This is a genomic window from Mesorhizobium sp. B2-4-7 (genome assembly GCF_006442685.1).
In the GTDB taxonomy this organism is placed as follows: domain Bacteria; phylum Pseudomonadota; class Alphaproteobacteria; order Rhizobiales; family Rhizobiaceae; genus Mesorhizobium.
Genome location: NZ_VFVH01000003.1, coordinates 54,912 through 109,821, shown reverse-complemented (window position 1 = coordinate 109,821; position 54,910 = coordinate 54,912). Strand labels below are relative to the sequence as shown.

Below are 54,910 nucleotides of genomic sequence, written 5' to 3'. Positions count from 1 at the left end.
GGCCGCCTCATAGCGGCGCACTGTCGCCAGCATGCTGGCCGGATGTTTGGAAACCAAGTCCGTCAGCTCCGGTAGTCGCCATTGATGGCGACGTATTCCTTGGTGAGGTCGCAGGTCCACACCGTCGCCTTGCCGCGGCCGATGCCGATATCGGCGCGGATGCGGATGTCGTCGCGCTTCATATACGCCGAGGTCGCTTCCTCCGAATAGGCCGGATCGCGCTCGCCCTCATGCGCCAGCCTGTTGTCGCCGAACCAGATCGACAGGCGGTCGCGGTCAGCCGGCTCGCCGGCCTTGCCGACGGCCATGACGACGCGGCCCCAATTGGCGTCCTCGCCGGCGACCGCGGTCTTGACCAGCGGCGAATTGGCGATCGAGAGCGCGATGCGCTTGGCCGAGCGCGCCGATTTCGCGCCGGTAACGGTGACTTCGACCTGCTTGCGGGCGCCCTCACCGTCGCGCACCACTTGCAGCGCCAGCGACTTCAGCACTTTGCCGAGCGCACGGCGGAACGCCCCCAGACGGGCATCCTTGGGGTCGGTTACCTCCGGCGCGCCGCGTTTGGCGGCCTTTCCGGTGGCGAAGAGCAGCAGCGTGTCGCTGGTGGAGGTGTCGCTGTCGACGGTCACCGCGTTGAAGGTCTTGGCCGTGCCGCGCGACAGCAGATCCTGCAGCACGGGGGCGGCGATCGGCGCATCGGTGGCGACAAAGGACAGCATCGTGGCCATGTCGGGTGCGATCATGCCGGCGCCCTTGGAAATACCGTTGATGGTGACATCGGTGTCACCGAGCTTGACGGTCTGCGTCGCCACCTTCGGATAAGTGTCCGTGGTCATGATGGCTTTGGCCGCCTCGGTCCACAGGTCGGGCTTGCCGTTGCTGACCAGACCAGCCAGCAGATGGCTGAACTTGGTTGTGTCAAGCGGCTCGCCGATGACGCCGGTCGAGGCCAGGAACACCTCGCCTGGCGTGCAGCCGGCAGCCTTGGCTGCCGCTTCGCCCGTCAGCGCGGTGGAGTCCCGGCCCTTCTTGCCGGTGAAGGCGTTGGCGTTGCCGGAATTGACGACGAGCACCCGGGCCTTGCCCGCGGCAAGGTTCTGCCGGCAGAAATCGACTGGCGCCGAGGGGCATTTCGACTTTGTGAACACGCCGGCGACCGCCGTGCCGGGCTCGAAGACCATGGCCAGGAGATCGGTGCGGTTCTTGTATTTTATCCCCGCTTCGGCGGTGGCGATGCGCACCCCCTCGATCTCAGGCATCTTGGGGTATTTCTTCGGCGCGAGCGGCGAAATCGTCGTGGACATGGAACCTCGGACGGGAAAAATCGGCGGAGAAACGCCGGTTTGCCCGATACGGCGCGCCCGCGCAAGGCGTTTTGGTGGCGGCGTGAGAACCGGAATTGGCCTTGACCGGTTCGCAGCCGGCTCCGTTGCAGTTCGCTGGCACCGCCCTGCCCAGGTTGCGATCGTTGCGACTCGGTGCGGGCGCGCGGCCGGAGTTGGTCAGCACCGATGACGGCCTGCGCATCGTGCGGGAAACATGGCAGGCAAAAATGTCCCTTGAGTCAACCGCCAAGAACGGGCCGTTTCGTTTCATCGCCGGATCACTTATATTGCCGGCCCTACCGACGGCGAGGGCGACAGGATGGCCGAAGAGGCGGATACGGCGCGTAAATCTATTGGCGCGCGGCGCAATCCCGACAGCGCGGAAGCTATTCTCGATGCCGCCGAGGCGGTGTTGGTCGAGGCCGGCTATGCCGGCTTCTCGATCGAGGCCGTGGCGCGGCGGGCGCGTGCGGGCAAGCCGACCATCTATCGCTGGTGGCCGAGCAAGGCCTCGCTGCTGCTGGAGGTCTACCAGCGCCAGAAACGCGTCGATGTTCCCGATACGGGAAGACTGGAAGAGGACCTCGTCGGCTTCCTCAAGAACCTGTTCGCGCACTGGCGCGAGACGTCGTCGGGCAGCGTGTTCAGGTCGCTGATCGCCGAGGCGCAGTCGGACGAAACGGCGGCCACGGCCCTTGCCGGCTATACCGGCGGGCGCCGGGCCCACACCGGCCAGATCATCGAGCGCGCCAAGGCAAGGGGCGAGGTCGCGGCCGATGTCGATCCGGCTGTGGCCGCCGACCTGGTGGCTTCCTATGCGTGGCGGCAGCTCCTGACCAACCGGCTCGACGAAGACGAGGCGACGATACGCAAGGTGGTCCGCTATCTCCTGCGAGGCATAGAGGGGCCCGACGGCTGAACTGACGCAAAAAGGGCGCGGCGCCCTTTGGCCACCGCGCCCCTTTTTCGAAACCGTTCTGGTTTACTTGGCGCTTTCCAGCGTATCGACGGCCTTCTTCAAATTGGCGTCGGGAATTTCGACCTTGGCATCGGCGCGCAGCGACTTGACCAGCGCGAAATACTTGTCGCGGATGACCGCCTGCTTGGCCTGGTCCTTGACGTCGTCGAAGGCCGGCGGCTGCTTGGTGCGCTTGTCCTCGAGCTTGATCACATGCCAGCCGAACTGCGACTGCACCGGCTGCTCGGTGTATTTGCCGACCTCGAGCGCGAAAGCGGCCTTGTCGAATTCCGGCACCATCTGGCCAGGTCCGAACCAGCCGAGATCGCCGCCACTGGTCTTGCCGCTCGGATCCGAGGTGTGCTCGTTGGCGAGCTTCTGGAAATCGGCGCCGCCGTCGAGTTGCTTGATGATCGCCTCGGCCTCTTCCTTCGTCTTCACGAGGATGTGACGGGCATGCACCTCGTTGACCGGCGGCGTGTTGGCGATCTCCTGGTCGTAGCGGGCGCGGATCTCGGCGTCGGTGACCTTGTCAACGACGCCCTTCTCGACCATCTCGCCATGCAGCGCGCGCTGCTGCAGGAAGGCCATGCGGCGCTGGAAATCGGGATCCTTGTCGAGACCGGTCGAGACGGCCTGGGCGGCCATGACGCGGATCTCGATTGCGGCCGAAAGCGCCGCGGCGCGGCGTTGCTCGGCCGGGAGTTGCGCGAACTGCTGCGACAGCTCGCCTTCGGCAAGCACGAGATCTGCTTCGGTGAGGGGTTGGCCGTTGACGGTGGCAACCACTGTATTCGGATCGACCGGTGCGGTCGGTGCCGCTGGTGGTGCCGGCTGGGCTGGTGCGGTTTCCTGCGCCATCAGCGGCGACAGGCAAAGAGCCGACAGGCCGACGGCCAGGCCGAGGCTGGCGAGCGACGCACGGCGGAACAACAAGGACATTAAGATGACTCCGATGAGGATGTGAAGGACGGGAGGCTTCCAGATCAGCCAGATTGTGGCCGAATTTGGCGCGACCGGCAGGGCCAGCGCGGCGTTGACATCAGTTGAGCCCCCTCTTATCTGTCCAACGACTTTGCGTCCAGAACCGTTTTCCGGGCGCTTTTTGCGTTGCCCGTATACAGGCGGCGCATTCACGTGGATTTGATGGGGCCGGCCGGCGCTCGTCTCAGTTTGAGAATTCTATCGAAAGGACCATTGGATGGTCAGTCTCGGCGGTCTCGCCCGTAAGGTTTTCGGCTCCTCCAACGACCGCAGGGTCAAGTCGACCCGGCCCCGTGTCGAGGCGATCAACGCCATGGAAAACGAGATGCGGGCGCTCTCCGATGCAGAGCTCGCCGGCCGCACGGAAAAGTTCCGCCAAGACATCGCCAACGGCGCCAGCCTCGAGGACCTGCTGATCCCGGCCTTCGCCACCGCCCGCGAGGCGGCGCGCCGCGTGCTCGGCATGCGCCCCTTCGACGTCCAACTGATCGGCGGCATGGTGCTGCACAATGGCGGCATCGCCGAGATGCGCACCGGTGAGGGCAAGACGCTGGTCGCGACCTTGCCCGTTTATCTCAATGCACTGGCCGGCAATGGCGTCCACGTCGTCACCGTCAACGATTATCTCGCCACCCGCGACTCCGAATGGATGGGCCGTGTCTACAAGTTCCTCGGCCTCTCGGTCGGCGTCATCGTCCATGGCCTGTCCGACGAGGAGCGCCGCGTCGCCTACGCCGCCGACGTCACCTATGCCACCAACAACGAACTCGGCTTCGACTATCTGCGCGACAACATGAAGTACGAGCGCGCCCAGATGGTGCAGCGCGGTCACAACTACGCGATCGTCGACGAAGTCGATTCCATCCTGGTCGACGAGGCGCGCACCCCGCTGATCATTTCCGGTCCCCTCGAGGACCGTTCGGAAATGTACAACACCATCGACACTTTCATCATCCAGCTGCAGCCGCAGGATTATGAGATCGACGAGAAGCAGAAGACCTCCATCTTCACCGAGGAAGGCACCGAGAAGCTCGAGAACCTGCTGCGCGACGCCGGCCTCTTGAAGGGCGAGTCGCTCTATGACGTCGAGAACGTCGCCATCGTCCATCACGTCAACAATGCGCTGAAGGCGCACCGCCTGTTCCAGCGCGACAAGGACTATATCGTGCGCAATGGTGAGATCGTCATTATCGACGAGTTCACCGGCCGCATGATGCCCGGCCGCCGCTATTCGGAAGGCCTGCACCAGGCGCTTGAAGCCAAGGAGCATGTGGCGATCCAGCCGGAGAACCAGACGCTCGCCTCCGTTACCTTCCAGAACTATTTCCGCCTCTACAAGAAGCTTTCCGGCATGACCGGCACGGCGCTGACCGAGGCCGAGGAATTCGGCAACATCTACGGCCTCGAAGTCACCGAGATCCCGACCAACCTGCCGGTCATCCGCAAGGACGAGGACGACGAGGTCTACCGGACGGTCGAGGAGAAATACAAGGCGATCGTCAAGGAGATCCGCGAAGCCAGCGCCAAGGGCCAGCCGACGCTGGTCGGCACCACCTCGATCGAGAAGTCCGAGCAACTGGCCGAGCGGCTGCGCAAGGAAGGTTTTAAGGATTTCGAGGTGCTGAACGCCCGCCATCACGAGCGCGAGGCGGCGATCGTCGCCCAGGCGGGCAAGCCCGGCGCCATCACCATCGCCACCAACATGGCCGGCCGCGGCACCGACATCAAGCTCGGCGGCAATGCCGAGATGCGCATCGCCGAGGAACTGGGCGACATGCCCGAAGGGCCCGAGCGCGAGGCGCGGGAAAAGGAAATCTATGCCGACGTCGAGCGCCTGAAGGAAAAGGCGCTGGCTGCCGGCGGCCTCTACGTGCTCGCCACCGAACGCCACGAGTCACGCCGCATCGACAACCAGCTTCGTGGCCGCTCCGGCCGCCAGGGCGACCCCGGCCGCTCGAAATTCTTCCTGTCGCTGCAGGACGATCTGATGCGCATCTTCGGCTCCGAGCGCATGGACGGCATGTTGCAGAAGCTCGGCCTCAAGGAAGACGAGGCCATCATCCATCCCTGGATCAACAAGGCGCTGGAAAAGGCGCAGAAGAAGGTCGAGGCGCGCAACTTCGACATCCGCAAGAATCTTCTGAAATATGACGACGTTTCCAACGACCAGCGCAAGGTCGTGTTCGAACAGCGCATCGAGCTGATGGACGGCGAAGGCCTGTCGGAGACCATTGCCGAGATGCGCGAAGGCGTTATCGACGAGATCGTCGCCAAGGCCATTCCCGAGAACGCCTATGCCGAGCAGTGGGATGTCGCCGGGTTGAGGGCCGAGGTCGCCGAGTTCCTCAATCTCGACCTGCCGATTGAGGAATGGGTCAAGGAAGAAGGCATCGCCGAGGACGACATTCGCGAGCGCATCACGCAAGCCGCCGACGCCGCCGCCAAGGAGCGCGCCGAGCGCTTCGGGCCCGAGGTGATGACCTATGTCGAGCGCTCCGTGGTGCTGCAGACGCTCGACCATCTGTGGCGCGAGCACATCGTTAATCTCGACCATCTGCGTTCGGTTGTCGGCTTCCGCGGCTACGCCCAGCGCGATCCTTTGCAGGAATACAAGAGCGAGGCGTTCGAGCTGTTCCAGGCGATGCTGGGCAATCTGCGCCAGGCCGTCACCGCGCAGCTGATGCGCGTCGAACTGGTCCGCCAGGCTGCCGAGGCCCCGCCGCCGGAAGCCCCCGACATGTTCGGCACGCATATTGACGGTACCACCGGCGAGAACGATTTCGAAGGCGGCGAAACCGCCCTTCTGGTGCGCCAGGAAAGCAACGCCATCGTCGCCCCCGAAGACCGCGACCCCAACAACCCCGCCACCTGGGGCAAGGTCGGCCGCAACGAAGCGTGCCCCTGCGGCTCCGGCAAGAAATACAAGCACTGCCACGGCGCTTTCGCGTAAGGAAAACCTGCAGGGCTCACATTCCCGGATTTCTGATCCGGGCGAGATTCCTACGTGCTCAGATCAGCCCGGAATCGCGCGCGGCGGCGGTCGCCTCGCCACGCGAAATGGCGTCCAGCTTGCCCAGCACCGCCGAGACATGATGATCGACGGTCTTCGGTGAGATGGTCAGGTGCTCGGCTATTCTCTTGTTGGAAAAACCGCGTTCGATCAGTTGCAGGACCTGCATCTGGCGCAGCGTCAGGCCAGCTTGATTGGCGCGCGTGCTCTGCCGCGGTCCCCTTGCAATGTTATTGACGCCATTCTGCCGCATGACGGCGCGGACGTGCTGGGCGACCGGCCGGGCACCGAGCCCCTCGAATATATCCAGGGCCAGGCGCAGGGCCGGCTCGTCGCCGCGCAGCAGGGCGAGCGCCTGCTCGAACGGAGCACCCAGCCGGGCCCACAGCGTCGCGGCACCGTGCCAATCGCCGGCGAGCAGCAGGCGATAGGGCTCCGCCATGCCGGTCGTATCGCCAGGGTCGCTTTCAGGCGACAAGAGCAGCCGCCAGACGGCCAGTTCGGCGAACATCGCCCTCGTCGGCGACAGGCTTTCTGCCAGCTCGATCAGGCGAAGCGCCTCACTGGCGTCGCCTTGCCCAAGCCATGCCAGTTCGGCCATCGACGCCGTGTAAGGCACCAGCCGCTGCAGCTCCATTCCCCTGTCCAGGAACCGCTTCATTTCCTCCAGCACCGGCCCAGCCGGATCGCCTCGCCTTATGCGCAGTTTCGCCAGCGCGACCAGGGATGGGTAACGCACCAGGGCTGTCGTTGCAGCATCGTCGATGACGTCGAGAGCCATGGCCGCCGCATCGTCCCAAAGGCCGCGTCGCAAAAGCAGCTGCGCCTGCACGCCCCGCATATAGTCGCGCCAGGTCGCGAGGTCGTTCTCAACGCAATAGGCAATGCCGCGGTCGAGAAAGGATTGCGCGCGCACAAGATCGAGCTGGTTCATTTCGGCGCAGGCGCAATTGGTGAAGCCGCGTGCCGCGTGCTCCTGGAAATTCTGCACGAGCGCGATTTCAAGGCTGCGGGCGAGGTGAAACCGGCCTTTGGCCAGGTCAAGCCACTGCTCGGCCGAGCCAAGATTGTTGAGCGCGTGGCAGATTATCTCCGGCTTGTTCAACCGTTCGGCCAGAGCGACTGCCTTGCCGCCAAGCAGCAACGTCTCATCGAGCTTCTCGGCCAGCATCGCCAGCTGCGAGAGATTGGAATAGGCCATGGCAAGCTCCGGACTGGCAGGCGCCTGTTCCAGCAGTTCCACTGCCTGGGCCCCGAACAGGTCCGCCTGTTCGCGGTCACCCACCAGATAGGCGAAGCGCGACAGGCATCTGAGGCTGTCGCCCTCCCTGAGCGTGTCGCCCAGCGCCTGCTGTAGCCGGCGCGCCTGGCTCTGCGCCTCGATGGCCGCATCGATGCGGCCGATCAGATGGCATTCAAACGCATATCCTTCGTAAAGCCTCGCCCGGTCGCTCATCGGCAGGCTGTCGGCATGCCGCAAGGCGACCTCGTAGTAGCCGGCGGCATCGCGATGCGCGCCGACGCGGGAAGCCTCGCGCGCTGCGAGCGGGGCAAGCTCGCGCACCGCCTCAAGATTCTGGGCCTCCACAGCATGGTGCACGAGCCTTGCGGTAGTCACCTCGGCGTTTTCCTGCAGTGCGGAAAGCGCGCGTTGGTTGAATTCGCGCCGACGGCTCGAGGTCAGCGCCATCTCGATGGCGCGACGGGCGATCTCGTGCCGGAAGGCGTAGCCATCGCCGAGATCGTCGAGCAAGCCATTCGAGACACATTCCGCCAACTGGCCGGCGCTGGCGACGCCACAGAGGCCGCGCAGCGCCCAGGCATCGGCGCGGCGTGGAAACACAGACACCGCGTCGAGCATCGAGCGCGCTCCCTGCGACAGGCGCTCGGCACGCGCCAGCACGGCGTCGCGGACGCTGGCCGGCGGGATCATCTCGCTTTCGGCAGCCAGCAATTCGGTGACGAAGAAGGCGTTGCCCGCGGTGGCGCGATAGATTGCGCTGCCGTCGCGGTTGGCTGCTTCGGCAAGCGACAACACCGCCGCCTCGCTGAGCAGTGGCACTTCGATGCGCTGGACGTTGCCGGCTGGAATTTCGCCGAGCACCCGGCGCGCACGCATCTGCCCTTCGCTGCGGTCGGTGCGTGCCGTGAACAGCACCAGCATATGCGTGTTGGTGATGCGCCGGCCCAGGAAACGGACGAAATCCAGGGTCGCGTCGTCGGCCCAGTGCATATCCTCGATGACCAGCAAACCCGGCCGAGACCTCGCCTCGAAAACCTCGAGAGCGTCTGAAAACAGGGGCAGCCGCTGACCTTGGCGGTCGTCGATTGCCCGGGGCAGTGCCCACTGCGCGTCCCGGGCCAGATCATAGAGCGGTCCCAGCGGATCGGGAATCGACAGGTCCTCGCAAGCGCTGCGGAATATGGAAACGTGCTGCCCGGCACGGGTTACGAACGCCTCGACGAGTGCCGTCTTGCCGGCGCCGGCCTCGCCCAGCAATGCCGCCACGCGGCCGCGACCGCGCGCGGCCTCCGCGAGCAGTTCCTCCAACTGATCGAGTTGTGCCTGCCGTTCCAGAAGCATCGTCACTGGCCCATAAGTATCGTCGTCCCTCGACCCTTCTCCAAAATACCCCCGCTTCGGTATCCGCAGTGTGGCTCCCAGACCAAACGTCGAAAACATAGGGAATCGTCCCGCGCAATATGGGGAAAGGCTCCGATGTGCGCTTTCGACGATCGTGATTTTTCTCCAACCGCGCTCATTTCGAGCGTGAATCAGTCACAAAAGGAAGCCACTCCATGCCTCGCTATCTGATCGAACGGACATTCCCCGACGGGCTCAACGTGCCGACGAACGACGTCGGCGCGACGGCGCTCGGCGGCATCATCATGCGCAACGCCGAGAAGGGGGTCACCTGGCTGCACTCCTTCGTGTCGCCCGACAGGAACAAGAGTTTCTGCATCTACGACGCCCCCTCGCCGGAGGCGATCCGCAGCACGGCGCAGAAGAATTCGCTACCGGTGGACAAGATCACGGAGGTGAGGGTCCTGGACCCTTACTTTTATCGCTGACCCTATGGACCAAGGATGGAACAATGAGCGTGAGATCGTCCTGGGCAGCGATGGGTGTCGGCTTTCCGTGCTGTTTCCTCCCGAAACGGCAGCCGCCGTCGTGGCGTTCGACCATGCACCCTCCCGGCGTGGTCTCGCATCGCGGATTGTCTCCGCGCTGCTCGCGCCATTGCGAAGCCGGCGCAGGCGCCTGCCACCGCAAGACGATTATTTAAGGCGGGACGTCGGCCTGCCGGAGCACGAGATGCGGCGGGACTACTGGGAATATTGGTGGTGGCATCAATGAGACCGCCGCCCGGCTAGAGAGGAACGGATCGGACCCGTCCCGCAACTGACGATCCAACGCGCAGGCATGGCAGCAGGGCCTTACAGGCCGGTCCTGCCGCCTGCGCGTCACCAACAACCAATGGAGAATAAAATGAACGTCAATTTCTGGCGCCTTGCCGCGCTGTCCATCATGGCGATCACCGCCACTGCCGCATCTGCGGAGAGTGGCAATCGGCTGGCCGCCGAGGTGCGGGCGGCCAACGGCCGCTTCGTGAATGTCGCGGCGGCCACCGCCGAGGGCTATGCGCCGATTCCCTGCGCCAGCGGCATCACCGGCGGCGCGATGGGCATTCACTACGTCAACGGCGCCTATCTCAAGGATGATGCCGTCGACCTCGCCAAGCCGGAGGCCGTGATGTACGAGCCGATGGCCGATGGCAAGCTGAAGCTGGTGGCCGTCGAATATATCACCGCGAAGGGTCCCGCGTCGCTCGAAGGCCAGCTGTTCAACTTCGACAGCGCCCCCAACCGCTACGGCCTCGGCCCCTTCTACGAACTTCATGTCTGGGCCTGGAAGCAGAACCCGACCGGCGCCTTCGCCGACATGAACCCGAATGTCTCATGCGACGCCATGAAAAAGGCCGACTGACGGCACCGCCTGCCGGAACAGTGCCGGCAGGCCTTTTATGCGTCGCGAGGAGAAACCATGCCCGAGATAGCTATCTTCCTGGCAAGGCTGCGCGCCCCACCATGGCGGCTGATGGCCATCCTCGCTTGGCTGGCGCGCGGACGGCGCCTCCGACATGAGCGGCGTCACCTGGAGGCCATGCCCGATTTCATGCTGAAAGACATCGGCATCAGCCGTTCCGAGATCGACTATGTCGCAACTCACGGCGAAGCGCGCCGCTCTTAGGCTTGGCTGGGAGTTGGAACGACAGAGCGCGTGTCTCCTGCTTGCGGCATGGAACCCACACCGGTCGTCCTCGCTGGCCTCTCTGCCATTGTGTATGCCTCTTCCACCCACCCTTTCTTAAGGTGTCTCCGCTACACCAAAGCCTGGAAAGAAGCGGAAAACGGAGAACAATCGGGGTGCGCTTTTCCGCGGCCACGACAGCCGGGCGGTTCTTGCCGCAGCGTTTGGCGCTGCGCGTGGAGCCGTTGCTTGGCCGCGTCGACGCCGTGCTGTTCACCGCCGACGAGCGCGGCGAGGCCGGCCGCATGTCGGTCATTGCCTTTTCCATCCGCATCGTCAGCGCCGTCATCGCCTTCGTCAGCCAGGTGTTGATGGCACGCTGGATGGGCTCGTTCGAATACGGCATCTTCGTCCTTGTCTGGGTGACCATGGTCATCGTCGGCAATCTCGCCTGCCTCGGCTTCCACACCTCGGTCATCCGCTTCATTCCCGAATACCGCGAGCGCGGCCTCATCGACGAGTTGCGCGGTATCGTCGTGGCCAGCCGCCTGTTCGTCCTGATCGCTTCGACGGTCATCGCCGGGCTCGGCGCGCTCGGCGTGTGGCTCGCTTCGTCATGGACTGAAAACTACTATGTCCTGCCGTTCATCCTCGGCGTCATCTGCCTGCCGATGATAGCGCTGTCGGATCTGCTGCAAGGCCAGGCCAGGGCGAACAGCTGGGCGCTGTTCGCCCTGGCGCCGACCTATCTGATACGGCCCGTGCTGATCCTGCTGTTCATGGCGCTGATGCTTTTCGCCGGCTACGCGCCCGACGCGAAGACCGCGATCTTCGCCTCGATCGCCGCCACTTACGTCACCACGCTCGCCCAGCTTATCGGCGTCACCCGGCGCATGGAAAAGCAGATTCCGGCCGGGCCGATGAAGGTGCATTTCGCACAATGGTTCATTGTCTCGCTGCCGATCTTCCTGGTCGAAAGCTTCTTTTTCCTGCTCACCAATGCCGACGTGCTGATGGTCGGCGCCTATATGGACCCCAACGACGTCGCCGTCTATTTCGCCACGGTCAAGACACTGGCGCTGGTGCATTTCGTCTACTTCGCCGTCAAGGCAGGCGTCGCTCAGCGCTATGCCCAGTTCACCCATGGCGAGCCGGAAAAGCTCGCCGCCTTCGCCCGCGAGACGGTGTCGTGGACCTTCTGGCCATCGCTCGCCATGGCGCTGCTGGTGCTGGCGCTTGGCAAACCGATGCTGATGCTGTTCGGTCCCGAATTCACATCGGGTTATCCGCTTCTGTTCCTGCTCGTCTTCGGCGTCGTGGCGCGCGCCGCCGTGGGCCCGTGCGAAAGCCTGCTCACCATGAGCGGCAACCAGAATGTCTGCGCCGCCGTCTATGCCATGACGCTGGCCTTCAACATTGGCCTGAACGTGGTGCTGATCCCGCTCTTCGGCCTGTGGGGCGCCGCAATGGCCACCGCCTTCGCCATGATCTTCGAGGCCGGCGCGCTGTCCTTCACGGTCTGGCGCAAGCTCGGGATCGTCATGGCGATCTTCGTGCCAGCCAAAGGAGCCGCGTGATGGCCGCCATCCCCTTGCTCGAGGAAACCAGCGGCGGCCCCGCCGGCGCCATGGTGTCCGGCCTTGCCGGACTGGGGCGCGACACCGACCCGGCCCATATCGAGATCCTCGCCAACAACCGGCCCGAGCGGAAACTGGCCATCTATCCGGCGTCGGCCGGGTTCGACCTCGTCGAGGAGCTGGATTATCTGTGCGCCCGCACCATCGAGCCCAACGTCTTCTTCAACCCGCGTTTCCTCGCGCCCGCAATGCCCCGGCTGGAAGACCGCGAGGTGCGTCTGGCCGTCATCCGTGACGGCGATGAATACCGCAACCGGCTACGCCTTCTGGTGCCGTTCTCGGTGGAGCGGCCGGTGGTGCCGCTCGGGGTTCCGGTCATGCGCACATGGTCGAGCCCGTTCGGCCCGCTCGGCACCCCGCTGGTCGACCGCGACGATCCGGTCGGTGTCCTCGAGGATTTCTTCTCCATGCTGTCGCGCCCGCATCTGAAGCTGCCGAAAGTGTTCGTCCTGCCCGACATCAGGCTCGACGGCGCGGTGGCGAGCCTGGTTGCCACTGTGGCCGAAACGCGTGGCCTGATGTTGGTCACCACCGGTCACGCCCAGCGTCCGCTGCTCGAGAGCGAACGCGACGCCGAGGACTATCTGAAGGCTTCGCTGCGCGCGCACCATTACCGCGAGTTCCGCCGCCTCAAGCGGCGGCTGGGCGACCTCGGCAAGCTTGAACATGTCGTGGCGCGCGGCCCCGACGAGATCCGTCACGCCATCGAGAGCTTCCTGACGCTGGAGGCGGCCGGCTGGAAGGGCCGCGAGCGCACGGCCATGGCGATCGACCGCTACCGCGCCGCCTTCGCCCGCGAGGCCGTGCACAGGCTGGCCGAGCAGGACCTGTGCCGCATCCATTCGCTGACGCTCGACGGCCGCACCATTGCGTGCCTGATCGTCTTCGTCGAAGCCGGCGTTGCCTACACCTGGAAGACGGCCTACGACGAAACTCTGGCCGGCTATTCGCCAGGCACGCTGCTGATGATCGAGGTGACCAGGCAGCATCTCGACGACCCCAACATCATGATGACCGATTCCTGTGCCGTGCCCGACCATCCGGTGATGAGCAGGCTGTGGACCGAGCGCAAGCCGATGGGCACGCTGGTGATCGGCCTGACGCCGGACGCCGACCGTCTCGCCCGCCAGGCGGCCTCGCAACTGCATCTCTACCGGGAGACCCGCAACATGGCCCGCCTGCTGCGCAACCGGATGAAGAGCCTGCTCAAGAGACGATAGACGCGCTCGCATCTTCTGGAGCGCGTGGATGCTTGCTTCAAGCCTGAGCATTTGGTTGCTTCATGGGATAAACAGTCACTGTATTGATAGCGTTTATTCGCCAGCGCCTGCTTGAGCAACAGTCACAATCTTTCAACAAAGCGCGACAAAGGTGATACGATTTTGGGTATAATTCATGTCGCTTGCCGGCGGCGCATCCGTTTTTCTTGAGCGCTTTTCCTCGTGGCGGACATCAGAATTAGCTAATTCATTCGAACATATAAAGGACATTCACGGAACTTAAGTGGTAACATAAGACCTTTGGGACCAGACCCTGGGACTTTGGTCCGCCTTCACGAAATCCGGCAGCGAGCATGAGGCTAATCTTCATTGCTCTTCAGGAACTTGAAACGGCCGACCAGATCTAACTTGAGCCACTCGTCCTCATTCTTCCCCGTCGCTTTCGGCGGTGGCGCGCGGATTGCGAGGAACAGGCGCTGAACGCGAGAAATCCACCTGCCGGAACCAGCGGGGGAGCCGCCAATGGGAAAGCTGCCGGCGCCAGAATCCTGGACGCGTAGAAGCCCGCCACGGAGCCCTACGGGGACGGTCTTGGGCGAGCGAGCGCCATGTCGAAAGTGTCCGGCAGGTGAGGATGCGCGCCGGTCCGTCTCACCGAAGCCGTGGTCATCGCGTCGACCGGGAGAATAATCGACATGCGAGCATAGTGGTCCGGCCACAGCGGCTTTCCAAACAGGAAGAACACGATCGCGAGAAAACAAATCAGCAGCAGGACAGCGAAGGTGTTCGCGATGATCTCGCCAAGCTGCATGTCTTTCTCCCCGAAGTCGGACACCCGCCGCTCGCAGCAACGGCGGGCGTCCAAGGACCGTCGATGAAGGGACTTTACTCGACGGCTTCCACGCCAATGAGGAACGGCGGCTTATGTTCAGGGTTTAGGACCAATGCGTCGATGCTTCGGACTTCAGTCCCAATTGCGGGTCCGAGGAGAAGGAGACAGTCTGCCTTTCGCACCGGCTAAGCCCTCCACCAAGGTACCTGACAGCCGGGAGCACAGCCCGGCCTGCTCGCCAAGTGCCGAACCTACCGCCAAAAGCAGGCCGGGCTCCTTCTGTCGATAGTCAAGATCGTCGCCCAACGGGGAAAATGACCAGCTACAAGGTGGAGGAAATCCTGGGCGAGAGAATTATCGGCACGCACGAGGTGGCGGCTTCAAGTCCCGCAGGGGCTGCCAGACGGGCAACCGGTCATCCGATGCAACCCCGCATTCCAGGCGCGCTGTTCGTTCGGGTCACCAGAGAGGACGGCACGGTCGCCGAATTCAGCTTCGCGGGATTTCCTTGTTGAACCCGGATGCCGTCGGATAGGACGGCACGAGTGGCGTTTCTTGCGACTATGGCCGGTGTCTACGCCGACCCATTGGCGCGGTTCGGCATTGAAGGAACCCGCTCGCTCTGACCCTTTGTATTCACGTGAATTCCGAAGCTCGTCGATGAATCGTTTCGACGCGACTTGCACCAGAATTGCGTTAGCGTCCCAGCGGCTGTCTGGATGCCGAAACCAATTCGTCCTCATCCCTGATCCCGGCCATGTAATTCGCGATTATGCGGGATGAAATCGCTTCACGTTGCTGGGCCGATCGGGCGTCGAGCTTCAGCCTGTCGAACACGCGGCCAAGCAGGGCCACTTCGGAGGAATCGAAGACGCCAGCCTCCTGAGCTTTCTGACGAATCGGCATGAGTTCCTCCCTTTCAGATAAATAAGCAACAACTGATGCAAGGGGCAATCTCAAGCCCTGATATATCCACACCGAGGAACGGTCAGGCGGCCAACATAGGTCCTGAAGCGTGAAAGCGGCTACCGCATTGGACAGGCCGAAGATGCACTCCTGCACCCGGCGAGCCGCTCCCGGATGTCGCTCTTGCGATATCGGCTTTAAACGGCGCACGACAAACTCGAACACCATATCCGCATTTGCCGAAACGCCGATCGGGAATTAGCGGCAGACGCATCGAAGCGGCGACTGAAATGGTGCCCCTAGCCGGGATCGAACCAGCACTCCTTGCGGAACTCGATTTTGAGTCGAGCGCGTCTACCAATTCCGCCATAGGGGCTCAGGCCGGGCGGCCTGGATGGCGCGGACTATACGGTTGGAGGCCTGTTCGTCAACTGGCCTGTTGCCGATAGCCTGCGGAGCCGCGACCAAACCGCCCCTTTCGGTTTCCTGCGGGCACTGCCATTGTGCGGCGCGGAAAATCTTTCTAGACAGACGTCGTGTCGAAGCGCCTGGCGTCCGGAAGAAGGAACGCGGCGCGCTTCGGGTCTTGGTTTCACGCATGCACCTGTTTCATCCATGCCCCTGGTTTTCTGCCTGCTCTTATGCCGGCCACGCCGTGCATGTGGGCGCCGTGCGGTAGGCATTTACGACATTAGGAGAGCCGATGCTTCGCGGACTGTACGACTGGACCTTGTCGCTGGCGGCGCGCAAATCCGCCGAATGGTGGCTGGCCTTCATCGCCTTCGTCGAGAGTTCCGTGTTCCTGGTGCCGGCCGACGTGCTCTATCTGCCGATGGCACTGTCGCGGCCTGATCGCGCCTATCGCTATGCGCTGATCGCCACCGTCGCCTCCGTGCTGGGCGGCATCGCCGGCTGGTTCATCGGCCACTACGCCTACGACGCGCTGGCGCGGCCCATCCTCGAATTCTACGGCAAGTATGACGAGTTCGAGGCGCTGCGCGTCTCTTCGGGCATCGGCTTCATCATCTTGATGCTGATCACCTCGGGCGCCGCCCATCTGCCGCCGATCAAGGTGGTGACGATCCTTTCGGGGGTCATCGGCGTCAATCTTTTGCTGTTCATCGCGCTGGCAATCGTGGCGCGCGGCGGGCGCTTCCTGCTTCTGGCCTGGCTGCTGCGCCGCTATGGCGAGCCGATCCGCGAGTTCATCGAAAAGCGCCTCGGCCTGATCGCGGGTGCGGCGGCAGCCGCCCTGATTTTGCTCTATATCCTGGTCAAATACGCCTTCTGATTCATGTCGCCCAAACCGCGCGGCGGCGTGGCGACATGGACCACAAGACCGGGCGAGCGGCGAACACAACGGACGAAAGACCCCATGACTGCGACCATGACTGCCAACACCGGACGCCAGCGGACCATGACGGCCCTGTTCCTTGCCGTAGCCATGGCCGCCACTGTCAGCTCCGCGCTCGCCTTCCAGTACATTGGCGGCTACATCCCTTGCCATCTCTGCCTGGAACAGCGCACGCCCTACTATATCGGCGTGCCGCTGATGCTGCTGGCGCTGCTTGCATCGGCGCTGCACGCGCCGGCATGGGTGGTGCGCGGCTTGCTGGCCATCGGCGGCCTGCTGATGCTCTATGGGCTGTATCTCGGCATCTATCACGCCGGCGTGGAGTGGGCCTGGTGGCAGGGCCCGGCCGATTGCACCGCGGGCGGAGGCCCGGTCGACACCGGCGGCAAAGGCGTGCTCGACGCGCTCGACAAATTCGTGCCCCCCTCCTGCGACAAGGCCGCGCTTCGCATTCTCGGCCTGTCGCTCGCCGGCTGGAACGCCATCGCCAGCCTTGTCCTTGCGGCCGTCGCCTTCCGCAGCGCTCTTTCGCGCGACTGAGTCCGTTCAACCGAACGGCACGACAAGAGTTCGAGCAGAAATCCGGCGGGCCGAGTCGGATGGCGCGGCTTTCGACGTCCGAGCCAGGTCGACCCCCACTCCGTCTCGGCTTCGCCGAGCCACCTCTCCCCCGATCGACGGGGGAGAGGAATGGCGCGAACCTATTGCCTCAGGCTCCTTTCCTCTCCCTCCGGAGGGGGGAGAGGTGGCGCTGCGAAGCAGCGACGGAGTGGGGGAAGCCGGTCCTCAAAACGCGAAGCCGCTGATAAGTGAGCGCGGCCGAGCTGGTCCGATATCAGGGTATGTCAGACTATCATGGAGACAATCGCTTCAGACGGCCAGCGTCCCGAATTGTCGGACGCTCTCAGGGTTCGAGTTCGACATCCCAGTACAGATAATCCATCCAGCTTTCATGCAGATGGTTGGGCGGGAACAGACGGCCATTATTGTGCAGGTCGTGCACCGTCGGCTGGTAGGGCTTCTGCAACGGCCACATCTTGGCATGCGCCGGCATCATGCCGCCTTTCCTGAGATTGCAGGGGGAACAGGCGGCGACGACATTCTCCCACGTCGTAGCACCCCCGCGGTGGCGGGGGATGACGTGATCGAAGGTCAGATCGTCGGGCGTGCCGCAATATTGGCACTGGAAGCGGTCACGCAGGAAGACATTGAAGCGTGTGAAGGCGGGATGCCGCGACGGCTTCACATAGGCCTTCAGGCTGACGACGCTCGGCAGCTTCATCGAGAAGGTCGGCGAGGACACCGCGTGCTCGTATTCGGCGACGATGTTCACCCGTTCGAGGAACACCGCCTTGATGGCGTCCTGCCACGACCAGAGCGACAGGGGGTAATAGCTGAGCGGACGGTAATCCGCATTCAGCACCAGCGCTGGAAGCCCATCCGGAGATACGGCAACCGTCACGTCGTTGGCCTCCTTGGTTCTCTAACCTGAATGGCGCGGATACTGTAAGCCCGACATGACAGGGATGTGAAGCGGATTGTCACGCGTCCGAAGGCACAAAAAAACGAGATTTTGATGCTTTTTCGCGCTTTCAGGCCGGGGGTGCGGCATCCCTGCCCTTCAATTCGCGATAATAGGACCAGAAAAGCCGCGATGCGACACCTCTCCATGGGCTCCATGATTCGGCGAGTTGGATCAGTGTTTTCTCCTGCGGACGCGGGTCGATGCCGAGCGCATGGCCGACGGCGGTCTGGAGCGCGACATCGCGCGCCGGGAAGATGTCGGGATGGCCTGCGGCGAACAGCAGATACACCTGCGCCGTCCACGGACCGATACCGGGCACGGCCGTCATGGTCGTGATTGCCTCGCCGGCGTCAAGCGAACACAAATGACGAAGATCGAGGCCGTCCGCCACCGCCTGGGCGGCGGCGAGGAGGCCGCGTTGCTTGGGTCGCGACAGGCCCGCCTCGCGAAACATGTCCTCGCCGGCGGCAAGGATCGCCAGCGGCGTCAACGGGTCGACCAGTTTCGTCAGCCGGCCGAAGATCGCATCGGCGCTGGCGCGCGACACCTGCTGCGAGACGATAATCGAGGCAAGGCTCGAGAATCCTGGTTGGGACAGCCGTAGCGGCACCTCGCCCGCCATGCCGCGGATCTTTTCCAGCCTTGGGTCGATCGCGCAAAGCGCGTCGAGTCCCCGGGCGATGTCGTCCAATGTGGCGATACGTTGCATGCTTTCTTGTCCCTGAACAGGCCGCACGGTAGCAATTGGCAAAACCGCCGCACAACCCGATTGCCGCTCAAGAGATGACACTCCTGACATTCCGTTTCGCGCCCAGTCCCAATGGCGAACTGCATCTCGGCCATGCCTTTTCGGCGCTGCTCAACCAGAAACTGGCGCGAGCGGTCGGCGGCCGCCTGCTGCTGCGCATCGAGGATATCGACACCACGCGCTGCTCGCCGGAATTCGAGGCGGGCATCTTTGCCGACCTGAAATGGCTCGGTCTTGCCTGGGAACAGCCTGTACGACGGCAATCCGAGCACTTCGCCTGTTATGAGACGGTGCTTGGCCGGCTGATCCGGGAGGACCTCGTCTATCCCGCCTTCATGAGCAGAAGCGAAATCCGGGCTTTCATCGCCGACAGCGAAAAGCGCGACTGGCCGCGCGATCCCGACGGCGTGCCGGTCTATCCCGCCGTCGACAAGGCTCTGCCGGCGAAGGAACGCCGGCGCCGCATTGCCGAGGGCGCTCCTTTCGCCTGGCGGCTGGATGTCGATGCGGCGATGGCACGCGTCGGCAAGGATTTGTCATGGAACGAATTTTCAGACGAATCGCTTTCCGCGACGCGCGTCGTCGAGGCCCGCCCGCGCGATTGGGGCGACGTGATCGTGGCGCGCCGCGAAATCCCGACCAGCTATCATCTCGCCGTCGTCGTCGACGATGCGCTGCAGGGCGTCAGCCATGTCGTGCGCGGCCAGGATCTTTATTCCGCCACCGGGGTACAGCGGCTGCTTCAGGAACTGCTTGGCCTGCCGCAGCCAGCCTACTTCCATCACCGGCTGATCCTGGGACCCGACGGGCGCAAGCTGTCGAAAAGCCTGAAGGACACCGGCCTTGCCGTCTTGCGCGAAGCGGGCGTGTCGGCTCACGATGTCAGGCGGATGGTCGGTCTCTGACGCAGGCGAAGGCCGAAGAGACAGCTTGCAGAAAAGGCGGCCGGTTGAATTCCGGTGATGCATGGATCAATCGTTTCGTTTTGCGCGCCGGCTTGAACCGGACTAGAGCTTCGGCACGGCTCAATTCTCATCAAGCGCGGTCCCCGGAAAATGCACAGCGTCAAGCGGCTCATCCCCGCCACTTTCGTCGTCCTGTGGGCGACCGGCTTCATCGGCGCCCGCTATGCCATGCCGTGGGCCGAACCGTTTACGTTCCTGGCTGCGCGCTTCGTCCTGGCGGCGGCGTTGTTCGCCGGCCTGGTGGTCGTACTTGGCTCCAAGAGAGCCTCCCGCGAAGAGGCATTGCACGCCACCGGGGCCGGCATTCTGATGCATGGCGTCTATCTCGGCGCGGTCTTCTGGGCTATCCACAGGGGCATGCCCGCCGGGCTGTCGGCGCTGATTGTCGGCCTGCAGCCGCTGATCACGGCGGTGCTCGCCGGCAAGTTTCTCGGCGAGGCGATCCTGCCGCGCCATTGGGCCGGCCTCGCGGTCGGCCTGGCCGGCGTCGTCATCGTGCTCTGGCCAAAGCTCGGCGCGCTCGGCGGCGGCGTGACGTCAGCCACGTTGACAGCCTCGCTCGTCTCGGTGCTCGGCATGAGCGCCGGCACGATATGGCAGAAGCGTTTTGCTTCCGGCGGCGACCTCGTCGCCGCGACCATGTGGCAATATGTCGGCGGCGCTTCGGTGATGATCCTGGCTTCACTGGCCTTCGAGACCCACACGGTCGTCATCAACGGCGAATTGATCTTCGCCATGGTCTGGCTGGTGCTGGTGCTGTCGATCGGCGCCATCTTCCTTCTGATGGTGATGATCCGCGACGGCGAGATGTCGAAGGTCGCTTCGCTGTTCTATCTGGTGCCGGCGGTGACGGCCGTCATCGCCTGGGCCTTGTTCGACGAGCAGCTCAACGCGCTTCAGATTGCCGGCATGGCGATCACGACCTTCGGTGTCGGTCTGGCAACGGCGCGGCAGACCAAGGGAAGAATTGTAGAAATGAGGAATTGAGGAATTGAGGAAAATGGTGCCATCTGGCGCTGGGGGCTTCTTCTTCAATTCTCCAATTCTCCAATTCTCCAGTTCCTCAATTCAGCCGGTCATCCCACCCGCGCGCGTGCCTCGAGATAGCGGCTGATTGCTGCGTTGAGTTCGCCGCCGAGAATGAAGATCGCGGACACGATGTAGAGAAAGACCACCGCGATCATGATCGAGGCAAGCCCGGCATAGGTCGTCACATAGGACGAGAAATGGTCGAGATAGGTGGCGAAAATGGTCGAGCCTATCAGCCATGCGGCGAGCGTGAAGACGATGCCGGGGATCAGCGAGACGAAACGGCGCTTGCCGGCCGGCAGCCAGTAATGCACTGAAAACAGACCGCCGACGATGACGGTCGAGGCGATGACGTAGCGCCACAGCGTGATGGTGCCCGTATAGGGTTTTATCCACTCGAAATGCGCCTCGGCCAGCCGCGCCAGCAATGGCGCGAAGACCAGGAGCACGCTGATCGCCAGGAAGCCTGCCGTGGCGATCAGCACGAAGAAGATGCTCTGCACGCGGCGATAGATGATGCCGCGCGTCTCGGTGACGCGATAGGCCCGGTTGAGCGAGGTGCGCAGCGCCTCGATGCCGTTCGAGGCGAAATAGGCGGCCAGCAGCACGCCGTAGGTGAGCAGATCCGATCGTCGCACGGTGAGCACGTTCAGCACCTCTCGCGCGATCGGTTTGGCGATTTGTTCCGGCCAGGTGTCGAAGACCAGGTGCACGGCCGTGTCGGCGAAGGCTTGCGCGCCGAGGAAGCTCGCCAGCGTGGTGGCGAAGATCAGGAACGGAAACAACGCCATCAGCGAGGTGATTGCCAGATGGCTGGCCATCGCCCAGCCGTCATCGGTGTTGAAATGACCGATCGCGTCGTAGAGCACGCGGCGCAGGGCGACGATATTCCGCAACAAGAACCGCGCTCCCCTTCGATTGTCTCGACGCCGCGAATATGGGAAGGGAATGCGGCAAATGGCAACCCTTGGTCATAAGACGAATCCGTCGGCACGCGCGTTGCGCGTCATCATCGTCACCGGCGCGTCGTCCGGCATAGGCGCTTATTGCGCGCGGGCGCTCAAGGCGGAAGGCTGGCGGGTGTTCGCCACGGCGCGCAAGCCCGAAGACATCGCGGCCCTGGAAAAGGAGGGCATCGAGGCGTTCTATCTGGACTATCGCGAACCTGCCTCCATCGAAGCGCTTGCGGCTTCAGTGCTGGAGCGGACCGGCGGCAGAATCGATGCTCTGTTCAACAATGGCGCCTATGCACAAGCGGGCGCGGTCGAGGATCTGCCGGTGGCCGCCTTGCGCGAGCAGTTCGAGGCCAATTTCTTCGGCTGGCACGACCTGACCCGCCGGCTCGTGCCGGTGATGCGCCGCCAGGGCCGTGGCCGGATCGTTCATTGCTCGTCGATCCTTGGCTTGGTGCCGGTACGTTTTCGCGGCGCCTATTCGGCATCCAAACACGCTTTGGAGGCGCTGATGCTCTGTCAGCGCCAGGAACTGGCCGGCAGCGGCGTGCATGTCTCGCTGATCGAGCCGGGGCCGGTGAACTCGAAGATCGCCAGCAATGGCCTCGCCTGGTTTCTCAGGAATATCGACCATGAGAATTCCGTGCATCGCGCGGACTATGAGGCGCAGTTGGAACGGATGCGCACCGGCGGCAGCCAATCGGCGCTGAAGCCGGGGCCGGAAGTGGTCCACAAAGCGCTTCGCCATGCACTTCTGTCGCGGCGCCCGCGCCCGCACTATGTGGTAACAGTGCCGGCCAAGGTCGGCGCCACGCTCAAACGCATCCTTCCGGCATCGATGCTTCACCGCCTGCTCGCCAAACGCGCCTGAACAAGAAAGGGACTGGAAACGCAAAATGGCATCCGTCTTCAACATCCTTGCCATCCTGGTCATGGTCGCCGTGGTGATCGTGCTGGTCCGGGGCCTGATCAACATGATGCGCGGCGGTTCCGGCATGACCTCCAACAAGCTGATGCAGACGCGCGTCGTGCTGCAGGCCGTGGCGCTGGCGCTGATCCTGCTGGCGGTGTATTTCACCCGCAAATGAGGACACCGGCCGTTCGGGAGGCGACGTGGTCAAGCTCAACAAGATCTACACCCGCACCGGCGACAACGGCACCACCGGGCTCGGCACGGGTGAGCGGCGGCTGAAGTCCGATCTCAGGGTGGACGCCTACGGCACTGTCGACGAAGCCAATGCCTGCATTGGCATGGCTCGTGTTCACACCGCCCCAAGCCACCCCGCGATTGACGCCATGCTTGCCCGCATCCAGAACGATCTCTTCGACCTCGGCGCCGATCTGGCCGTGCCCGACGACGGCAAGCCGCTCGGCTACGAGCCGCTGCGCATCATTGCCGCGCAGACCGAGCGCGTCGAACACGACATCGATCTCCTCAACAACGACCTCCAGCCGCTCAAATCCTTCGTGCTGAACGGCGGCACGCCGGCCGCCGCTGCGCTCCATCTCGCCCGAACGGTGGCGCGGCGGGCCGAGCGGCTGATGGTGGCGCTCGCACAGCATCCTGGTGAGCACGTCAACCGCGACGGGCTGAAATACATCAACCGCGTCTCCGATTTCCTGTTCGTCGCCGCCAGGGCGGTCAATGACAATGGAAATGCCGACGTGTTATGGGTTCCTGGCAAGAACCGCTGAACTATGCCAAGGCGGGAGAGGCCAGGCACCTATGTTCGTCCCGCTCTACGACACCAACAGGCTGCGGCACATCAGGCTGCAATATGTGACGATCGCCCTGATCCTGGCCAACGCGCTGGTCTATTGCGCCACCGCGCTCGGGGGCGAGAATTTCACCAATGCCGCCGTGCTCGGCCTCGGCTTCATCCCCTCCGTGGTGCATGACACGGCAGAGCTCGACCCGCGCTTTATCGTCATTCCCGAAAGCCTGAGCTATCTCACCTACTCATTCCTGCATGCCGACATTTTCCACCTTGCCGGCAACATGCTGTTCCTGTGGGTGTTCGGCGACAATGTCGAGGACGCGCTCGGCCATATCCGCTATCTCATCTTCTACCTCCTGTGCGCCATCGCCGGAGCCGCCTTCCAGGGCCTCATCGCGTGGGACTCGCAGGTGCCGCTGATCGGCGCCTCCGGCGCCATCGCCGGCGTGGTCGTCGCCTACCTGATCCTCTATCCCAGGGTGAAGGTCTGGGTGCTGGCCTTTGCCCGCATTCCGCTGCGCATCCCGGCCTTCATCCCGCTCCTCCTGTGGGTGCTGTTCCAGATCGTCATGTTCGCCGCCGGTGGCGAGGACCAGATTTCCTGGGCCTGCCACATAGGCGGCATCATCGCCGGCGCCGTGCTGGTGCTCGTGCTGCGCAGCCGCGGCGTGCCGCTTTTTGCGGGCGCGGACGAAGAGGCCGCACCCGCCGACCAGCCCGCCATCGCCGTAGATCCGGCCGTAAACGAGCCGATTGCCGCGCAGCCCGTGCCACGCTGGGGTCGGGGAAGTGCCCCCGGCCCCGACTGAACCGATTGAGTGAATTGCCCGACGCCGTAGCATATTGACGTGCGGGTTCGCCGCAACTACGGAAGCGTTTCCGCCCGCCTTTGGCGGTTGAAGAGCAGAATTTCCATCCGGAATGTCGGCTTTCGACAACTCTGACAGGGTTCACGCTGGTATAGCGCGCCCCAACTATCTCAAGAGAGGTGACAGGAAAATGAAGATCCTTGTGCCCGTGAAGCGGGTTGTGGATGCGAATGTGAAGGTTCGCGTCAAGGCTGACGGTTCGGCGGTGGAATTGGCCAACGTCAAGATGGCGATGAACCCATTCGACGAGATCGCGGTGGAAGAGGCGATCCGGCTCAAGGAAGCCGGCAAGGCCGAAGAGATCATCGTCGTGTCGATCGGCCCACAGCAGGCGCAGGAGACGCTTCGCACCGCGCTCGCCATGGGCGCCGACCGCGCCATCCTGGTCAAGACCGACGAGCAGACAGAGCCACTGGGCGTCGCCAAGGTGCTGAAGGGCGTGGTCGAGGCCGAGCAGCCCGGCCTGGTCATCCTCGGCAAGCAGGCGATCGACGATGATTCCAACCAGACCGGCCAGATGCTCGCAGCCCTTCTCGGCTGGGCGCAGGGCACGTTTGCTTCCAAGGTGGTGCTCGACGGCGACAAGGCCAGGGTGACGCGCGAGGTCGACGGCGGCCTGCAGACGGTTGAGCTGAAGATGCCGGCGATCGTCACTGCCGACCTTCGCCTCAACCAGCCGCGCTATGCATCGCTGCCCAACATCATGAAGGCCAAGAAGAAGCCGCTCGACGAGAAGAGCCCGGCCGACTACGGCGCCGACGTCAAGCCGCGGCTGAAGGTCATCAAGACCGAAGAGCCGGGCGGCCGCAAGGCGGGCGTCAAGGTCAAGAGCGTCGCCGAGCTCATCGACAAGCTGAAGAACGAAGCCGGCGTGCTCTGAGATCGGAAGGAACAGATAAAATGACCATTCTCCTCATCGCCGAACACGACAACGCTACCCTTTCCGACCAGACCGCCAAGGCGCTGTCGGCCGCGCTGCAGATCGGCTCGGACGTGCATGTGCTGGTGGCCGGCAAGGGCGCCAAGGGCGCAGCCGACGCCGCCGCCAAGCTGAAGGGCGTGAGCAAGGTGCTGCTGGCCGAAGCCGACGAGCTTGCCGAGCGTCTCGCCGAGCCGACCGCGGCGCTCGTCGTGTCGCTGGCCGGCTCCTATGACACCATCGTCGCGCCGGCAACCTCGTCGGGCAAGAACGTCGCGCCGCGCGTGGCCGCTTTGCTCGACGTGGCGCAGGTCTCCGAGATCATCGAAGTGATCTCGCCGGATACCTTCAAGCGGCCGATCTATGCCGGCAACGCCATCCAGACGGTACAGTCGTCCGATGCCAAGAAGGTCATCACCGTGCGCACCGCCTCCTTCCAGGCGGCGCCCGAGGGCAGTTCGGCCGCTGTCGAAACCGTCAGCGCTGCGGCCAATCCGGGCCTCTCCTCCTTTGTCGAGAACAAGCTGTCGGAGACCGACCGTCCGGAACTGACCTCGGCCAAGATCATCATCTCGGGCGGCCGCGCGCTCGGCTCCTCGGAGAAGTTCCAGGAGGTCATCCTGCCGGTCGCCGACAAGCTCGGCGCTGCCGTCGGCGCATCCCGCGCCGCCGTCGATGCCGGTTATGCGCCGAATGATTGGCAGGTCGGCCAGACCGGCAAGGTCGTCGCCCCCGACCTCTACATCGCCGTCGGCATCTCCGGCGCCATCCAGCACCTCGCCGGCATGAAGGATTCGAAGGTCATCGTCGCCATCAACAAGGACGAGGAAGCGCCGATCTTCCAGGTTGCCGACTATGGCCTCGTCGGCGATCTGTTCGTTGTCCTGCCGGAGTTGCAGAAGGCGCTTTGACGCCCTGCCGCAAAGCGTATTAAATTGTGAGGGGTGGGGTAGACGAAGTCGCCCCACCCTTTTAGTTTGCACCGCACAAAAAGCAGGCCGCAAAGGCCTTTTTCGACGGGATCGGTGTAATGAGCAAGATCGAAACGATCGGCATCATCGGCGCGGGCCAGATGGGCGGCGGCATCGCCCATGTCTCCGCACTTTCGGGCTACAAGGTGCTGATCTACGATATATCGCCCGACCGTATCGAGAAGGGCATCGCCACTGTCAGCGGCAACATGGCCCGCCAGGTGGGGTCCGGCAAGCTCGACGAGAAGCTCCGCAACCAGGCGATGGCGCGCATCGCGGCGGCGCCATCCATGGCCGATCTCGCCGGTGCCGACCTGGTCATCGAGGCAGCGACCGAGGACGAGACGGTCAAGCGCAAGATCTACGCCCAGCTTTGTCCGCAGCTCAATCCCGAGGCCATACTGGCGACCAATACCTCGTCGATCTCGATCACGCGGCTAGCCGCACAGACCGACCGCCCCGAGCGCTTCATCGGCATCCACTTCATGAATCCGGTTCCCCTGATGAAGCTGGTCGAACTGGTGCGCGGCATCGCCACCGAGGACCAGACCTTCGAGGCGGCAAAGACCTATGTGAAGCAGCTCGACAAGACGATCACGGTCTCGGAGGATTTTCCGGCCTTCATCGTCAACCGCATCCTTTTGCCGATGATCAACGAGGCGATCTACACGCTCTATGAGGGCGTCGGCACGGTCGATGCCATCGACACCGCCATGCGGCTCGGCGCCAACCATCCGATGGGGCCGCTGCAGCTGGCCGATTTCATCGGCCTGGACACCTGCCTGTCGATCATGCAGGTGCTGCATGACGGCCTGTCGGATTCGAAGTACCGCCCCTGCCCGTTGCTGGTCAAATATGTCGAGGCCGGCTGGCTCGGCCGCAAGACCGGCCGCGGCTTCTACGATTATCGCGGCGAGCATCCGGTTCCGACACGCTGACCCGCCAGGGTTGATCGCGGCCCTATCGCGGGGCTACGACGCTGCGGCCAGGGGCTTGGGTGTCTCGATTTCGATCCTGTCGTCCGTGGCGTCATTCTCGGGCGCCATGGACACGCATCCGCGACCCGCAGCCTTGGCCACGTAGCAGGCGGCGTCTGCCCTGGCGATGATCTCGTCGACCGCGCCGCAATCTGCGTTGATAGGAGCCAGTCCGATGCTGGCGCCGATCGAATGGGGACGGCCTTCCCAGGTGAAGTCGAGGCCCTGTATCGCATCGATGATGGATCGCGCCGCGATCCTGGCCCCGGCGGCCGAGCCCGACTTCAGAATGACCGCGAATTCGTCGCCGCCCAGACGCGCGACCATGTCCTGCGGACCAAGCACGCCACGCACGGCCTCGGCAACGCGCTTGAGCAATGCGTCTCCCGCCGCGTGGCCGCCTGTGTCGTTGACCAGTTTGAAATGATCCAGATCGATGAACATGAACTGATGTCCGATCCCCTCCTTGCGGGCCTGATCGACCAGTTCTTCCATGGCGCGGATGAAACTCGCGCGGTTGGCAAGGCCGGTCAGCGCATCATGCGCGGCGGCGTGGGCAAGCTGGCGCTGCAGCGCGCGCGCATCGGTGAAGTCCTGGAAGACGATGACCAGTCCGCAGAATTCGTTGCGTTCGTTCATGATCGGCGACACGACCTGCCGGATGCTGCAGCGCGTCTCGTCGCGCCGGATGAGGACGGCGCGGCTGTTCTGGTCATCGGCTCCCTGGCCGCCGATCGCAGGCCGCGCCACGCCGATCCTGTGGCCGGTCTCCTCGTCGACCGCCCAATAGACATGGCCGAGCGTCTTGCCGAGGGCATCATTGCAGGAGACACCGGTCAGCTTTTCGGCGACAGGATTCATGAAGGTGACGCGGTTGGCGGCATCGGTGCAGATGACGGCATCGCCGATCGACTGGAGCGTCACTTTGAGGCGCTCCTTTTCGTCCGCCAGCATGGCCGCCGACACGGCGAGGCGCTCCTCCGCCTGCTTGCGCCGGGTGATGTCGGTCAGGCTGCCTATCGCCCTGATCAGCCGCCCCTCTTCGTCGCGCTCGATCGCCTTGCCGCGGTCGAGGAACCAGAGCCAGCGGCCATCCTTGTGGCGCATCCTGAATTCGGCCTCGAAGAACGGCGTGCGGCCTTCGAGATGGGCGCGGTCCGCCTCGGCCACTGCTTCGCGGTCGTCGGGATGTATCATCGCCAGCCAGTGATCGGGGTCACCGTCGAGTTCCCCGTCGGCGTAACCCAGCATCTTGACCCAAGTCGAGGAATAGTTAGTGCCGCCCCTGCGCTTGTCGAAGTCCCAGACGCCCTGGCCGGCGCCGGCCAATGCAAAGTTCCAGCGCGTTTCGGCCTCGGCGATCCGCGCCTCGGCCTGCTTGCGCGCATCGATGTCCTCTATCTGCGAGACGAGATACAGCGGCCGGCCGCTATTCCCGTCGCGAATGACGGAGCCGGCCAGCCTGGCCCAGACGGGCGTGCCGTCCTTCTTGAGATAGCGCTTCTCGAAATGAAAGGAATCGATCTTGCCGGCCTTCAGGTCTTCCATCGTCTCCCGCCCGATCTCCAGATCGTCGGCATGCGTGAGCTGGAAGAAGGTCAACGCCTCGATCTCGTCGCGGCGGTAGTCGAGCATGGCAGCGAAAGCCGGGTTGGCCTCAAGAATGCGCCCGTCGAGGCCGACGATGGCGACGCCGATGGAGGAATCCTCCATGGCACGGCGGAAGCGCTGCTCGCTCTCGGCGATCTGGCGGCGGTCCTTGCGGATGACGCGCGCGAACATGCAGGCCAGGAGAAGTGCGCCGGCTGCCACACCGACCGACGCCTGCACACATAATTCGAGCGTCTCGGCGCCGGGATCCAGCCGCGACAGCAGGATCGATGCCGTCATCGCCGCTGTCCCGCCCACGAGCAGAGCCAACCCCGCATGTCTGTGCGGCGCCGGCCCGATGATCCTTCGCATTGCCACGATTTGTACCACCCCGTGGGCAATCGCATTTCCCGTGAAAATCCTGACGGATCGATTTTAAGGAAAGGTTGCGTCGGGTATCGGCGATGCCGCCGGCCGGCAAACATTTGCCGGCATGATTAAGGATCGGTATGCGCGGGATGCAGCAGCGGGCGTCGCGCTACCAGCGCACGAAAAACCGGCCGCCGAGCGCGCCGAGCAGCGCCAGCGCGGCGATCGCGATCGTATACCAGGTGGCGACGAAAAGCGGCGAATCATCAAAGCAATGCGCGGCATAGAAGGTTGCCGCCAGCCCGCCGGCGAGCAGGCCCGCGGCCGTGCCGGCCAGCACCGGCCGTGTCGGCGCGCCATAGCGCAGCATCCACAGGAAGATGGCAAGCGGGCCGATGCCGATCAGCGGGATGAGCCCCATGCAGACCATCATGTTGGAACCGACGAGACGCCTGCCCCAGTCGGCCTCGGGCACGGCGTAAAGCTCCAGCACCACGGCCACTGCCACGAGCACGGGCGCAGCCGCCATCCAGGCCGCCGCCTTGCCTGTCGATGCTCCCGGTGTCGACAATGTCCTGACGAAGGCGAAGGCGCTGGCGGCGAGCACGATGGTGAACAGGAACTTCGAAAGAAAGCGCATCGTATGTGCGGCAGCCATGAAGTCGGGGCGCGGACCGATCGTCATCATGAAAACCGCGCCCGCGATCACGGCGGCCACACCGGCAGCCAGCCACCAGGCCGAGCGCAGCGGCATCGCCTTGCTGCGGGCGTCGGCATCAAGCGCCTTGATGAGATCTTCGGTCCTCATGTCATTCCCGCCCAAACCGCCCCTGCCCGAACCGCTTGGCAATGGCTGCAAGTCCGCGATGCAAGGAAACCCGCACCGCTGTTTCGCTGATGCCGAACTTGGCTGCCGTGTCGCCGATCGAGCGCCCCTCCACCGACACGGACGACACCACGGAGCGCTGTGCCGGCGGCAGGCCGTCGAGCGCCCGGTTGATGTCGCGTTCGCTGACGGTTTCCGTTTCCGGCTCGGCGAAGGTTTCGGCAATATCGTCGACATCGATCTCGATGCGCCGTCCGCGCCGCCGGAACGCGTCGATCAACTTGAAGCGCGCGATGGCATAGACCCAGGGCAGCACAGGTGCGTCCTGGCGCCAGGTGTGCCGTTTCACATGAATGGCCAGCAAGGTTTCCTGCACGACATCCTCGGGATCGACCCCGCCTTTGACGATCTTGCGCCTGGCAAAACCGCGAACCAGAGCGGCCGTCCGGTGCAGAAAGTCGGCATAGGCCCTTTCATCTCCCGCGATCGCGGCTCGCATCAGCCGGGAAAGCTCGGCCTCGTCCTTGCCGCTCACAAGAGTTCACTCCCCGATCTTCGCGCCTCGGCGCTGATTTGTTACGTGGCCGGCGAAATAATGTCCAAGGCAAACTACCGGCAAGTCACGAAAGATTGCGGGCGAACGCGAACTTGGGCTCGTCGACGGCGACTGTGTCCTGGACCGTCGGTCGCGCGCGGCCATCACGCGGAATTGTCCGCCTGGCATGGGCCTATGCCGCCAGCGGCCGATTGAAGCAGGCCAAAAATGTTGACTACACCTGTCATGTATCGATAGGTGCTGCGTGCCAGTTCAACGAGATCGAGGACGACGCCCATGAAATACGCTCTTTCCACCCTTGCCGGCGCCGCGGTGGTGGCGGTCAGCCTGATGGCTGGCCAGGCGATGGCTGAGGATACAGGCATCATCGTCTACAATGCCCAGCACGAGAGCCTCGCCAAGGAATGGGCCGACGGCTTCACCAAGGAAACCGGTATCAAGGTCACGCTGCGCAATGGCGGCGACAGCGATTTCTCCAACCAGATCGTCGCGGAGGGCACCGCCTCGCCCGCCGACGTGTTCCTGACCGAGAATTCGCCGGCCATGGTGCTGGTCGAGAATGCCGGCCTGTTCGCGCCGGTCGACGCCGACACACTGGCGCAGGTTCCGCAGGATTATCAGGCAGCGAGCGGCAAATGGGTCGGCGTTGCCGCCCGCAGCACCGTCTTTGCCTACAATACCACCAAGCTCAAGGCCGACCAGTTGCCCAAGTCGCTGCTCGACCTTGCCGATCCGAGCTGGAAAGGCCGGTGGGCCGCCTCGCCGTCGGGCGCCGATTTCCAGGCTATCGTCAGCGCGCTGCTGCAGCTCAAGGGCGAAGCCGCGACAGCGGACTGGCTGAAGGCGATGAAGCAGAATTTCACCGCCTATAAGGGCAACAGCACCGTGATAAAGGCGGTCAACGCCGGCGAGATCGAAGGCGGCGTGATCTATCACTACTACTACTTCGGCGATCAGGCCAAGACCGGCGAGAACAGCAAGAACGTTGCGCTGCATTATTTCAAAAACCAGGATCCGGGCGCCTTCGTCTCGACCTCCGGCGGCGGCGTGCTGGCTTCGAGCAAGCATCCCAAGGAAGCCCAGGCTTTCCTGAAGTGGGTGACCGGCAAGGGCGGCCAGGACGTGCTGAAGAACGGAACGTCCTTCGAATACGCGGTCGGCAAGGGCGCAGAGTCCAATCCGAAGCTGGTGCCGCTGGCCGACCTGCAGGCGCCGAAGATCGATGCCGCGACGCTGAACTCCAAGAAAGCCACCGACCTGATGACGGCGGCCGGCTTGCTTTAGTTGCCGTTCGTCCTAATAAGGACACCGGCCGTGCTCCCGCGGGAATTCCGCGGGAGCGTTTTGTTTTTTCGAGATGGCATTCGTCGATGACGACACGCTGTATTCCCGACCATGATCGTGGTCTTTCGATTGCCGCCGCCGGGCGGCAAGGGCGCGAAGTCTGAGCCGATGCAGTTCGCGGCCGACATTGCAAGCCCGGGCCTGCCGCCGAGGACGCGCCGCAGGGCGCGCCGGCGCGCTGCGTCATGGATCGTTGCCGCCGCTATCTTCGTTTCGCTGCTGGCCCTGCTGCCGCTTGCCTTCATCGTCTGGGTCGCCGTGCAGACCGGTTGGGAAACCGTCTCGGCGCTGGTTTTCCGGCCGCGTGTCGGCGAGCTTCTGGCCAACACCGTCCTGCTTGTCGCGCTCGCCGTGCCGATCGCCATCATCCTGTCGGTGGCGCTGGCCTGGCTGACCGAACGCAGCGACCTGCCCGGCGCCCGGCTGTGGGCCTGGCTATGCGTGGCGCCGCTCGCCATTCCCGCCTTCGTGCACAGCTATGCCTGGATCACCATGGTGCCCGGGCTGCATGGCTTGTGGGCCGGCGTGCTTGTCTCTGTCATAGCGTATTTCCCGTTCCTTTATCTGCCGGTATCGGCGGCCCTGCGCCGGCTCGATCCGGCGCTCGAAGACGCCGCGGCCGCACTCGGCCTTGGTCCCTGGCGTGTGTTCTGGCGCGTCGTGCTGCCGCAGCTCAGGCTTGCCATCTGTGGCGGCGCATTGCTGGTCGGCCTGCACCTGTTGGCCGAATACGGCCTTTACGTCTTCATCCGCTTCGACACCTTCACCACGGCGATCGTCGACCAGTTCCAATCGACCTTCAACGGGCCGGCCGCGAATATGCTGGCCGGCGTGCTGGTGAGCTGCTGCTTCGTGCTGCTCGGGCTGGAGGTGCTGGTGCGCGGGGAAGAGCGCTATGCCCGCGTCGGTTCGGGCGCCGCGCGCCACCAACAGCGCGCGCCGCTCGGCCGGGCGACCGTGCCTTGCCTGCTGCTGCTTGCCGCCACCACGCTTCTGGCGCTCGGCGTACCGTTCGTCACCATCGGACGCTGGCTTGCCGCCGGCGGCGCCGAGGTCTGGCGGCTCGACGAGATCGGCCTGGCGCTCGGCCAGACGTTGTTCCTGGCGCTCGCCGGCGCGCTGCTCGCCACCGTCGCCGCCATGCCGATGGCCTGGATCTCGATCCGCGCGCCGGGGCCTCTGCAGCGCTTGCTGGAGGGCTGCAACTACATCGTCGGATCGCTGCCCGGGGTCGTGATCGCACTGGCGCTGGTCACCATCACCGTGCGCATCGCCCTGCCGCTCTACCAGACCCTGTTCACCATTCTGGTTGCCTATGCCTTGATGTTCCTGCCCCGCGCCCTGATCAGCCTGCGGGCGTCGATCGCGCAGGCGCCGGTCGAGCTCGAGCGCGCCGCGTCCAGCCTCGGGCGGTCGCCGCTCCATGCATTGTGGTCGACGACGATCCGCCTGTCGGCGCCGGGTGCCGCCGCCGGCATGGCGCTGGTGGCGCTCGGCATCATGAACGAGCTGACCGCGACCCAGATGCTGGCGCCGAACGGCACCCGCACGCTCGCGATGGCATTCTGGTCCTACAGCGGCGAGATCGACTACGCTTCGGCAGCACCTTACGCCTTCATCATGGTGGCGATGTCGCTGCCCCTGACCTGGCTGCTCTATGTCCAGTCAAAACGGATGGCAGGACGATGAGCTTTCTCGAACTCAGGGGCTTGCACAAGCATTACGGCCCGGTCGCGGCGCTTGCCGGCATCGATCTCGACGTCGCCGGCGGCAGCCGCACGGCCATCGTCGGGCCGTCCGGCTGCGGCAAGACCACCTTGCTGCGGCTGATCGCCGGTTTCGAGGCGCCCGACCAGGGCAGCATTGTGCTTGACGGAAAGATGCTGGCCGACAGCGGCGGCGCCGTTCCGGCGCACCGCCGCGGTATCGGCCTGGTTGCACAGGACGGCGCCCTGTTTCCGCACCTGACGATTGGCGACAATATCGGTTTCGGGATGGACCGCAGGCTGGACAAACGCTCCGAACGCATCGTCGAACTGGCCTATATAGTAGGGCTGGACAAGGCGATCCTGAAGCGCCGCCCGCACGAACTCTCCGGCGGTCAGCAGCAACGCGTGGCGCTCGCCCGCGCCATGGCGATGAAGCCGCGGCTGATGCTGCTCGACGAACCGTTCTCGGCGCTCGACACCGGCCTGCGCGCCTCCATGCGCAAGGCCGTGGCGGAACTGCTCGAAGCCGCCGGCATCACCACCATCCTGGTGACGCACGATCAGGCCGAGGCGTTGTCCTTCGCCAGTCAGGTCGCGGTGATGCGCGAGGGCCGGTTCTCGCAGGTCGGCACGCCGCGCGAACTTTATCTCAAGCCGAAGGACAGGATGATTGCCGAGTTCCTTGGCGACGCCATCATCCTGCCGGCGAAGATAGCGGGCGGTTTCGCCACGTCGCCGCTTGGCCGCATCGCCGTCGATACGTCGGACAGCCGCGATGTCGCCCGCATCATGTTGCGGCCGGAGCAGATCGGACTGAAGCGGACATCGCGCGAGGGCATGTCGGGCACGCCGGACATGCTTTTTGGCGAGGTAACGGAATCCGAATTCGCCGGCTCGACCTGCACGGTCGCGGTGCGGTTGCTCAACAGCCCCGACCCGCCGGACGCCGCCGCCATCGGCAGCACGCCGCTGATCCTGCGCAAGTCCGGCATGGACGCGCCGGCGGTCGGTGAGATCGTCCGGCTCACCGTGTCGGGACAGGCGCATGTATTCGCCTGACCGGCCGACGGTTCGCGGCTCGCTGATCAGCATGCAAGATTGGCGTCAGTCGACCCTCTTTGCAGCCTGATCGAACCAGTGAAGTTTCTCGGCCTTGGCCACGACGCGCAACTGGTCGCCGGGCTTGGCTGTTGCGCGCGCGGCCACACGCACGACGATGCGGTCGCCTCCTGCCGCACAGTGAAGAAAGCTGTCCGCTCCCACCGGCTCGACCGCCTCCACCATTGTCGGCAGCACGAGCGCGCCGGACGGTGCCTCGGCCGCGAAAGTGACATCGGCATCCTCGGGGCGGAAGCCAAGCGTGACGGCATTCGCAGGCGCAAAGTCGCTCGTCTTGCTGCCGGTCAGCGCCGGACCCGAAAGGGACAGAAGATTCATCGGCGGTGCGCCGATGAAAGAGGCGACGAACGTCGAGGCCGGCTTTTCGTAAATGTCGAGTGGCGCGCCCGCCTGCTCGACCAATCCGCCATTCATGACGACAAGGATGTCGGCCAACGTCATCGCTTCCAACTGGTCATGGGTGACGTAGACCGAGGTGACACCGAGCGAGCGCTGCAAGTTCTTGATTTCGACCCGCATCTGGCCGCGCAGCTTGGCATCGAGATTGGAGAGTGGCTCGTCGAACAGGAAGACTTTCGGATTGCGCACGATGGCGCGGCCCATGGCGACGCGCTGGCGTTGACCGCCTGAAAGCTCGCGCGGGCGCCGGTCAAGCAGCGCTGAAAGCTCCAGCACCTTGGCGGTCGAACGAACCCTGCTGTCGATCTCGTCCTTGGGCGTACCGCGATTGCGTAGCCCGTAAGCCATGTTGTCGTAGACTTTCATATGCGGATAGAGCGCATAGTTTTGGAACACCATGGCGATGTCGCGCTCGGTCGGGCCGATCGTGTTGACGATCTTGCCGTCGATAGCGACCGTGCCGGAAGAAATGGTCTCCAGCCCGGCGATCATCCTCAAAAGCGTGGACTTGCCGCAGCCGGACGGCCCGACCAGCACACAGAGTTCCTTGTCGGGAATGGCAATGGAGACGCCCTTCACGGCTTCGACGCCGCCGGCATATACTTTCTTCACGTCCCTCAGATCGACCGTCGCCATCGGCTTCTCACTTTTCGGTGTCGACCAGTCCGCGCACGAACCAGCGCTGCATCAGCACCACAACCAGGATTGGCGGCAAGATTGCCAGGATCGCCGTGACCATGACCAAATGCCATTGGGTGTCGGCATCGGCGAAGGAGACCATCTTCTTCAGTGCGATGACGATGGTGTTCATATCGTTGCTGTTGGTGACCAGCAGCGGCCACAGATACTGCGTCCAGCCGTAGATGAAAAGAATGACGAACAGCGCCGCGATATTGGTGCGCGACAATGGCAACAGGATATCGAAAAAGAACCGCCATGGACCGGCGCCGTCGACGCGCGCCGCCTCGACCAACTCGCCCGGGATGGTCATGAAGAACTGGCGGAACAACAACGTTGCGGTGGCCGAGGCGATCAGCGGGATGATCAGTCCGGCATAAGTGTCGATCATACCGAGGTCGACCATTACCTTGTAGGTCGGCAGGATGCGCACCTCGACGGGAAGCATCAGGGTGATGAAGATCAGCCAGAAGAAAGTCATGCGCAGCGGAAAACGGAAGAAGACGATCGCATAGGCCGACAGGATCGAGATGAATATCTTTCCGACCGCGACGCCGAGCGCCATGATCGTGGAGTTGAGGAGCAGCCTGCCGACGCCGAGCCCGCCGATGCGGCCGACGCCGCCGAACAGCGCCTCGCCGTAATTGTTCCAGAACTCGCTGCCCGGCCGGAAAGGCAGTGGCGGCCTAAGGATGGTTTGCAGCGTCTGCGTCGAGGCAACGAAAGTGTAGTAGATCGGAAAGGCCACGATCAGTATGCCGAGGATGAGCACGGCATGTGCAAGGAAAATGCGAAACGGGGATTGACCGATCATCGCGCTCCTCAGCCGTAATGAACCTTCCGTTCCACGTAGCGGAACTGGATGGCGGTGAGCGCGATGACGATGACCATCAGGATGACCGACTGCGCCGCCGAATCGCCGAGGATCAGATTGACGAAGCCGTCATTGTAGACCTTGTAGACCAGTGTCTCGGTGGCCTTGCCCGGCCCACCGCCGGTGACGGCGTGGACGATGCCGAACGTGTCGAACAGCGCATAGACGGTATTGACGACCAAAAGGAAAAACGTCGTCGGCGCCAAAAGCGGGAAGACGATGGTCCAGAAGCGCTTGGTTTCGCCGGCGCCGTCGATCGCCGCCGCCTCGATCAGCGTTTTCGGCACCGCCTGCAGCCCGGCGACGAAGAACAGGAAATTGTAGCTGATCTGCTTCCAGGCGGCCGCCGCCACCAGAAGGATCATGGCGTCGGTGCCGTTGAGCAGCGGATCCCAGGCGACGCCCAAACGTCTCAGCAGATAAGACAGCGAGCCGATCGATGGATTGAACAGGAACAGCCACAGCATGCCTGCAATCGCCGGCGCCACCGCGTAGGGCCAGATCATCAGCGTGCGGTAGAGGCCTTTGCCGCGCACCACCTTTTCCGCCATCACGGCAAGGAGCAGCGCCACGCCCATGGCAACGATCACGGTCGCGAGCGAAAACACCACTGTGACCTTGATCGAGTTGAGATAGGCCGGGTCGGCAAGCACCTTGCGGAAATTGGCAAACCAGACGAACCTGCTCCTCAGCCCGAACGGGTCCTGCCTCAGCATCGACTGGTAGAGCGCCTGCCCGGCCGGCCAGTAGAAGAACACCAGCGTGATGGCAAGTTGCGGCGCCACCAGGAGGTATGGCAAGACTTTGTTGGGAAAGACGACGCGCGGGGTCAATGCGCCGCTCCGGCGTGGAAAGCCGAGCGGCACTCTACGGCGCTCACCGCTGCCCTGCCGGGCATCTCCCCTTCTTGGAGGAAGATTGGCGGTTCCTGCGGCAGCTGCCATTCTCCAGCTTTGACAATCGCCGAAAACGGTCGCGACAGCCAGTCTCCCCCCTTCAGGGGGAGATGCCCGGCAGGGCGGAGGGGGGCCTCGTAGAGCAAGGACTATAACTCGATAGGTTCGGACGCGCCCTAATTCCCCAGCGCTTCCTCGATCGCCGCGTTGCCACGCGTGACCGCATTGTCGAGCGCCTGCTGGGCGGTTTCCTGGCCGGCAAGCATCTTTTCGAACTCCTCGTTCTGGATGTCGCGCACCTGCGGCAAGTTCGGCAACCGCACGCCCTTCGAATTGTCGGTCGGCGCCTTGCCCGTCATCTGCAGGATCGGCGTCTCGCGACCGGGATTCTTGTCGTAGAAGCCGGACTTTTTCGTCGCCTCATAGGCGGCGAGCGTCACCGGCAGGTATCCCGATTTCTGGTGCAGATATTCCTGCACATCGGTCTTGGACAGATAGGCGAAGAAAGCCGCGACGCCTTTGTACTCCTCGTCGGACTTGCCGCCGAAGACCCAAAGGCTGGCACCGCCCGGCGTCGTGTTCTGCGGCGCGCCCTTGGCGTCGCTGTCATAGGGCAACTGGCCAATGCCGTAGTTCATGCCCGACTTGACGATGTCGCCTAGGCCGCCCGAGGATTCGGTGAAGATGCCGCATTCGCCGGCGAGGAATATCTGCTTGGCTTCGGAGGTGCGCCCGCCATATTTGAAGGTGCCGTCCTTGGCCAGATCGGCGAGCGCCTGGAAATGTTTGACGAAGATCGGCGAGTTGATCTTGAGTTCGACATCACCGCCGGCCAGGCCATTCTGCTGCGTGGCCCACGGCACATCGTTCCACGCCGCGAAGTTTTCCAGGTGTATCCAGGTCAGCCAGGTCGAGGTGTAGCCGCAAGCGGCGGCGCCGCTCGCCTTGATCTTTTTGGCATCCTCCCACACCTCGTTCCAGGTCTTGGGTGGGTTGTTCACATCGAGCCCCGCCTTCTGGAAGATGTCCTTGTTGTAGTAGAGGATCGGCGAGGAGGAGTTGTAGGGGAAGGACAGCATGGTGCCGTCCGGCGTCGAATAATAACCGACGATGCCTGGCAGATACTGGCTCTTGTCAAAGTTCATCCCGGCGCCGGTCAGCACCTCGGCCACTGGCTTGATCGCGTCCCGGGCCGCCATCATCACGCCGGTGCCGACATCGAACACCTGGATGATGTCAGGCGACTGGCCGGCGCGATAGGCGGCGATGCCGGCATTCAGCGTTTCGGGATAGGTGCCCTTGAAAACCGGAACAATCTGGTAGTCGCCCTGGCTGGCGTTGAAATCCTTGGAAATCTTGTCGACGACCTCTGCGTTGGCGCCGGTCATGGCGTGCCACCAGCTGATCTGCGTGACGGCGAAGGCGGAGGTTGTGGAAAGCAGGGTCACGGCGACACCGGCCGCGAAGCCAAAGAACTTCATGTTTCGTCTCCCGTTCTCATTGCTTGTCATTGGCGAAAGGGGCACTCCCGCAATGGCACTATGTGTCGTTCGCGCGCAGCGGACAACGGTTTTGTTGCGGGCAGGCGCACTTCATGTCCGGCTAAAGTAGCGTTCACTTCCGGATGAAAGTGACCCGGAAAAGGATTGCATAGCGGCTTGCTGCTTGAATTGATGTACCAGGGACCTGTCTCGAGACGGTCAGCGACCTCACCGACGAACGGCGTCTAACAGCACATGACAACGCTGACATGACAACGCTGAAAAAGGCGTCGGTTTGCTCGGTCGATGCGTGGAAATTCCCGTCCCGCGCTCAGCCTGACGGATTTGACATCGGCCAATCAGTCTGCTGGCCGGGAATGGGTCTGCCGCCGCTCAGTTCTGCTGCCGCTGGGTTCCAGAAGCGCGCGGCAAGTAGAGATGCAGGCTTGTTCCCTGACCGATTTCGCTATCGATTCGGACATGCCCACCGGATTGCTTGATGAAGCCGTAAACTTGGCTTAGCCCGAGTCCCGTACCCTGCCCTTCCGACTTTGTTGTGAAGAACGGCTCGAAAACGCGCGCCAGGGTGTCCTTGCTCATTCCACAGCCGGTATCGCGTACAGTCACGCGAACAAATGAAGCCGCCGCTGAACGCAAATCCTCCAGATCATTTGGAAAATTGCTGGTCTCAATCGTGAGGGTGCCACTGCCTTTCATTGCATCTCTGGCGTTCACCGCAAGGTTAAGAACGGCGATGTCGAGCTGGTTGGCATCGATAAGGATAGGGTCCAAGGCTGGATCCAGATTGCATTGCACCCGGATACCGCTCCCCAACGTCCGTTCCAGCAGCGTCGTCAGCCCCTTGATACGTTCATTGAGATCAATCTGTTCCGGGGCCAGGGATTGGCGTCGCGAAAAGGCAAGCAGTTGCTGTGTTAGCGCTCCTCCATTTTCGATCCGCCTGAACATCTCCTCGACCAGCAGAGTGACTTTCTCATCCGCAGGATATTTAGCGATCTGTTTCTCCAGAAGCCGAAGGCCAGACCCGAAAACGGCGAGTAGGTTGTTGAAGTCATGGACAATGCCAGCTGCGAGGCGTCCAATGGCTTCGAGCTTTTGTGACTGGCGTGCGTTTTCTTCTCTTGATCGCTGGGCCGAGACATCGCGCAGGCTGGCAAGCAATGCGGGCCTGCTGTCCCAGGTAACCTCGACCGTACGCATTTCCACTTCTGCCGGCTTGCGGCCGGAACGGTGAACGGTGATCTCGGCGATCTCTCCGGAGACGACCGGACGGCCGAGCGGAACGTGGAGGAGTTCGTCAAGCGGCTGTCCAAAAATTACGGCTGCCGCAGGATTGGCATAGAGCACTGTTCCGTCCAAATCGACCACCAGCATCCCGTCGGCGGTATTTTCGATCAACTGGCGAAAGCTGAGCTGGCTGATGCCAGCCGGAGATGTATCTCCGGGCGATTCCAGCATTTCGGCGGCGTTTTGCGCCGTATTCAAGGCGCTCTTCATGTCGACGTGTTGTCCACGGCGGAGTCGCCGAACACATCAGGCGCGCTGTCAAAGGGCTTTCCAAGATGCATACCGCCACTGTCGATGGTGAAGCGCCGTATCTGTTTGTCGTGTTCGCTGCCGCGCATTTTCAGCACCATCATGCCGCGATGCATGAATTCTTCCTGCTGAATGTAGCGCAACAGAATGATCGAATCGGTGAGTGTGGAAATATGCTGCTCGCTAGCGCTCTGGCCTCCGACAAGCGATTTGTTGGTAGCGGTGCAAAGGCCGGCAATTTCGCGCTTCTTTATGAAGGAGGTGACGCTGATCAAGAACTCACGAAACCCGGTTTCTGGCGCGATGCGCTCCAATGCCGACAAGCTGTCGATTGCCATGCGATCGGGTTTGAACTCCGCCACCAGTTCGCGGATCATCAGAAGGTGATCCGGCAAACTCTGCGCTTCCGGATAAAGGCAGACTACCTTCAGGCGACCATCCGCCTCCATCGCTTCGAAATCGACGCCCCAGCTACGCGCGTTGCGGAAAAGCTGGCCGCGGCTCTCCTCATAGCCGACGAGCAAGGCGCGTTCGCCCGCAGCCACTCCGCCCGCTAGAAAGTTGGTGACAAGTAGAGTCTTTCCGGTGCCTGTGGCTCCACTGACAAGGGTTACGCTGTCGCGAAAGAACCCGCCGCTGCACATTTTGTCGAGTTCGGAATTACCACTGGTGACCCGTTTCGTGCTTGATTGCTGCTCCAGGCGCAACGATGACAGAGGCACAGCTACGATGCCCTGTTCGGCGACCAGCGTTATGGGCACTTCGCCCTCAACGTGACGGCTGCCGCGCATTTTCAGGACTTCTATGGTCCGCCGACGGCGCTCGCGATCAAGGGCATTGCGAAGGATCACGACATTGTCTGCGACGAACTCCTCTATTCGGTGACGGGAGATTTCACCATATTCACTGTTGCGTTCCGCGGTCATAAGGACCGTCAGCCCTTCTTTCTTCAGCGCGGTCGCAATACGTAGAAGTTCGCGGCGCACTGCCGTCTGCTCGGCTACGAAATGATCGAAAAGTTGGGTAACCGAATCGAGCACGATGCGCTTTGCCCCGGCGCTTCGGCTCGCGTGCAGAATGCGGGTCAGAAGACCGGCGAGGTCGAAATCGCCCACAACCACCTGGTCCTGATCGCGCGGGCTCGCATCGACGAAAACAAGCTTGTCCGCCGCTCGCCAGCCGCGGATGTCCCAGCCGAAGCTCGCCATGTTTACCTCGATCTCGGTTGGCGACTCCTCGAAAGTGACGAAGACACCGGCCTCATTGAGACCGGTGATGCCATGCGCCAGGAACTGCGTGGCGAATACGGTCTTGCCGCTACCGGGCGTGCCGCCCACGATGGTGGTGCGTCCGCGCGGCAAGCCACCCATCACCAAGTCGTCAAAAGCCTCGATCCCTGTATTGACGCGTTCAAGAACCGGGTCGATAGAGATCTCATCCGTCGCGGTCATGAATATCATCCTTCTTGCGAAAACCGAAATAGTCCAGAACCTGAGCGATATTGCTGATGTCGCCCACCAGACGGCGCGGGGGATCGGCGGATTCGTCGGAGAGCGTCGGCGTTGCTAGTATCCCTGCTCGCTCCGCCTCATGAGGATGTTCCAGGATATCGAAGATCTGGATTTCAATGGATGCGCTCATCTCCTCGATTATCTTCAGGCGGCTTTCCAGTGCCCGACGAGCACCGGGCGTGTCTCCGGCGATGTAGAGCCGGAGAAGGGGATGGGCCCCTGAAGCGGGCGGTTGTTCCGGGTTCATATCTCACGCTGGTTGCACGGGTTCAGTATCGACGTGCTCTACGCGACACGCCAGCAATTCAACCGCAGGGCTTTGTTGTCCGCCTTGGGCGATCTTCTAGCATTTCGCCTGGAGCCGACGCGCCACAGCTCGCGCTCGATGGGGCCTGGATCAGCACCCCTGTCACTTCTTAGACATTCGCGCTTTGCGCGTCTGCGCACTAGTGGACATTTCTCCGGTTATTGGGATATGGGCCGCAAGCGATCGTTCGGAGGAGTGTAAATGGAAGCCCGCGCCCACATAGACTCCGGCATGATCGGCAACAATCTTCTGCGGGCACTCACCGCGGCAGATTGGGCAATCCTCGAGCCTTGGCTGGATGAGTGGTCGGCCCCCACCGGAACACTGCTTTATGAACCTGGCGACACGGTTCGCCATGCATACTTCCCGAGAGGTCCCAGCCTGATTTCCTATCTCGTCGTGCTGAGCGACGGGCGTGCGATCGAGACGGCTCTGGTCGGACGAGAAGGGGCAATTGGCGGAGTTGTCAGCCAAGGCAGGCTCCCAGCTTACGCTCGCGCTGAAGTACAATTGGGAGGTTCGTTCTTCCGCATCGACCTGCTTAACCTTGAAGAGGCGAAGTCCAGGTCGTCGACGCTACGGAATCTGTTCGCGCGGTACGCGGACTGCCTGATGGCGCAGATGTTCCAGTCCGTCGCCTGCAATGCCGCGCATTCGATCGAGCAACGGACAGCGAAATGGCTGCTGGCCGCCATTGATCGGACGGGCACTCCCGATCTGGCGCTGACACAAGAACAGCTCGCCGTAATGCTCGGAGTCGGCCGGAGCTATTTGAGCCGCGTCATACGCGATCTGAAAGAACACGGTCTCATTGAGACCCATCGTGCCCGGATCGTCGTTCGCAAGGTCGACGGCCTGCGGTGGCTTGCTTGCGAGTGCAATGCGGCGGTCAGTCATCACTTCGACGAAGTATTGAAGGGCGTCTATCCCCTGCCGACCAACGGCTCGTCTGGCCGATAGCACAAACGGCTCGCCATATATGTCCTTAAGGTGAGTCCCTGGACGCCGAGGCTTGGACTACTATCTCGGCAAGCCGGCGCCGATCCAGGCATTCGACGAATTGACCGGGTCGGCTCAGGCCGCCGCGGATGGGCTGGGCGGAACCGTTGCGTGGTCAAGCCGCGCTTGCGCCCAGCCTTGTCCCAGCCTCTTCAAGACCCGAGCGCGGCCTCGACAAGCCGCTTGGCGTCCGGCCCCGACCACTCGGCCGGGCCGTTCATATGGGCGATCAGGCAGCCTTCGCCGTCGATCAGCATGGTGACGGGCAGGCCGAGCGCCAGGCCGCGCGTCTTGAGCTCGTTGAACAGCGCCATCGTCGAATCCCTGTAATAGCCGAGCGCCTCGACGCCGGTGTCCTTGAGGAACTTCTTCGGCTTCACGTCGTCGCCGGCATCGACGTTGACGGCGACGACCTGGAACGCATCGCTGCCTTTCTCCTTCTGCAAGGCGTCCAGCGCCGGCATTTCGGCGCGGCATGGCGCGCACCATGTCGCCCACAGATTGAGCAGCACCGTCTTGCCGGCATGGTCGGCGATGGTCATCGGCTTGCCGTCCGGGCCGTTGAAGGCGAGGCTCTTCATCGATTGCGGCGGATCGGCTGGCAAGAGCGCCGCGACCTCGCCGGTGGCGGCTGCGGCGATCTTCTTGGCGCGTTCGCTCTTGGCGGCGCAGGCGACATCGTCCTTGCTGTCTCCGACGGCGACTTGCGACGCGGCGTTGTTGCCAGACTGGCTCTCGCTGACATATACCGCGACCGCGCCGGCCAGCGCTCCCGCCACCAGGGCGGCGAGGATCAGGCGCGGGGCCGGGAAAAATCTGTTTCCGTCTGCCATGTTCTCAAAACTGCTCCGAGCACGGGTTTTATAGCCATGAGCGACAAGAAGACCAGCAACCAGATGTGGGGCGGACGATTTGCCTCGGGTCCGGCCGCGATCATGGAAGCAATCAACGCATCGATCTCGTTCGACCGCAAACTCTATGCGCAGGACATCAGAGGTTCGATCGCCCATAGCGCGATGCTGGCGCAAACGGGCATTATTTCGGCGGCCGATCAAGAGAAAATCGCTCACGGCCTGAACACGATCCTGAAAGAGATCGAGGCGGGCACGTTTGAATTCTCGACCAGGCTGGAAGACATCCACATGAACGTCGAGGCCCGCCTCGCCGAGCTGATCGGTCCGGCCGCCGGCCGGCTGCACACGGCCCGCTCTCGCAACGACCAGGTTGCAGTGGACCTCCGGCTCTGGGTCAAGGACGAGTGCTTTCGCGTCGCCGAGGCCTTGAAGGGCCTGGTCGGTGCGTTGCTGGAGCGGGCCGAGCAGCACGCCGCGACGGTGATGCCGGGCTTCACCCATATGCAGGCGGCGCAGCCGGTGACATTCGGCCACCACTGCATGGCCTATGTCGAGATGTTTTCGCGCGACCTGTCGCGGGTGCGCGACGCCATCGAACGCATGGACGAGAGCCCGCTCGGTGCAGCAGCCCTTGCCGGCACCAGCTTTCCGATCGACCGCCACCAGACCGCCAGTGCGCTCGGCTTCCGCGAGCCCATGCGCAATTCGCTGGACAGCGTCTCGGACCGCGATTTCGCGCTGGAATTCCTGGGACTGGCGGCCATATGCGCCACGCATCTGTCGCGGCTGGCGGAAGAAATCATCATCTGGTCAACGCCGCAATTCGGCTTCATCAGGCTGTCGGACAGCTTCTCCACCGGCTCCTCGATCATGCCGCAGAAGAAGAACCCCGACGCCGCCGAACTGGTGCGCGGCAAGACCGGGCGCGTCACCGGCCATCTGGTCGGCCTGCTGACGGTGATGAAGGGCATGCCTTTGACCTATGGCAAGGACATGCAGGAAGACAAGGAATCGGTGTTCGATGCCGCCGAGACGCTCGACCTGATGCTGGCGGCGATGACCGGCATGGTCTCCGATATGACGGTGAACGCGGCGGCGATGAAGAAGGCTGCCGGCTCCGGCCACGCAACCGCGACCGACCTTGCCGACTGGCTGGTGCGCACGCTCGGCCTGCCGTTCCGGGAAGCGCATCATGTCACGGGACGGGCGGTGGCGCTGGCCGAAGAGAAGAAGCTGAGCCTGGAGAAGCTTGCGCTGGAAGACTTGCAGTCGATCCACCCCGGCATCACGAAGGACATTTTTTCGGTGCTGGCCGTGCAGAACTCTGTGAAGAGCCGCACCTCCTTCGGCGGCACCGCACCGTCGGAAGTCAGGAAGCAGATCCGCTACTGGAAAAAGCGGCTGGCCAAGGCGTGATGCCGGACATTGCGGCCAGCCATATCCCGGATATTGCAACCGCCAATATCCAGGATATTGCAACGGCAATATCCAGGGTGCAATGCGCCGAGAACTCGGCTAAAAGCAGCGGCGGAAAAAAGTTTCGGACGGATGGATCGATGACCGGAAGCAGGATTTTGGTGACACTGACGCTGCTTGCGGCGGTTGCCGCCGTTACGGCTTGCGGCAGAAGGTCCGGTCTCGACACGCCTTACGAGGCGGCCGTGCAGGCGCGCAAGGACGCCGAGAAGGCACACCAACCCGTGCCGCCGGAACCGGAAAAACCGGTCGCGGACAAGAAGTTCATTCTCGACCCGCTGCTCTAGAGCCGGTCAGAGCGGTTTAGAGTGCTAAACCCGCTCCTACCCTGCTCCAATTTTTCGGAACCACTCTCGTGAACCATTTCGACTACCGCGACGGCGTGCTTCATGCCGAGGACGTGGCGATATCGGACATCGCCGCAACCGTCGGCACGCCATTCTACTGCTATTCGACGGCCACGCTGACCAGGCACTACCACGTCTTCGTCCAGGCATTTGCCGGGCTCGATGCACTGGTCTGCTACGCCATGAAGGCGAATTCCAATCAGGCGGTGCTCAAAACCCTGGCCAGGCTCGGCGCCGGAGCCGACGTGGTGTCGGAAGGCGAGTTGCGGCGCGCGCTGGCAGCCGGCATCCCGGCCAGCAAGATCCTGTTCTCCGGCGTCGGCAAGACCGCGCGTGAGATGGACTTTGCGCTGGCAGCCGGCATCCTGTGCTTCAACGTCGAATCCGAGCCCGAACTCGAACTGCTCTCGTCGCGCGCCGTTGCCCTGGGCAAGGTGGCGCCGGTCTCGCTGCGCATCAATCCGGATGTCGACGCCAGGACGCACAAGAAGATCTCGACAGGCAAAGCCGAGAACAAATTCGGCATCCCATGGCAGAAGGCGCGTCAGGTCTATGCGCGCGCGGCTGAATTGCCGGGCATCAAGGTCACCGGCATCGACACCCATATCGGCAGCCAGATCACCGAGCTGCAACCCTTCGACGATGCCTTCGCGCTTTTGGTGGAACTGGTCGGCGCGCTGCGCGCCGACGGCCATGCCATCGAGCATGTCGATCTCGGCGGCGGTCTCGGCATTCCCTACCGCGTCGACAACAACCCGCCACCGCTCCCCGACGCCTACGCGCAGATCGTCCGCAAGCACGTCACCAAGCTTGGCTTGAAGGTGATGTTCGAGCCGGGCCGGCTGATCGTTGGCAATGCCGGTATCCTCGTCTCGCAAGTGATCTTCGCCAAAGAAGGCGATGCCAAGAATTTCCTCGTCGTCGACGCCGCCATGAACGACCTGATCCGGCCGACGCTCTACGACGCTTTCCACGACATAAGACCGGTGGTGCTGCCCCCCGCCGACGCGCCGCGCATGACGGTCGATATCGTCGGCCCGGTCTGCGAGACCGGCGACTATCTCGGCCTCGACCGCGACCTGCCAAAGCTCAAGTCCGGCGACCTGATCGCCATCGCCACCGCCGGCGCCTATGGCGCGGTGCAGGCGGGCACCTACAACACCCGCCTGCTGGTGCCGGAAGTGCTGGTCGACGGCGATCGTTTCCACGTCGTGCGCCCGCGCCAGACCTATGACGAACTGATCGGCCTGGATTCGATCCCCGACTGGCTTGCATACTAGCTATAGCCGGTTCTGGATGAGCGCTCTTGTCTCGGCGATCCTGTCCTCGTCGCGGCGATAGAATGTCCATTGCTTGATGCGCTTGGCCCGTAACAGCCCTGCCTGCGTGAGCACACGCATGTGCTCGCTGAGCGTCGCCTGGGTAATGCCGAGCTTTTCGGCGATCAGCAGCGCACAGACGCCGTCCTCGACCAGATCGCCATCCGCCTGGGCCGGGAAATGCGCGCGCGGATCCTTCAGCCAGTCGAGGATCCGCAGCCTTCGTTCGTTGGCAATCGCCTTGAACACGTCAACCTCTTGCATTTAGGCATTTTGCCAAGTTACTAATTGCTGTCAATCCCAAGGAGATGGCCATGACCAACGGCAACACCATAACGCGCGAACGCATCGCGATGATGGAACCGCGCATCCGTCGCTATGTGCGCCACACGCCGGTGCTGCGCGTCGACATGGCCGACTTCAACCGGCCGCCGCTGGCGGTCGATCTCAAACTCGAATGCCTGCAGCATTCCGGTTCGTTCAAGGCGCGCGGCGCGTTCACCAATCTTCTCGAGCGGCAGGTCCCCGGGGCCGGTGTCGTCGCCGCCTCGGGCGGCAATCATGGAGCGGCGGTGGCGTATGCCGCCATGCGTCTCGGCCACAGGGCGACCATCTTCGTTCCGGAGGTGAGCCCGCCGGCCAAGCTGGAGCGCATTCGCAGCTACGGCGCCGAGCTGGTCGTCGGCGGCGCCCGCTATGCCGAGGCGCTGGCCGCCAGCGAACGTTTCGCCGAGCAAACCGGCGCCTTGCAGATCCACGCTTTCAACCAGGAGGAAACGCTTATCGGGCAAGGCACGCTCGGGCTGGAAATCGAGAACGACCTGCCTGAGATCGACACTTTGCTGGTCGCCGTGGGCGGCGGCGGCCTGATCGGCGGCATCGCCGCCTGGTTCGCCGGCCGTATCCGCATCGTCGCCGTAGAACCCGAGGGCGCGCCGACACTCTATCGCGCCCTCGAGGCCGGCCATCCGGTCGATGCGCCGGCCGAGGGCATCGCCGCCGATTCCCTGGCGCCCAAACGCGTCGGCGAGATGATGTTCCCGATCGCCGAGGCCTTCGTGGAACGCTCCATCCTGGTCAGCGACGACGACATCGTCGTCGCCCAGAAGGCGCTGTGGGACCGGGTGCGGATCATCTCGGAACCCGGTGGCGCCGCGGCGTTCGGCGCCATCCTGTCCGGCCGCTATGCGCCGGCACCCGGCGAACGGCTCGCCGTCCTGGTCTGCGGCGCGAACGCAAACCCGGCGAAATTCTGATCGCTGCGCCTTTCTCTCCTTCACGTTTTTCAGGAACTGCCTCGCCTTCGCCGCGTTTGCTGGGTATTCTTCGAGTCGTGAGGTTCGGGCCATCCCGCCCGCTCCCTTGGAAGGGCCGATGACGGAACGACCGATCTTCAGCAGCGATCGCGGTCTCGCCGGGCGCCTGGCGCTCAGCCGGCTGGCGACGCGGGTGTCGATGATGGTCGAACGGGGCTGGCCGCTCCTGCTGCCGCTTCTCGTCGTCGCCAGCCTGTTTCTCAGCATTTCCTGGCTAGGGCTTTTCCCGCGCCTGCCCGATGCCGCGCGCATCGGGCTGGTCGCCGCCTTCGGCGTCGCGACACTGGCCGCGCTCTACCCGCTACGCTTTTTCCGCATGCCGGGCGGCGCCGAGATCGACCGCCGCATCGAGGCGGCCAACCATTTGCTGCACCACCCCGTCCAGACCCAGACGGACCGGCCGAGTGGTCGCGAAAGCAGCTTCTCGCAGGCGCTGTGGCGCGAGCACCAGAAGCGCATGGCCGACAGGCTCGACAGCCTCGGCGCCGACGTGCCGCGCACGCGCGTGCCGGAACGCGATCCCTGGGGATTGCGCGCCGTGGCGGCGCTTCTGCTCGTCACCGCCTTCGCTTTTTCCTTCGGACCGACCGGTGGCCGGATAGCCGACGCGTTCAGCGCCCAGGACGCGCATGACGCCGTGCCGCCGCGCATCGATGCATGGGTGACGCCGCCCGCTTATACCGGCAAGCCGCCGATTTTCCTGACCGCGGATGCCAACCAGGCGGCGCCGGCTTTCCACGTTCCCGAAGGCAGTGATGTTTCGCTGCGCGTCACCGGCGGCTCGGGCGAGGAGACGCTTGCCTATGCCGACAAGGATGGCAATGCGCGCGCCATCGATCCCGCCGACCCGCAGGCGGCCGCGGCCAAGCCGGCGGCAAGCCCGGCAGCGCAGTCCAAAGTGCGCCAGTTCATCGGCAAGCTGACGAGCGATGGCACGCTGACGCTGAAGTCGGGCGAGGACGAACTCGGCCGTTGGGCCTTCGCGGTGATCCCGGACAAGCCGCCGCAGATCCGTTTCGTCGGCGAGCCGAAGCGCGCTGTCAACGGCGCTTTCGAGCTCAACTACCAGATCGACGACGATTATGGCGCCGCCAACGCCAAGGCCGTGTTCGCGCTCGCCGATCCGCAGGCGCCCGATGCGCGTCCGCTCTACGGTCCGCCTGACATGCCGCTGACGCTGCCGCGCCGCGGTGGCAAGGCGAATGCCGCCCGGACCTCGAAGGACCTGACCGAGCACGTCTGGGCTGGCGCCGAGATCAAGTTGACGCTGGTCGCCACCGACGATGCCGGGCATACGGCGAGCAGCGAAACCAAGACGTTGGTGATGCCGGAGCGGCCGTTCTCCAATCCGCTGGCGCGAGCCGTTATCGAGCAGCGCCGCCTGCTGGCGCTCGACGCCAACGCCAAGCCGCGCGTGCTCGACCTGATGGATGCGATCACGCTGCGGCCCGAGGACACGTTCGACAACATGTCCCACTACCTCGCCATCATGAGCGCGCGCAGCCGGTTGAAGATGGCCGACAGCGACGACCAGTTGCGCAACGAGGTCTCCTATCTCTGGGAAATCGCGCTCGGCATCGAGGAGGGCAATCTCTCGGCTGCCGAGAAGCGGCTGCGCCAGGCGCAGCAGGCTTTGCAGGACGCTATCAAGAACGGCGCCAGCGACGCGGAGATCGAAAGGGCGATGAAGGAACTGCGCGAGGCGATGAACCAGTTCCTGCAGGAATTCGCCGAGCGCGCCAAGCAGAATCCCAACGCCCCGCAGATGCAGCAGAACGGCCAGGAACTGCGCCAGAGCGACATCGATCGCATGATGGACCAGATCGAGAACCTGGCGAAGTCCGGCGATCGCGACAAGGCGCAGCAATTACTGTCGCAGCTGCAGGACATGATGAACAACCTCCAGGCAGGCCGCCAGCAGCAGGGTGGCCAGCAGGACAGCCAGATGCGCCAGCAGATGGACAAGCTCGGCGACATCCTGCGGCGCCAGCAGGAGATGATGAACGATACCTTCCGCATGGACCAGATGCAGCGCGGCGAGCGCCAGCGCGGCCAGAACCGCGACGAACAGCTCGGCGAAGGCGGTGGCGAGGATCAGGACAGACCGGGCGCAGGCGAGGGCCGCGATCCGCTCGCCGGTCAAAAGCCGATGACGCCGCAGGAATTCGCCGATGCGCTGAAGCAGTTGCAGGAAGGCCAAGGCCAGTTGAAGAACGACCTCGAGCAGTTGAAGAAGGGGCTCGAAGGCATGGGCATGGAGCCCAATGAAGGCTTTGGCGAGGCCGGCAAATCAATGGGCAATGCCGAGCAGGCCCTGGGCGATGGTGAAGGTGATCAGGCCGTTGGCCACCAGGGGCGCGCGCTGGAGGCGCTGCGCAAGGGCGCCAAAGACATGATGAAGCAGATGCAGGCGATGCAGGGCGACGAAGGCGGCAGCCAGGAAGGCGGTCGCCAGCAGAACGCCGATCGCGATCCGCTCGGCCGGCCGCGTGCCAGCCAGGGTCCCGATTTCGGCGATTCGGTGAAGGTGCCGGACGAGATCGACGTGCAGCGCGCCCGCCAGATCCTGGAAGCGATCCGCAAGCGGCTCGGCAATGCGCTCAGCCCCGATATCGAGCGCAGCTATCTGGAACGGCTGCTGGAACTGAAATAGGGATCGCCGCCGCGGCATCCGCTGGGAGCGGCTGCAACATCATGCCCAAACTCGGCACAGTGACGCCCATCCTGCGCATCTTCGACATTGCCAAGGCCCACGAGTTTTACGTCGGCTTCCTCGGCTTCCAGGTGCTGTGGGAGCACCGCTTTGACGACAACGCGCCGCTTTACATGGCGGTCGGCCGTGACGGCTGCATCCTGCATCTGAGCGAACACCATGGCGACGGCGCGCCCGGCATCGCCATGCGCATCAAGGTCGAGGACATCGCCGCCCTGCATCGCGAGCTGATCGGCAAAGCATACCGTTTCGCCAGGCCGGGCCTGGAAAAGACGCCGTGGAAGACCCGCGAGGTGTCGGTTGCCGATCCGTTCGGCAACCGGCTGCATTTCTACGAGGATGCGGCCGGCTGAGTCTGCCTGTTGACGAACGCCTCGCGGATCGCCTCTTGCATGCCGTCGATCGCCTCGCCCGACGCATTCGGGTTGCGATGCATCACCACATTCGAGGAATCGATGTCGCCGAAACCGTCGGCGGACGTCAACTCGCGGCAGCCGTCCGGAATGTTGCTGCGCGAAATCGGTGCGATCGCCAGTCCCGAGGTGACGGCAAGCTTCAGGCCGCCGGTCGTGTCGCTGGTGTAGGCGACACGATAGCCGAGCCCGCGCTGCTCGAGCGATTTGATGGCGAAATCCTTGCACCAGCCGGCCCGGTTGTAGAGCGCGATCGGCACCGGACGCTCCTCATGCATGTTATGCAGGATCGATGTCACCCACACCGTCGGATCGTGCATCAGCACTTCGCCGCCTGAAGGATCCTGCCATTCGAACACCACGCAAAGATCGAGCTCGCCGGCGGCTAGCGCCGCTATCTGCGCCCCCGAATGGGCATAGCGCACGGTGACCTCGACCTTGGTGTGACGCTTTGAGAATGCGCCGAGCGCGCGCGACAGGATGGCATGGCCATATTCCTCCGGAATGCCGATCCGCACCGGCCCGCCGAGCGGCGCCGCCGCCATCGACGCTGCCGTCTCGTCGAGCAGCGAGACGATGCGGCGGGCATTGACGATCAGATCGCCGCCGCGCCGCGTCAGCGCCACGCCGCGCGACCCACGCTCGAACAGGCTGTCGCCGATGACGCTTTCGAGCTTCTTCATCTGCATCGAAACCGCCGATTGGGTGCGACCGGCCTGCTCGGCCGCCTTGGTGAAATTGCCTGCTTCGACAATGGCCACGAAGGTGCGCAGGAGATCGCTGTCGAGGGTGGGCCGCATCCTGTCCGCCATAAGGAATTTTGATTGCTGGTATCATTCCAATTCGTTTGCAACATGTCAAACACGGGATGATAGTTGCTTCACCCATTGGATATGTGGCTGAGGATTCGGCCACGGACCAATCAAGAGTCCTCACTCATGCCCGCTGCCCGAAACGGTGGCGGGTTCTTTTTAGCTTGCTGCAAGCTTGCTTGCGTCCTGGTACGGGAGCTTGGGATCCTTATGCGCAATCGGATGGTGCTGGGCATGCTGAGCCTGTGCCTGGGCGTGTTGGTCTTCTCGTTGCAGGACCCGCTGGTCAAGGCGGTGTCGGGCGGCTACCCCGTGACCGAGGTGATGGCCATCCGCGCGGTCGTCGCCCTGCCGATCCTGAACGTGCTCGTCCATGCCGATGTCGGGCTGCGTGCGATCCTGTCGCGGCGGTTCGGCGTGCTGACCATGCGCGCCTTCATTCAGTTCACCTCCTACACCATGTACTACCTCGCCATCGCCGCCTTGCCCCTGGCCGATGCCGTGGCGCTCTATTTCATGGCCCCGCTCTGCATCATGGTGCTGGCCGGGCCCTATCTTGGCGAACGGGTCTCCTGGCAGACGCTGGCGACCGTGTTGATCGGGCTGCTTGGCGTCGTCGTGATGCTGCGCCCGGGTGCGGGACTGTTCGACTGGGCGGCGCTGCTGTCGCTGGGCTCCGCGGTGCTCTACGGCTTCTCGCAACTGATGGCGCGTAAGATCGGCGACACCGAATCCTCGACCGTGATGGCCTTCTACCAGAACGGTGCCTATCTCGCCGGCGCCGCACTGGTCGCAAGCCTGTTCTGGCTTGCCGGCATCAATCATGCCGCCCATCCCAGTCTGGAATTCCTGGTGCGGCCCTGGCTGTGGCCGACGCTGCCGGATTTCCTCAAGATGGCCGCCTGCGGCTTCGTCGCCTCCGCCGGCATGATCCTGCTGTCGCAGGCCTACCGGATGGCGCCGGCAAACCGCGTCGCCACCTTCGAATACACAGGCATCCTGTGGTCGCCGCTGTGGGGTTTTCTGTTCTTCGCCGAAGTGCCGCGGTCGACGACCGTGATCGGCGCCGCCCTTATCATCGGCGCCGGCCTGCTTGCGCTCAACACCGGACGGCGCAAGCTCCCCGTACTCGTCGCTGCCGATCCCGCCTGATCAGGCGAAAATGCTCAGCGCCCGTTCGACGCGTGAACGGATTTCGGCCAGCGTGAACGGCTTCTGCACGACGTCGAGGATGATGCCGTTCAACTCCTCGGCGCGCTCGCGCTGATCGGCATAGCCGGTCATCAGCAGTATCTTCATCGACGGGAAAAATGCCGAGGCTGCAATCGCCATCTCGATGCCGTCCATCTCGGGCATGCGGATGTCGGAGACGACGAGATCATAGGCGCCCTTCGCGGCGCGTATCAGCGCCAGTCCTTGCGCGCCGTCGGCGGCGATGTCGATTGCGTGTCCGGCGCGTTCGAGCGCCCGGGCTGCGAGGGTGCGGACGGACTCATCGTCCTCAACGATCAGAAGCTTTGCCATGGCCGGCATGTTTGGCGAGCAAACGTTGACTTTTTCTGAAAGGCCCGGCGCTCCGGCATGGGTTATTTTCTTGAAGCCGTTAAGGCCTTTTTCAGTATTTGCCGCTGCCTCACGCATCGCCTTTGACGACGCCGACGAACGGCAGTTCGCGAAAGGCGTGCGCGACATCCATGCCGTAGCCGACGACGAAATAATCCGGACAGTCGAAGCCGACATAATCGGCATTGAGGGTGGTCTGGCGGCGCATGCGCTTGTCGAGCAGCACCGCGATGGCGCAGCTTCTGGCGCCGCGTGACAGCATCAGGTCGCGGGTGAAGCTCAGCGTCTTGCCCGACTCCAGAATGTCGTCGATCAGAAGCACGTCGCGGCCGGCGACCTCGTTGTCGATGTCGCGCAGCACCCTCACCTCGCCGCTTGTGGTGCCGGCGCCATAGCTGGAGATGAAGATGAACTCGACCTCCGGCGACAGGCCGACATCATGCATGGCGCGGATAAGGTCTGCGGCGAAGATGAACGAGCCCTTCAGCACCGAGATCACCAGAAGATCGTGATAGTCGTGCCCGGCGATCTCCTTGGCGAGTTCGAGATTGCGTCGGGCGATGGCCGACGCCGAAAACAGGACCTCGATGTCCTTGCCGCGCACAACTGGCATTCTTCGTCCCTTCAAGATTTTCAAAGGCCTTCGCGCACCGGAAGCGCTGACATCAGCCGTTTGCGGGCCGGCCTCACCTGTCGCACATGCTATTCCGCGAAGGTGACCGACACCGTC

At 63.5% G+C, this 54,910-nt stretch carries 56 protein-coding genes and 1 tRNA gene (2 of these 57 only partly in view); 30 read left to right on the top strand and 27 right to left on the bottom strand.

Translation table 11 applies throughout. From position 1 onward, the window contains the following. The 3 genes in view from FJ946_RS10605 to FJ946_RS10595 are tightly spaced (at most 29 nt apart) and all read right to left on the bottom strand, a layout consistent with a single transcriptional unit that may run on beyond the window. Positions 1 to 33 carry the start of a GNAT family N-acetyltransferase gene (locus FJ946_RS10605; protein ID WP_140500961.1) on the bottom strand. The gene continues 720 nt to the left of window position 1, outside the view, so 33 of the gene's 753 nt are visible here — the first part of the coding sequence; its start codon is at positions 31 to 33; the stop codon falls past the left edge of the window. A gap of 29 nt (positions 34 to 62) precedes the next feature. After that, entirely contained in the window at positions 63 to 1,304 is a 1,242-nt protein-coding gene (gene argJ, locus FJ946_RS10600) for a bifunctional glutamate N-acetyltransferase/amino-acid acetyltransferase ArgJ (protein ID WP_140565928.1), read from the bottom strand. Next, positions 1,252 to 1,596, bottom strand: coding sequence for a hypothetical protein (locus FJ946_RS10595; protein ID WP_140565926.1), 345 nt, complete (start codon positions 1,594 to 1,596; stop codon positions 1,252 to 1,254). The genes argJ and FJ946_RS10595 overlap by 53 nt, the downstream gene beginning before the upstream one ends. Positions 1,597 to 1,644: 48 nt before the next feature. Between FJ946_RS10595 and FJ946_RS10590 the strand changes: the two genes are divergently transcribed. Beyond that, positions 1,645 to 2,244, top strand: coding sequence for a TetR/AcrR family transcriptional regulator (locus FJ946_RS10590; RefSeq protein ID WP_140525449.1), 600 nt, complete (start codon positions 1,645 to 1,647; stop codon positions 2,242 to 2,244). 63 nt (positions 2,245 to 2,307) lie between these two features. On the opposite strand, the gene FJ946_RS10585 is transcribed toward FJ946_RS10590, so the two are convergent. Next, a complete protein-coding gene (locus FJ946_RS10585) occupies positions 2,308 to 3,225 on the bottom strand; it encodes a peptidylprolyl isomerase (protein ID WP_140565923.1) in 918 nt (305 codons plus the stop codon). A 259-nt stretch (positions 3,226 to 3,484) separates the two neighbouring features. On the opposite strand from FJ946_RS10585, the gene secA reads away from it, so the two are divergent. Beyond that, positions 3,485 to 6,217, top strand: coding sequence for a preprotein translocase subunit SecA (gene secA, locus FJ946_RS10580; protein ID WP_140565920.1), 2,733 nt, complete (start codon positions 3,485 to 3,487; stop codon positions 6,215 to 6,217). A gap of 58 nt (positions 6,218 to 6,275) precedes the next feature. On the opposite strand, the gene FJ946_RS10575 is transcribed toward secA, so the two are convergent. Next, positions 6,276 to 8,861: an AAA family ATPase gene (locus FJ946_RS10575; RefSeq protein ID WP_140566109.1), complete on the bottom strand. Its 2,586-nt coding sequence runs from the start codon at positions 8,859 to 8,861 to the stop codon at positions 6,276 to 6,278. Between the two features lie 215 nt (positions 8,862 to 9,076). On the opposite strand from FJ946_RS10575, the gene FJ946_RS10570 reads away from it, so the two are divergent. The 5 genes from FJ946_RS10570 (at position 9,077) to FJ946_RS10545 (ending at position 13,386) form a co-directional block, all read left to right on the top strand. Continuing rightward, complete coding sequence (locus FJ946_RS10570) at positions 9,077 to 9,349, top strand: DUF4242 domain-containing protein (protein ID WP_140500909.1); 273 nt, start codon at positions 9,077 to 9,079, stop codon at positions 9,347 to 9,349. Positions 9,350 to 9,767: 418 nt separating this feature from the next. Continuing rightward, the gene (locus tag FJ946_RS10560) at positions 9,768 to 10,265 is read left to right on the top strand and encodes a hypothetical protein (RefSeq protein WP_140500907.1); all 498 of its coding nucleotides are present in this window, start codon (positions 9,768 to 9,770) and stop codon (positions 10,263 to 10,265) included. A gap of 57 nt (positions 10,266 to 10,322) precedes the next feature. Continuing rightward, complete coding sequence (locus tag FJ946_RS10555) at positions 10,323 to 10,529, top strand: DUF1127 domain-containing protein (protein WP_140525446.1); 207 nt, start codon at positions 10,323 to 10,325, stop codon at positions 10,527 to 10,529. Positions 10,530 to 10,705: 176 nt separating this feature from the next. Further along, a complete protein-coding gene (locus tag FJ946_RS10550; RefSeq protein WP_140513849.1) occupies positions 10,706 to 12,106 on the top strand; it encodes a lipopolysaccharide biosynthesis protein in 1,401 nt (466 codons plus the stop codon). Further along, entirely contained in the window at positions 12,106 to 13,386 is a 1,281-nt protein-coding gene (locus FJ946_RS10545; protein ID WP_140525444.1) for a GNAT family N-acetyltransferase, read from the top strand. Before FJ946_RS10550 ends, FJ946_RS10545 begins: the two co-directional genes overlap by 1 nt. A gap of 577 nt (positions 13,387 to 13,963) precedes the next feature. Here FJ946_RS10545 and FJ946_RS10540 read toward each other — a convergent pair. Beyond that, on the bottom strand, positions 13,964 to 14,197 hold the full coding sequence (locus tag FJ946_RS10540) for a polymerase (RefSeq protein WP_140500900.1): 234 nt from the start codon (positions 14,195 to 14,197) through the stop codon (positions 13,964 to 13,966). Between the two features lie 335 nt (positions 14,198 to 14,532). Between FJ946_RS10540 and FJ946_RS10535 the strand changes: the two genes are divergently transcribed. Then, positions 14,533 to 14,733, top strand: coding sequence for a hypothetical protein (locus FJ946_RS10535; protein ID WP_140525443.1), 201 nt, complete (start codon positions 14,533 to 14,535; stop codon positions 14,731 to 14,733). 181 nt (positions 14,734 to 14,914) lie between these two features. Here the strand turns inward: FJ946_RS10535 and FJ946_RS31525 are convergent, their stop codons facing one another. Then, positions 14,915 to 15,352: a hypothetical protein gene (locus FJ946_RS31525; protein ID WP_348640499.1), complete on the bottom strand. Its 438-nt coding sequence runs from the start codon at positions 15,350 to 15,352 to the stop codon at positions 14,915 to 14,917. Positions 15,353 to 15,415: 63 nt separating this feature from the next. Further along, positions 15,416 to 15,500, bottom strand: a tRNA-Leu gene (locus tag FJ946_RS10525). 327 nt (positions 15,501 to 15,827) lie between these two features. On the opposite strand from FJ946_RS10525, the gene FJ946_RS10520 reads away from it, so the two are divergent. Together FJ946_RS10520 and FJ946_RS10515 are read left to right on the top strand one after the other, a co-directional pair. Next, positions 15,828 to 16,415 carry a YqaA family protein gene (locus FJ946_RS10520; protein WP_140500881.1) on the top strand — a complete coding sequence of 196 codons (588 nt, stop codon included), beginning with the start codon at positions 15,828 to 15,830 and terminating at the stop codon, positions 16,413 to 16,415. A gap of 84 nt (positions 16,416 to 16,499) precedes the next feature. Next, a complete protein-coding gene (locus FJ946_RS10515; protein WP_140565917.1) occupies positions 16,500 to 17,018 on the top strand; it encodes a disulfide bond formation protein B in 519 nt (172 codons plus the stop codon). A gap of 364 nt (positions 17,019 to 17,382) precedes the next feature. Here FJ946_RS10515 and FJ946_RS10505 read toward each other — a convergent pair whose 3' ends face one another. Both FJ946_RS10505 and FJ946_RS10500 read right to left on the bottom strand, forming a co-directional pair. Next, on the bottom strand, positions 17,383 to 17,940 hold the full coding sequence (locus FJ946_RS10505) for an HNH endonuclease (RefSeq protein ID WP_023677956.1): 558 nt from the start codon (positions 17,938 to 17,940) through the stop codon (positions 17,383 to 17,385). Positions 17,941 to 18,070: 130 nt separating this feature from the next. Continuing rightward, the gene (locus FJ946_RS10500) at positions 18,071 to 18,712 is read right to left on the bottom strand and encodes a DNA-3-methyladenine glycosylase (RefSeq protein WP_140565915.1); all 642 of its coding nucleotides are present in this window, start codon (positions 18,710 to 18,712) and stop codon (positions 18,071 to 18,073) included. A 74-nt stretch (positions 18,713 to 18,786) separates the two neighbouring features. Between FJ946_RS10500 and gluQRS the strand changes: the two genes are divergently transcribed. Together gluQRS and FJ946_RS10490 are read left to right on the top strand one after the other, a co-directional pair. After that, complete coding sequence (gene gluQRS / locus FJ946_RS10495; RefSeq protein ID WP_140565912.1) at positions 18,787 to 19,656, top strand: tRNA glutamyl-Q(34) synthetase GluQRS; 870 nt, start codon at positions 18,787 to 18,789, stop codon at positions 19,654 to 19,656. A 150-nt stretch (positions 19,657 to 19,806) separates the two neighbouring features. Continuing rightward, positions 19,807 to 20,703, top strand: coding sequence for a DMT family transporter (locus tag FJ946_RS10490; protein WP_140560188.1), 897 nt, complete (start codon positions 19,807 to 19,809; stop codon positions 20,701 to 20,703). Positions 20,704 to 20,792: 89 nt separating this feature from the next. Here the strand turns inward: FJ946_RS10490 and FJ946_RS10485 are convergent, their stop codons facing one another. Next, the gene (locus FJ946_RS10485) at positions 20,793 to 21,644 is read right to left on the bottom strand and encodes a YihY/virulence factor BrkB family protein (RefSeq protein WP_140500876.1); all 852 of its coding nucleotides are present in this window, start codon (positions 21,642 to 21,644) and stop codon (positions 20,793 to 20,795) included. 58 nt (positions 21,645 to 21,702) lie between these two features. Here FJ946_RS10485 and FJ946_RS10480 point away from each other — a divergent pair, with 58 nt between their 5' ends. From FJ946_RS10480 to FJ946_RS10450, 7 genes are all read left to right on the top strand, one after another. Next, positions 21,703 to 22,569, top strand: a complete 867-nt coding sequence (locus FJ946_RS10480; RefSeq protein WP_140565909.1) for an SDR family oxidoreductase — start codon at positions 21,703 to 21,705, stop codon at positions 22,567 to 22,569. Between the two features lie 25 nt (positions 22,570 to 22,594). After that, the gene (locus tag FJ946_RS10475; protein ID WP_140500874.1) at positions 22,595 to 22,786 is read left to right on the top strand and encodes a twin transmembrane helix small protein; all 192 of its coding nucleotides are present in this window, start codon (positions 22,595 to 22,597) and stop codon (positions 22,784 to 22,786) included. Between the two features lie 25 nt (positions 22,787 to 22,811). Then, complete coding sequence (locus FJ946_RS10470) at positions 22,812 to 23,393, top strand: cob(I)yrinic acid a,c-diamide adenosyltransferase (RefSeq protein WP_140500873.1); 582 nt, start codon at positions 22,812 to 22,814, stop codon at positions 23,391 to 23,393. A 31-nt stretch (positions 23,394 to 23,424) separates the two neighbouring features. Beyond that, positions 23,425 to 24,225 (top strand): rhomboid family intramembrane serine protease, encoded by an 801-nt coding sequence (locus FJ946_RS10465; RefSeq protein ID WP_140565907.1) that lies wholly within the window; start codon positions 23,425 to 23,427, stop codon positions 24,223 to 24,225. A gap of 190 nt (positions 24,226 to 24,415) precedes the next feature. Next, positions 24,416 to 25,165: an electron transfer flavoprotein subunit beta/FixA family protein gene (locus tag FJ946_RS10460; RefSeq protein WP_140500871.1), complete on the top strand. Its 750-nt coding sequence runs from the start codon at positions 24,416 to 24,418 to the stop codon at positions 25,163 to 25,165. Between the two features lie 20 nt (positions 25,166 to 25,185). Further along, positions 25,186 to 26,115, top strand: coding sequence for an electron transfer flavoprotein subunit alpha/FixB family protein (locus FJ946_RS10455; RefSeq protein WP_140565904.1), 930 nt, complete (start codon positions 25,186 to 25,188; stop codon positions 26,113 to 26,115). A gap of 119 nt (positions 26,116 to 26,234) precedes the next feature. After that, a complete protein-coding gene (locus FJ946_RS10450) occupies positions 26,235 to 27,113 on the top strand; it encodes a 3-hydroxybutyryl-CoA dehydrogenase (RefSeq protein WP_140500869.1) in 879 nt (292 codons plus the stop codon). Positions 27,114 to 27,146: 33 nt separating this feature from the next. Here the strand turns inward: FJ946_RS10450 and FJ946_RS10445 are convergent, their stop codons facing one another. From FJ946_RS10445 to FJ946_RS10435, 3 genes are all read right to left on the bottom strand, one after another. Then, positions 27,147 to 29,042, bottom strand: a complete 1,896-nt coding sequence (locus FJ946_RS10445; protein ID WP_224518915.1) for a PAS domain S-box protein — start codon at positions 29,040 to 29,042, stop codon at positions 27,147 to 27,149. A 238-nt stretch (positions 29,043 to 29,280) separates the two neighbouring features. Further along, positions 29,281 to 29,919, bottom strand: coding sequence for an NrsF family protein (locus FJ946_RS10440; RefSeq protein ID WP_140525439.1), 639 nt, complete (start codon positions 29,917 to 29,919; stop codon positions 29,281 to 29,283). 1 nt (position 29,920) lies between these two features. Then, positions 29,921 to 30,472 carry a sigma-70 family RNA polymerase sigma factor gene (locus tag FJ946_RS10435; protein WP_140513867.1) on the bottom strand — a complete coding sequence of 184 codons (552 nt, stop codon included), beginning with the start codon at positions 30,470 to 30,472 and terminating at the stop codon, positions 29,921 to 29,923. A 297-nt stretch (positions 30,473 to 30,769) separates the two neighbouring features. Between FJ946_RS10435 and FJ946_RS10430 the strand changes: the two genes are divergently transcribed. The 3 genes from FJ946_RS10430 to FJ946_RS10420 all read left to right on the top strand — a co-directional run bounded on the left by FJ946_RS10430 (position 30,770) and on the right by FJ946_RS10420 (position 34,605). After that, a complete protein-coding gene (locus tag FJ946_RS10430; RefSeq protein WP_140565901.1) occupies positions 30,770 to 31,777 on the top strand; it encodes an iron ABC transporter substrate-binding protein in 1,008 nt (335 codons plus the stop codon). A gap of 168 nt (positions 31,778 to 31,945) precedes the next feature. Continuing rightward, positions 31,946 to 33,526 (top strand): iron ABC transporter permease, encoded by a 1,581-nt coding sequence (locus tag FJ946_RS10425; protein ID WP_181165391.1) that lies wholly within the window; start codon positions 31,946 to 31,948, stop codon positions 33,524 to 33,526. Beyond that, positions 33,523 to 34,605, top strand: coding sequence for an ABC transporter ATP-binding protein (locus FJ946_RS10420; RefSeq protein ID WP_140525436.1), 1,083 nt, complete (start codon positions 33,523 to 33,525; stop codon positions 34,603 to 34,605). The genes FJ946_RS10425 and FJ946_RS10420 overlap by 4 nt, the downstream gene beginning before the upstream one ends. Positions 34,606 to 34,650: 45 nt before the next feature. On the opposite strand, the gene FJ946_RS10415 is transcribed toward FJ946_RS10420, so the two are convergent. The 7 genes from FJ946_RS10415 to FJ946_RS10385 all read right to left on the bottom strand — a co-directional run bounded on the left by FJ946_RS10415 (position 34,651) and on the right by FJ946_RS10385 (position 42,308). After that, on the bottom strand, positions 34,651 to 35,700 hold the full coding sequence (locus FJ946_RS10415; RefSeq protein ID WP_140500808.1) for a sn-glycerol-3-phosphate import ATP-binding protein UgpC: 1,050 nt from the start codon (positions 35,698 to 35,700) through the stop codon (positions 34,651 to 34,653). A gap of 7 nt (positions 35,701 to 35,707) precedes the next feature. Beyond that, complete coding sequence (gene ugpE, locus FJ946_RS10410; RefSeq protein ID WP_140500807.1) at positions 35,708 to 36,556, bottom strand: sn-glycerol-3-phosphate ABC transporter permease UgpE; 849 nt, start codon at positions 36,554 to 36,556, stop codon at positions 35,708 to 35,710. Positions 36,557 to 36,564: 8 nt separating this feature from the next. Next, positions 36,565 to 37,449 (bottom strand): sn-glycerol-3-phosphate ABC transporter permease UgpA, encoded by an 885-nt coding sequence (gene ugpA, locus FJ946_RS10405; RefSeq protein WP_140513871.1) that lies wholly within the window; start codon positions 37,447 to 37,449, stop codon positions 36,565 to 36,567. Between the two features lie 239 nt (positions 37,450 to 37,688). Then, the gene (gene ugpB, locus FJ946_RS10400) at positions 37,689 to 38,993 is read right to left on the bottom strand and encodes a sn-glycerol-3-phosphate ABC transporter substrate-binding protein UgpB (protein WP_140565898.1); all 1,305 of its coding nucleotides are present in this window, start codon (positions 38,991 to 38,993) and stop codon (positions 37,689 to 37,691) included. Positions 38,994 to 39,386: 393 nt separating this feature from the next. After that, positions 39,387 to 40,511 carry an ATP-binding protein gene (locus tag FJ946_RS10395; protein ID WP_140565896.1) on the bottom strand — a complete coding sequence of 375 codons (1,125 nt, stop codon included), beginning with the start codon at positions 40,509 to 40,511 and terminating at the stop codon, positions 39,387 to 39,389. Then, on the bottom strand, positions 40,508 to 42,001 hold the full coding sequence (kaiC, locus tag FJ946_RS10390; protein ID WP_140500803.1) for a circadian clock protein KaiC: 1,494 nt from the start codon (positions 41,999 to 42,001) through the stop codon (positions 40,508 to 40,510). Before kaiC ends, FJ946_RS10395 begins: the two co-directional genes overlap by 4 nt. Next, positions 41,985 to 42,308 carry a circadian clock KaiB family protein gene (locus FJ946_RS10385; RefSeq protein ID WP_140500802.1) on the bottom strand — a complete coding sequence of 108 codons (324 nt, stop codon included), beginning with the start codon at positions 42,306 to 42,308 and terminating at the stop codon, positions 41,985 to 41,987. Before FJ946_RS10385 ends, kaiC begins: the two co-directional genes overlap by 17 nt. A 261-nt stretch (positions 42,309 to 42,569) precedes the next feature. On the opposite strand from FJ946_RS10385, the gene FJ946_RS10380 reads away from it, so the two are divergent. After that, positions 42,570 to 43,328, top strand: coding sequence for a Crp/Fnr family transcriptional regulator (locus FJ946_RS10380; protein WP_140513873.1), 759 nt, complete (start codon positions 42,570 to 42,572; stop codon positions 43,326 to 43,328). Positions 43,329 to 43,519: 191 nt separating this feature from the next. Here FJ946_RS10380 and FJ946_RS10375 read toward each other — a convergent pair whose 3' ends face one another. Then, positions 43,520 to 44,200, bottom strand: a complete 681-nt coding sequence (locus tag FJ946_RS10375; RefSeq protein WP_140558128.1) for a TlpA disulfide reductase family protein — start codon at positions 44,198 to 44,200, stop codon at positions 43,520 to 43,522. Positions 44,201 to 44,236: 36 nt separating this feature from the next. Here FJ946_RS10375 and argH point away from each other — a divergent pair, with 36 nt between their 5' ends. The 3 genes from argH to lysA all read left to right on the top strand — a co-directional run bounded on the left by argH (position 44,237) and on the right by lysA (position 47,324). Next, the gene (argH, locus tag FJ946_RS10370; RefSeq protein WP_140565893.1) at positions 44,237 to 45,637 is read left to right on the top strand and encodes an argininosuccinate lyase; all 1,401 of its coding nucleotides are present in this window, start codon (positions 44,237 to 44,239) and stop codon (positions 45,635 to 45,637) included. Positions 45,638 to 45,777: 140 nt separating this feature from the next. Then, entirely contained in the window at positions 45,778 to 45,984 is a 207-nt protein-coding gene (locus tag FJ946_RS10365) for a lipoprotein (RefSeq protein ID WP_140500798.1), read from the top strand. A 68-nt stretch (positions 45,985 to 46,052) separates the two neighbouring features. Next, the gene (lysA, locus tag FJ946_RS10360; RefSeq protein WP_140565890.1) at positions 46,053 to 47,324 is read left to right on the top strand and encodes a diaminopimelate decarboxylase; all 1,272 of its coding nucleotides are present in this window, start codon (positions 46,053 to 46,055) and stop codon (positions 47,322 to 47,324) included. On the opposite strand, the gene FJ946_RS10355 is transcribed toward lysA, so the two are convergent. Next, complete coding sequence (locus FJ946_RS10355; protein ID WP_140513877.1) at positions 47,325 to 47,627, bottom strand: metalloregulator ArsR/SmtB family transcription factor; 303 nt, start codon at positions 47,625 to 47,627, stop codon at positions 47,325 to 47,327. It abuts the gene before it with no gap. A 50-nt stretch (positions 47,628 to 47,677) separates the two neighbouring features. Here FJ946_RS10355 and FJ946_RS10350 point away from each other — a divergent pair, with 50 nt between their 5' ends. The 3 genes from FJ946_RS10350 (at position 47,678) to FJ946_RS10340 (ending at position 51,745) form a co-directional block, all read left to right on the top strand. Beyond that, the gene (locus tag FJ946_RS10350; protein WP_140565887.1) at positions 47,678 to 48,619 is read left to right on the top strand and encodes a threonine/serine dehydratase; all 942 of its coding nucleotides are present in this window, start codon (positions 47,678 to 47,680) and stop codon (positions 48,617 to 48,619) included. Between the two features lie 118 nt (positions 48,620 to 48,737). Continuing rightward, a complete protein-coding gene (locus FJ946_RS10345; RefSeq protein ID WP_140565885.1) occupies positions 48,738 to 51,332 on the top strand; it encodes a TIGR02302 family protein in 2,595 nt (864 codons plus the stop codon). A gap of 41 nt (positions 51,333 to 51,373) precedes the next feature. Further along, positions 51,374 to 51,745 carry a glyoxalase superfamily protein gene (locus FJ946_RS10340; RefSeq protein ID WP_140500793.1) on the top strand — a complete coding sequence of 124 codons (372 nt, stop codon included), beginning with the start codon at positions 51,374 to 51,376 and terminating at the stop codon, positions 51,743 to 51,745. Here the strand turns inward: FJ946_RS10340 and FJ946_RS10335 are convergent. Then, the gene (locus tag FJ946_RS10335; protein WP_140500792.1) at positions 51,724 to 52,605 is read right to left on the bottom strand and encodes a LysR family transcriptional regulator; all 882 of its coding nucleotides are present in this window, start codon (positions 52,603 to 52,605) and stop codon (positions 51,724 to 51,726) included. The genes FJ946_RS10340 and FJ946_RS10335 overlap by 22 nt on opposite strands. Positions 52,606 to 52,827: 222 nt before the next feature. Here FJ946_RS10335 and FJ946_RS10330 point away from each other — a divergent pair, with 222 nt between their 5' ends. Further along, positions 52,828 to 53,769 (top strand): DMT family transporter, encoded by a 942-nt coding sequence (locus FJ946_RS10330; protein WP_181167734.1) that lies wholly within the window; start codon positions 52,828 to 52,830, stop codon positions 53,767 to 53,769. Here FJ946_RS10330 and FJ946_RS10325 read toward each other — a convergent pair whose 3' ends face one another. From FJ946_RS10325 to FJ946_RS10315, 3 genes are all read right to left on the bottom strand, one after another. Beyond that, positions 53,770 to 54,141, bottom strand: a complete 372-nt coding sequence (locus tag FJ946_RS10325; protein WP_181165388.1) for a response regulator — start codon at positions 54,139 to 54,141, stop codon at positions 53,770 to 53,772. A gap of 109 nt (positions 54,142 to 54,250) precedes the next feature. Continuing rightward, a complete protein-coding gene (hpt, locus tag FJ946_RS10320) occupies positions 54,251 to 54,793 on the bottom strand; it encodes a hypoxanthine phosphoribosyltransferase (RefSeq protein WP_023677924.1) in 543 nt (180 codons plus the stop codon). An 89-nt stretch (positions 54,794 to 54,882) separates the two neighbouring features. Further along, positions 54,883 to 54,910: the end of a hypothetical protein gene (locus FJ946_RS10315; RefSeq protein ID WP_140565882.1), read on the bottom strand. The gene runs 614 nt beyond the window's last position; only the last 28 of its 642 coding nucleotides appear in the window; the start codon falls outside the window, past its right edge — the gene reads right to left on this strand; it ends in the stop codon at positions 54,883 to 54,885.

Excerpts from the sequence above, each read along its gene's own strand:
- FJ946_RS10540 (WP_140500900.1), bottom strand. The coding sequence starts at position 14,197 with ATGCAGCTTGGCGAGATCATCGCGAACACCTTCGCTGTCCTGCTGCTG.
- FJ946_RS10385 (WP_140500802.1), bottom strand. The coding sequence starts at position 42,308 with ATGAACCCGGAACAACCGCCCGCTTCAGGGGCCCATCCCCTTCTCCGG.
- FJ946_RS10480 (WP_140565909.1), top strand. The coding sequence starts at position 21,703 with ATGGCAACCCTTGGTCATAAGACGAATCCGTCGGCACGCGCGTTGCGC.
- FJ946_RS10350 (WP_140565887.1), top strand. The coding sequence starts at position 47,678 with ATGACCAACGGCAACACCATAACGCGCGAACGCATCGCGATGATGGAA.
- argH (WP_140565893.1), top strand. The coding sequence starts at position 44,237 with ATGAGCGACAAGAAGACCAGCAACCAGATGTGGGGCGGACGATTTGCC.
- ugpE (WP_140500807.1), bottom strand. The coding sequence starts at position 36,556 with ATGATCGGTCAATCCCCGTTTCGCATTTTCCTTGCACATGCCGTGCTC.
- FJ946_RS10415 (WP_140500808.1), bottom strand. The coding sequence starts at position 35,700 with ATGGCGACGGTCGATCTGAGGGACGTGAAGAAAGTATATGCCGGCGGC.
- FJ946_RS10570 (WP_140500909.1), top strand. The coding sequence starts at position 9,077 with ATGCCTCGCTATCTGATCGAACGGACATTCCCCGACGGGCTCAACGTG.
- FJ946_RS10460 (WP_140500871.1), top strand. The coding sequence starts at position 24,416 with ATGAAGATCCTTGTGCCCGTGAAGCGGGTTGTGGATGCGAATGTGAAG.
- FJ946_RS10520 (WP_140500881.1), top strand. The coding sequence starts at position 15,828 with ATGCTTCGCGGACTGTACGACTGGACCTTGTCGCTGGCGGCGCGCAAA.
- kaiC (WP_140500803.1), bottom strand. The coding sequence starts at position 42,001 with ATGACCGCGACGGATGAGATCTCTATCGACCCGGTTCTTGAACGCGTC.
- FJ946_RS10425 (WP_181165391.1), top strand. The coding sequence starts at position 31,946 with ATGCAGTTCGCGGCCGACATTGCAAGCCCGGGCCTGCCGCCGAGGACG.
- FJ946_RS10440 (WP_140525439.1), bottom strand. The coding sequence starts at position 29,919 with ATGAGGACCGAAGATCTCATCAAGGCGCTTGATGCCGACGCCCGCAGC.
- FJ946_RS10430 (WP_140565901.1), top strand. The coding sequence starts at position 30,770 with ATGAAATACGCTCTTTCCACCCTTGCCGGCGCCGCGGTGGTGGCGGTC.
- FJ946_RS10595 (WP_140565926.1), bottom strand. The coding sequence starts at position 1,596 with ATGAAACGAAACGGCCCGTTCTTGGCGGTTGACTCAAGGGACATTTTT.
- FJ946_RS10490 (WP_140560188.1), top strand. The coding sequence starts at position 19,807 with ATGCACAGCGTCAAGCGGCTCATCCCCGCCACTTTCGTCGTCCTGTGG.
- FJ946_RS31525 (WP_348640499.1), bottom strand. The coding sequence starts at position 15,352 with ATGGTGTTCGAGTTTGTCGTGCGCCGTTTAAAGCCGATATCGCAAGAG.
- FJ946_RS10585 (WP_140565923.1), bottom strand. The coding sequence starts at position 3,225 with ATGTCCTTGTTGTTCCGCCGTGCGTCGCTCGCCAGCCTCGGCCTGGCC.
- FJ946_RS10340 (WP_140500793.1), top strand. The coding sequence starts at position 51,374 with ATGCCCAAACTCGGCACAGTGACGCCCATCCTGCGCATCTTCGACATT.
- FJ946_RS10325 (WP_181165388.1), bottom strand. The coding sequence starts at position 54,141 with ATGGCAAAGCTTCTGATCGTTGAGGACGATGAGTCCGTCCGCACCCTC.
- FJ946_RS10535 (WP_140525443.1), top strand. The coding sequence starts at position 14,533 with ATGACCAGCTACAAGGTGGAGGAAATCCTGGGCGAGAGAATTATCGGC.
- FJ946_RS10560 (WP_140500907.1), top strand. The coding sequence starts at position 9,768 with ATGAACGTCAATTTCTGGCGCCTTGCCGCGCTGTCCATCATGGCGATC.
- FJ946_RS10380 (WP_140513873.1), top strand. The coding sequence starts at position 42,570 with ATGGAAGCCCGCGCCCACATAGACTCCGGCATGATCGGCAACAATCTT.
- FJ946_RS10455 (WP_140565904.1), top strand. The coding sequence starts at position 25,186 with ATGACCATTCTCCTCATCGCCGAACACGACAACGCTACCCTTTCCGAC.
- ugpB (WP_140565898.1), bottom strand. The coding sequence starts at position 38,993 with ATGAAGTTCTTTGGCTTCGCGGCCGGTGTCGCCGTGACCCTGCTTTCC.
- FJ946_RS10515 (WP_140565917.1), top strand. The coding sequence starts at position 16,500 with ATGACTGCGACCATGACTGCCAACACCGGACGCCAGCGGACCATGACG.
- FJ946_RS10420 (WP_140525436.1), top strand. The coding sequence starts at position 33,523 with ATGAGCTTTCTCGAACTCAGGGGCTTGCACAAGCATTACGGCCCGGTC.
- FJ946_RS10365 (WP_140500798.1), top strand. The coding sequence starts at position 45,778 with ATGACCGGAAGCAGGATTTTGGTGACACTGACGCTGCTTGCGGCGGTT.
- gluQRS (WP_140565912.1), top strand. The coding sequence starts at position 18,787 with ATGACACTCCTGACATTCCGTTTCGCGCCCAGTCCCAATGGCGAACTG.
- FJ946_RS10395 (WP_140565896.1), bottom strand. The coding sequence starts at position 40,511 with ATGAAGAGCGCCTTGAATACGGCGCAAAACGCCGCCGAAATGCTGGAA.
- FJ946_RS10345 (WP_140565885.1), top strand. The coding sequence starts at position 48,738 with ATGACGGAACGACCGATCTTCAGCAGCGATCGCGGTCTCGCCGGGCGC.
- FJ946_RS10475 (WP_140500874.1), top strand. The coding sequence starts at position 22,595 with ATGGCATCCGTCTTCAACATCCTTGCCATCCTGGTCATGGTCGCCGTG.
- argJ (WP_140565928.1), bottom strand. The coding sequence starts at position 1,304 with ATGTCCACGACGATTTCGCCGCTCGCGCCGAAGAAATACCCCAAGATG.
- secA (WP_140565920.1), top strand. The coding sequence starts at position 3,485 with ATGGTCAGTCTCGGCGGTCTCGCCCGTAAGGTTTTCGGCTCCTCCAAC.
- FJ946_RS10465 (WP_140565907.1), top strand. The coding sequence starts at position 23,425 with ATGTTCGTCCCGCTCTACGACACCAACAGGCTGCGGCACATCAGGCTG.
- FJ946_RS10450 (WP_140500869.1), top strand. The coding sequence starts at position 26,235 with ATGAGCAAGATCGAAACGATCGGCATCATCGGCGCGGGCCAGATGGGC.
- FJ946_RS10545 (WP_140525444.1), top strand. The coding sequence starts at position 12,106 with ATGGCCGCCATCCCCTTGCTCGAGGAAACCAGCGGCGGCCCCGCCGGC.
- FJ946_RS10355 (WP_140513877.1), bottom strand. The coding sequence starts at position 47,627 with ATGCAAGAGGTTGACGTGTTCAAGGCGATTGCCAACGAACGAAGGCTG.
- FJ946_RS10330 (WP_181167734.1), top strand. The coding sequence starts at position 52,828 with ATGCGCAATCGGATGGTGCTGGGCATGCTGAGCCTGTGCCTGGGCGTG.
- FJ946_RS10335 (WP_140500792.1), bottom strand. The coding sequence starts at position 52,605 with ATGCGGCCCACCCTCGACAGCGATCTCCTGCGCACCTTCGTGGCCATT.
- FJ946_RS10500 (WP_140565915.1), bottom strand. The coding sequence starts at position 18,712 with ATGCAACGTATCGCCACATTGGACGACATCGCCCGGGGACTCGACGCG.
- FJ946_RS10445 (WP_224518915.1), bottom strand. The coding sequence starts at position 29,042 with ATGACGGCATCGATCCTGCTGTCGCGGCTGGATCCCGGCGCCGAGACG.
- FJ946_RS10575 (WP_140566109.1), bottom strand. The coding sequence starts at position 8,861 with ATGCTTCTGGAACGGCAGGCACAACTCGATCAGTTGGAGGAACTGCTC.
- hpt (WP_023677924.1), bottom strand. The coding sequence starts at position 54,793 with ATGCCAGTTGTGCGCGGCAAGGACATCGAGGTCCTGTTTTCGGCGTCG.
- FJ946_RS10555 (WP_140525446.1), top strand. The coding sequence starts at position 10,323 with ATGCCCGAGATAGCTATCTTCCTGGCAAGGCTGCGCGCCCCACCATGG.
- FJ946_RS10375 (WP_140558128.1), bottom strand. The coding sequence starts at position 44,200 with ATGGCAGACGGAAACAGATTTTTCCCGGCCCCGCGCCTGATCCTCGCC.
- FJ946_RS10590 (WP_140525449.1), top strand. The coding sequence starts at position 1,645 with ATGGCCGAAGAGGCGGATACGGCGCGTAAATCTATTGGCGCGCGGCGC.